The 43,356-nt window shown below is 71.1% G+C and carries 41 protein-coding genes, 2 tRNA genes and 2 rRNA genes (2 of these 45 running past the window's edge); 9 read left to right on the plus strand and 36 right to left on the minus strand.

Going from position 1 to position 43,356, the window contains the following annotated elements; translation table 11 throughout:
• From RGI145_RS17835 to RGI145_RS17865, 7 genes are all read right to left on the minus strand, one after another.
• Window positions 1–123: the start of a hemolysin family protein gene (locus RGI145_RS17835; RefSeq protein ID WP_075799429.1), read on the minus strand. It extends 819 nt beyond the left edge of the window; only the first 123 of its 942 coding nucleotides appear in the window; the start codon lies at window positions 121–123; its stop codon lies beyond the left edge, outside the window.
• 1 nt (window position 124) lies between these two features.
• Complete coding sequence (gene ybeY / locus RGI145_RS17840) at window positions 125–661, minus strand: rRNA maturation RNase YbeY (RefSeq protein WP_237183124.1); 537 nt, start codon at window positions 659–661, stop codon at window positions 125–127.
• The gene (locus RGI145_RS17845) at window positions 645–1,745 is read right to left on the minus strand and encodes a PhoH family protein (protein WP_208863894.1); all 1,101 of its coding nucleotides are present in this window, start codon (window positions 1,743–1,745) and stop codon (window positions 645–647) included. Before RGI145_RS17845 ends, ybeY begins: the two co-directional genes overlap by 17 nt.
• On the minus strand, window positions 1,742–3,166 hold the full coding sequence (miaB, locus tag RGI145_RS17850) for a tRNA (N6-isopentenyl adenosine(37)-C2)-methylthiotransferase MiaB (RefSeq protein WP_083671173.1): 1,425 nt from the start codon (window positions 3,164–3,166) through the stop codon (window positions 1,742–1,744). The genes RGI145_RS17845 and miaB overlap by 4 nt, the downstream gene beginning before the upstream one ends.
• Window positions 3,167–3,555: 389 nt before the next feature.
• Complete coding sequence (locus RGI145_RS17855) at window positions 3,556–4,377, minus strand: lysophospholipid acyltransferase family protein (RefSeq protein ID WP_237183125.1); 822 nt, start codon at window positions 4,375–4,377, stop codon at window positions 3,556–3,558.
• Window positions 4,378–4,681: 304 nt separating this feature from the next.
• Complete coding sequence (locus RGI145_RS17860) at window positions 4,682–5,059, minus strand: RidA family protein (protein ID WP_075799431.1); 378 nt, start codon at window positions 5,057–5,059, stop codon at window positions 4,682–4,684.
• On the minus strand, window positions 5,056–5,931 hold the full coding sequence (locus tag RGI145_RS17865; RefSeq protein ID WP_075799432.1) for an alpha/beta hydrolase: 876 nt from the start codon (window positions 5,929–5,931) through the stop codon (window positions 5,056–5,058). Before RGI145_RS17865 ends, RGI145_RS17860 begins: the two co-directional genes overlap by 4 nt.
• Window positions 5,932–6,031: 100 nt before the next feature.
• On the opposite strand from RGI145_RS17865, the gene kynA reads away from it, so the two are divergent.
• The gene (gene kynA, locus RGI145_RS17870) at window positions 6,032–6,919 is read left to right on the plus strand and encodes a tryptophan 2,3-dioxygenase (RefSeq protein WP_075799433.1); all 888 of its coding nucleotides are present in this window, start codon (window positions 6,032–6,034) and stop codon (window positions 6,917–6,919) included.
• Window positions 6,920–7,082: 163 nt separating this feature from the next.
• A complete protein-coding gene (locus tag RGI145_RS17875; RefSeq protein ID WP_075799434.1) occupies window positions 7,083–8,327 on the plus strand; it encodes a cupin domain-containing protein in 1,245 nt (414 codons plus the stop codon).
• Between the two features lie 349 nt (window positions 8,328–8,676).
• Here RGI145_RS17875 and RGI145_RS17880 read toward each other — a convergent pair whose 3' ends face one another.
• From RGI145_RS17880 to RGI145_RS17935, 12 genes are read right to left on the minus strand one after another with little or no spacing between them, the layout of a single operon-like run.
• Window positions 8,677–9,027 carry a cytochrome C oxidase subunit IV family protein gene (locus tag RGI145_RS17880; RefSeq protein WP_208863895.1) on the minus strand — a complete coding sequence of 117 codons (351 nt, stop codon included), beginning with the start codon at window positions 9,025–9,027 and terminating at the stop codon, window positions 8,677–8,679.
• Window positions 9,024–9,677: a cytochrome c oxidase subunit 3 gene (locus RGI145_RS17885; protein WP_075799435.1), complete on the minus strand. Its 654-nt coding sequence runs from the start codon at window positions 9,675–9,677 to the stop codon at window positions 9,024–9,026. The genes RGI145_RS17880 and RGI145_RS17885 overlap by 4 nt, the downstream gene beginning before the upstream one ends.
• A complete protein-coding gene (locus RGI145_RS17890; protein WP_075799436.1) occupies window positions 9,674–11,362 on the minus strand; it encodes a cytochrome c oxidase subunit I in 1,689 nt (562 codons plus the stop codon). The genes RGI145_RS17885 and RGI145_RS17890 overlap by 4 nt, the downstream gene beginning before the upstream one ends.
• Complete coding sequence (coxB, locus tag RGI145_RS17895) at window positions 11,359–12,303, minus strand: cytochrome c oxidase subunit II (RefSeq protein WP_075799437.1); 945 nt, start codon at window positions 12,301–12,303, stop codon at window positions 11,359–11,361. Before coxB ends, RGI145_RS17890 begins: the two co-directional genes overlap by 4 nt.
• The gene (locus RGI145_RS17900; RefSeq protein WP_075799438.1) at window positions 12,300–13,157 is read right to left on the minus strand and encodes a thioredoxin domain-containing protein; all 858 of its coding nucleotides are present in this window, start codon (window positions 13,155–13,157) and stop codon (window positions 12,300–12,302) included. The genes coxB and RGI145_RS17900 overlap by 4 nt, the downstream gene beginning before the upstream one ends.
• Complete coding sequence (locus tag RGI145_RS17905) at window positions 13,154–13,570, minus strand: hypothetical protein (RefSeq protein WP_075799439.1); 417 nt, start codon at window positions 13,568–13,570, stop codon at window positions 13,154–13,156. Before RGI145_RS17905 ends, RGI145_RS17900 begins: the two co-directional genes overlap by 4 nt.
• The gene (locus tag RGI145_RS17910; protein WP_083670918.1) at window positions 13,563–14,648 is read right to left on the minus strand and encodes a hypothetical protein; all 1,086 of its coding nucleotides are present in this window, start codon (window positions 14,646–14,648) and stop codon (window positions 13,563–13,565) included. The genes RGI145_RS17905 and RGI145_RS17910 overlap by 8 nt, the downstream gene beginning before the upstream one ends.
• Window positions 14,645–15,175: a c-type cytochrome gene (locus tag RGI145_RS17915; protein WP_075799440.1), complete on the minus strand. Its 531-nt coding sequence runs from the start codon at window positions 15,173–15,175 to the stop codon at window positions 14,645–14,647. The genes RGI145_RS17910 and RGI145_RS17915 overlap by 4 nt, the downstream gene beginning before the upstream one ends.
• The gene (locus RGI145_RS17920; RefSeq protein ID WP_075799441.1) at window positions 15,172–15,720 is read right to left on the minus strand and encodes a DUF3341 domain-containing protein; all 549 of its coding nucleotides are present in this window, start codon (window positions 15,718–15,720) and stop codon (window positions 15,172–15,174) included. The genes RGI145_RS17915 and RGI145_RS17920 overlap by 4 nt, the downstream gene beginning before the upstream one ends.
• A complete protein-coding gene (nrfD, locus tag RGI145_RS17925; RefSeq protein ID WP_083670921.1) occupies window positions 15,717–17,066 on the minus strand; it encodes an NrfD/PsrC family molybdoenzyme membrane anchor subunit in 1,350 nt (449 codons plus the stop codon). The genes RGI145_RS17920 and nrfD overlap by 4 nt, the downstream gene beginning before the upstream one ends.
• Complete coding sequence (locus RGI145_RS17930) at window positions 17,063–19,957, minus strand: 4Fe-4S dicluster domain-containing protein (RefSeq protein WP_208863896.1); 2,895 nt, start codon at window positions 19,955–19,957, stop codon at window positions 17,063–17,065. The genes nrfD and RGI145_RS17930 overlap by 4 nt, the downstream gene beginning before the upstream one ends.
• Window positions 19,936–20,592 carry a cytochrome c3 family protein gene (locus tag RGI145_RS17935; RefSeq protein WP_075799442.1) on the minus strand — a complete coding sequence of 219 codons (657 nt, stop codon included), beginning with the start codon at window positions 20,590–20,592 and terminating at the stop codon, window positions 19,936–19,938. The genes RGI145_RS17930 and RGI145_RS17935 overlap by 22 nt, the downstream gene beginning before the upstream one ends.
• 422 nt (window positions 20,593–21,014) lie before the next feature.
• Here RGI145_RS17935 and purU point away from each other — a divergent pair, with 422 nt between their 5' ends.
• The 3 genes from purU (at window position 21,015) to RGI145_RS17950 (ending at window position 24,027) form a co-directional block, all read left to right on the plus strand.
• Window positions 21,015–21,878 (plus strand): formyltetrahydrofolate deformylase, encoded by an 864-nt coding sequence (gene purU / locus RGI145_RS17940; RefSeq protein ID WP_075800181.1) that lies wholly within the window; start codon window positions 21,015–21,017, stop codon window positions 21,876–21,878.
• 104 nt (window positions 21,879–21,982) lie between these two features.
• On the plus strand, window positions 21,983–23,398 hold the full coding sequence (locus RGI145_RS17945) for a GDSL-type esterase/lipase family protein (protein ID WP_075799443.1): 1,416 nt from the start codon (window positions 21,983–21,985) through the stop codon (window positions 23,396–23,398).
• A gap of 251 nt (window positions 23,399–23,649) precedes the next feature.
• Window positions 23,650–24,027 (plus strand): META domain-containing protein, encoded by a 378-nt coding sequence (locus RGI145_RS17950; RefSeq protein WP_167668311.1) that lies wholly within the window; start codon window positions 23,650–23,652, stop codon window positions 24,025–24,027.
• A 55-nt stretch (window positions 24,028–24,082) separates the two neighbouring features.
• Here RGI145_RS17950 and RGI145_RS17955 read toward each other — a convergent pair whose 3' ends face one another.
• The 5 genes from RGI145_RS17955 to RGI145_RS17975 form a co-directional block, all read right to left on the minus strand.
• Window positions 24,083–24,712 (minus strand): glutathione S-transferase family protein, encoded by a 630-nt coding sequence (locus RGI145_RS17955; RefSeq protein WP_075799444.1) that lies wholly within the window; start codon window positions 24,710–24,712, stop codon window positions 24,083–24,085.
• Between the two features lie 131 nt (window positions 24,713–24,843).
• Window positions 24,844–26,007 carry a molecular chaperone DnaJ gene (gene dnaJ / locus RGI145_RS17960; protein WP_075799445.1) on the minus strand — a complete coding sequence of 388 codons (1,164 nt, stop codon included), beginning with the start codon at window positions 26,005–26,007 and terminating at the stop codon, window positions 24,844–24,846.
• A 197-nt stretch (window positions 26,008–26,204) separates the two neighbouring features.
• Window positions 26,205–28,154 carry a molecular chaperone DnaK gene (dnaK, locus tag RGI145_RS17965; RefSeq protein ID WP_075799446.1) on the minus strand — a complete coding sequence of 650 codons (1,950 nt, stop codon included), beginning with the start codon at window positions 28,152–28,154 and terminating at the stop codon, window positions 26,205–26,207.
• 185 nt (window positions 28,155–28,339) lie between these two features.
• Entirely contained in the window at window positions 28,340–28,792 is a 453-nt protein-coding gene (locus RGI145_RS17970) for a GNAT family N-acetyltransferase (protein ID WP_075799447.1), read from the minus strand.
• A 134-nt stretch (window positions 28,793–28,926) separates the two neighbouring features.
• Window positions 28,927–29,547, minus strand: coding sequence for a nucleotide exchange factor GrpE (locus RGI145_RS17975; RefSeq protein ID WP_156878596.1), 621 nt, complete (start codon window positions 29,545–29,547; stop codon window positions 28,927–28,929).
• A gap of 100 nt (window positions 29,548–29,647) precedes the next feature.
• On the opposite strand from RGI145_RS17975, the gene RGI145_RS17980 reads away from it, so the two are divergent.
• A complete protein-coding gene (locus RGI145_RS17980) occupies window positions 29,648–30,124 on the plus strand; it encodes a helix-turn-helix domain-containing protein (protein ID WP_075799448.1) in 477 nt (158 codons plus the stop codon).
• Window positions 30,125–30,390: 266 nt separating this feature from the next.
• Here RGI145_RS17980 and RGI145_RS17985 read toward each other — a convergent pair whose 3' ends face one another.
• The 6 genes from RGI145_RS17985 to RGI145_RS18010 all read right to left on the minus strand — a co-directional run bounded on the left by RGI145_RS17985 (window position 30,391) and on the right by RGI145_RS18010 (window position 34,517).
• A complete protein-coding gene (locus RGI145_RS17985; protein WP_075799449.1) occupies window positions 30,391–31,341 on the minus strand; it encodes a protein-methionine-sulfoxide reductase heme-binding subunit MsrQ in 951 nt (316 codons plus the stop codon).
• Between the two features lie 9 nt (window positions 31,342–31,350).
• A complete protein-coding gene (locus RGI145_RS17990; RefSeq protein WP_075799450.1) occupies window positions 31,351–32,040 on the minus strand; it encodes a hypothetical protein in 690 nt (229 codons plus the stop codon).
• Between the two features lie 227 nt (window positions 32,041–32,267).
• Complete coding sequence (locus RGI145_RS17995) at window positions 32,268–32,690, minus strand: gamma-butyrobetaine hydroxylase family protein (protein ID WP_075799451.1); 423 nt, start codon at window positions 32,688–32,690, stop codon at window positions 32,268–32,270.
• Window positions 32,687–32,881, minus strand: a complete 195-nt coding sequence (locus RGI145_RS18000) for a Trm112 family protein (RefSeq protein WP_027282028.1) — start codon at window positions 32,879–32,881, stop codon at window positions 32,687–32,689. Before RGI145_RS18000 ends, RGI145_RS17995 begins: the two co-directional genes overlap by 4 nt.
• A gap of 14 nt (window positions 32,882–32,895) precedes the next feature.
• Complete coding sequence (locus RGI145_RS18005; protein ID WP_075799452.1) at window positions 32,896–33,564, minus strand: LON peptidase substrate-binding domain-containing protein; 669 nt, start codon at window positions 33,562–33,564, stop codon at window positions 32,896–32,898.
• A gap of 14 nt (window positions 33,565–33,578) precedes the next feature.
• Window positions 33,579–34,517 carry a tetratricopeptide repeat protein gene (locus tag RGI145_RS18010; protein ID WP_075799453.1) on the minus strand — a complete coding sequence of 313 codons (939 nt, stop codon included), beginning with the start codon at window positions 34,515–34,517 and terminating at the stop codon, window positions 33,579–33,581.
• Between the two features lie 210 nt (window positions 34,518–34,727).
• Between RGI145_RS18010 and RGI145_RS18015 the strand changes: the two genes are divergently transcribed.
• Window positions 34,728–34,802: transfer RNA gene (locus RGI145_RS18015), tRNA-Gly, on the plus strand.
• A gap of 289 nt (window positions 34,803–35,091) precedes the next feature.
• Window positions 35,092–35,598, plus strand: a complete 507-nt coding sequence (locus RGI145_RS18020; RefSeq protein WP_075799454.1) for a CinA family protein — start codon at window positions 35,092–35,094, stop codon at window positions 35,596–35,598.
• Between the two features lie 102 nt (window positions 35,599–35,700).
• Here RGI145_RS18020 and RGI145_RS18025 read toward each other — a convergent pair whose 3' ends face one another.
• Both RGI145_RS18025 and RGI145_RS18030 read right to left on the minus strand, forming a co-directional pair.
• Window positions 35,701–36,126, minus strand: a complete 426-nt coding sequence (locus tag RGI145_RS18025; protein WP_075799455.1) for a DUF3597 domain-containing protein — start codon at window positions 36,124–36,126, stop codon at window positions 35,701–35,703.
• Window positions 36,127–36,355: 229 nt separating this feature from the next.
• Window positions 36,356–37,054, minus strand: coding sequence for an endonuclease III domain-containing protein (locus RGI145_RS18030; RefSeq protein ID WP_075799456.1), 699 nt, complete (start codon window positions 37,052–37,054; stop codon window positions 36,356–36,358).
• A 175-nt stretch (window positions 37,055–37,229) separates the two neighbouring features.
• On the opposite strand from RGI145_RS18030, the gene htpG reads away from it, so the two are divergent.
• Window positions 37,230–39,056 (plus strand): molecular chaperone HtpG, encoded by a 1,827-nt coding sequence (gene htpG, locus RGI145_RS18035; RefSeq protein ID WP_075799457.1) that lies wholly within the window; start codon window positions 37,230–37,232, stop codon window positions 39,054–39,056.
• Between the two features lie 115 nt (window positions 39,057–39,171).
• On the opposite strand, the gene RGI145_RS18040 is transcribed toward htpG, so the two are convergent.
• From RGI145_RS18040 to RGI145_RS18055, 4 genes are all read right to left on the minus strand, one after another.
• Complete coding sequence (locus tag RGI145_RS18040) at window positions 39,172–41,976, minus strand: phosphoenolpyruvate carboxylase (RefSeq protein WP_075799458.1); 2,805 nt, start codon at window positions 41,974–41,976, stop codon at window positions 39,172–39,174.
• Between the two features lie 97 nt (window positions 41,977–42,073).
• Window positions 42,074–42,150, minus strand: a tRNA-Met gene (locus RGI145_RS18045).
• Between the two features lie 69 nt (window positions 42,151–42,219).
• Window positions 42,220–42,334 (minus strand): 5S ribosomal RNA (gene rrf, locus RGI145_RS18050).
• A gap of 207 nt (window positions 42,335–42,541) precedes the next feature.
• A 23S ribosomal RNA gene (locus tag RGI145_RS18055) occupies window positions 42,542–43,356 on the minus strand (it continues 1,928 nt past the right edge of the window).

Raw genomic sequence — 43,356 nt, forward strand, 5'->3', positions numbered from 1 at the left:
GCGGACGCTTTCCGCCTCCTTCTTGCGGGTCAGCGCCCCCAGCCACCAGAGCAGGCCGCGTTCACCGCCACGTTCACCCTGGCCGTTCTGGCCGTTGCCGGGGGCCGGCGTGTGCTCGCTCATCTCAGGCCACCCCCCGCCAGGGATTGGGCAAGGCGAGGCGGCGCATGATGCGCGCCTCCGCCCGCTCCATCCGCCGGGCCTCGCCGGCATGGAGGTGGTCGTAGCCCGCTAGGTGCAGCGCGCCATGCGCCACCAGATGCGCCAGATGCGCGTGCAGCGGCCGTCCGGCCGCGCGGGCCTCCCGCCGCACGACGCCCAGCGCCACGGCGATGTCGCCCAGCAGGCCCGGCATCTCCGCCGGGAAGGACAGGACGTTGGTCGGCTTGTTCTTGCCGCGATGCAGGCCGTTGAGGCGCTTCACGGCGCGGTCGTCGGTCAGCAGCACCGTGACCATGCCGCCGACCGGGCCGCCGGCGCCGCCGGCCTCGGCCAGGGCGGCCTCGGCGGCCTCCTGGGCCAGCCGCGCGACGCGCGGCACCGCCGCATGCCAGCGCGGGTCCTCCACGACGACATCGATGCATGGCTCCTCCGCGGAGCCATGCCCATCAGCCAGAAACGATTCCCGGGCGACGCCCGGGCTACTACTCGACGGGTCCATCCCTGTCCTTTCCGCGCCGGCTTGCCCTCATGGCTCCGGCCCTGTCGTCCTTAGCATCGAATCGTGCGTAAGCCGCAACGATCCGGCCCACCAGCGGATGGCGCACGACATCGCCCTCCGCGAAACGCGTGACGCCGATCCCCTCGACGCCCTCCAGCACACCCAGCGCCTGCACCAGCCCCGAACTCTGGCCCGGCGGCAGGTCCACCTGGGTGGGGTCGCCGGTGATCACCATCCGCGTGCCCTCGCCCATGCGGGTGAGGAACATCTTCATCTGCGCGGGCGTGGTGTTCTGCGCCTCGTCCAGGATGGCGAAGGAATGCGCCAGCGTGCGCCCGCGCATGAAGGCCAGCGGCGCCACCTCGATCTCGCCCGTGGCGATCCGGCGCGTCACCTGCTCGGCCGGCATCATGTCGTGCAGCGCGTCATAGAGCGGGCGGAGATAGGGGTCCACCTTCTCCTTCATGTCGCCGGGCAGGAAGCCCAGCCGCTCGCCCGCCTCGACCGCCGGGCGGCTGAGCACGATGCGGTCCACCCGCCCCGCCATCAGCAGGGCGACGCCCTGGGCGACGGCGAGATAGGTCTTGCCGGTGCCGGCCGGGCCGATGCCGAAGACCATCTCCTGCCGCGACAGCATGTCCATGTAGCCCGCCTGGGCCGGGGAGCGCGGCGCGATGGCGCCCTTGCGCGTGCGGATCGCCGGCAGGTCGGAGAGCGGCAGGCGCGGGTCCTCGGCCTGTTCCGCGCCCTTCACCGCGAAGCGCAGCGCTGCCTCGACCTCCGACATCCCCACACCCTCTCCACGCCGCAATCGGGCCCAGAGGCCACGCAGCACGGTTTCGGCGGCCTCGGTCTCGACCCCGCCGCCGGTGACCGTCACCCGGTTGCCGCGCGCGGCGATGCGCACGCCCAGCTTCTGCTCGATCCGCGCGATATGGCGGTCGTGGTGGCCGAGCAGCAGCGGCAACAGGGTGTTGTCGTCGAAGGTCAGGGAGACCGACCGCGTCCCCGGCCCGGCATCAGCCAGGAGGGGACGGGCGAGGGCCTGGGGATCCGCCCGGAGGGCGATGGCGGGGCTGGTCAAGCGGTGGCGTGCTCCGATGCCGGGTGAACTTGGTCCAGAAGGGTGGCTGACAGAGAATTGGGGTGTGCCGTGTCCAGGCGCACCCTCACCGTCCCGCCTATCAGCCCTGCGGGGGCGGAAAAATGAACCGGCTGCAGCCAGGGGGAGCGGGCCGCGAGCTGTCCGGGATGGCGGCCGGGGCCGGTGACCAGCACCTCGACCTCCCGCCCGACGCAGCCGGCGTTGAAATCCTGCTGCTGCGCGCGCAGCAGGGCCTGGAGCGCCTGGAGGCGGGCATCCTTCTCCGCCTCGGGCACCTGGCCGTGCATGTTGGCTGCCGGGGTGCCGGGGCGGGCCGAGTACTTGAAGGAATAGGCGAGCGCGAAGCCGGTCTCGCGCACCAGCGCCATGGTGTCGGCGAAGTCCCGCTCCGTCTCGCCCGGATGGCCCACGATGAAGTCGGAGGACAGGGCGATGTCCGGCCGCGCCCGGCGCAGCTTCTCCACGATGCCGCGGAACAGGGCGGCGTCATGGCCCCGGTTCATGGCGCGCAGGATACGGTCGGAGCCCGACTGCACCGGCAGGTGCAGGAAGGGCATCAGCGCCGGCACCTCGCCATGGGCGGCGATCAGGTCGTCGTCCATGTCGCGCGGGTGGCTGGTGGCGTAGCGCAGGCGGGCGAGGCCGGGGATCTCCGCCAGCGCGCGGATCAGCCGGCCCAGCGTCCATGTCCGCCCGTCCGGCCCCTCGCCGTGATAGGCGTTCACGTTCTGCCCGAGCAGCGCGATCTCGCGCGACCCCTGAGCCACGAGGCGCCGCGCCTCGGCCAGGATGGCGCCGGCGGGGCGGGAGAACTCGGCGCCGCGGGTATAGGGCACGACGCAGAAGGAGCAGAACTTGTCGCAGCCCTCCTGCACCGTGAGGAAGGCGATGGGGCCCTGCGGCATGGCGGCCTCGGGCAGGTGATCGAACTTGTCCTCGGCCGGGAAGTCGGTCTCGATCACCTGGCCGGCGGCGCGGCTGGCGCGGGCCACCATTTCCGGCAGGCGGTGATAGGTCTGCGGCCCCAGCACGATGTCCACCCAGGGGGCACGGGCGGTGATCTCGGCGCCCTCGGCCTGGGCGACGCAGCCGGCGACGGCGATGATCGTTTCCTTGCCGCCGGCCGCGCGCTCCCGCTTGGTGTCGCGCAGGCGGCCGAGGTCGGAGAAGACCTTCTCCGAGGCACGCTCGCGGATATGGCAGGTGTTGAGGACGACCATGTCGGCCTCCTCCACCACCTCGGTCGGGGCATAGCCGAGCGGCGCCAGGACATCCGCCATGCGGGCGCTGTCATAGACGTTCATCTGGCAGCCCCAGGTGCGGATCAGCAGCTTCTTGCGGGGAGCAGCGGGAGCCTGCCCTGCCTGCGTCAGGGCGGCTTCGGTTCCGGACATCGCCATCGCCTCGGTCATGCGCACAAACCATCCTTCCGCCCGGCGGTGGAAGGGCCGGGTCGCGGCGGGGATGTGCGGCCCCTGGATGCAGGGGTCAAGCGACTCCGGGGGTGGGCTGCCGTGTCATGCGGCACAGCGTCGTGGATGCTGCGGTGCATGGTCAAGGGCTCCGGTGCCCCGGCGCCGGCGTCGCGGAGATCCGGCGCGGCGGGCGGGGGAGGCGGCGCGGGAGGCAAGCCGCATGAATTCAGTGAGTTCCGCCGCGCGGTGCGCACCGGCGGGCGGTGTCGGAGTAGCCCGGACGGCGCGGACGGTCTCCAAAATGTCACCACCTTCCGACCCCGGAAGCCCGGTTGGGGAGGCCGGGCGGGGCGCCGGTGTCCCTGACGATGCCTTCAGTGCCCAGCCGATGCGCCCGGAGTGGCGGAGGGGGGTTCCGGCGGCCGGTTCTGCCGCAGCGCGGCCGCGCCCTCCGCCACCATCCGCTCGGCCCTGGCGGAAAGCTGCTTGCGGTTCGGGAAGTCGGAGGGATGGACGGGCGGATGCAGCAGCACCGTGACGCGCGCACCGGGCAGGCGTGCCAGCATCCAGGCATGGCCAGCGATGCCCATGTCGCCGTACCAGGCAAAGACGGGGCGGTCGATGCGCACTAGCGGCATATGGCCCAGGCGGTCATAGACCACCGAGACCGGCTGCACCCATTCGGCGGCATCGGCGATGCCGAGGAAGGAGGAGCGGAAGGGCAGCACCCGGTTGCCGTCGTTGCTGGTGCCCTCCGGGAAGAGGAGCAGGTTCTCGCCCTGGGCCAGGTGCTCCCGCATCACGGTCGCCTCCTCCCCCGTCCGGGCGCGGGTGCGGCTGACGAAGATCGTGCGCCCCAGCTTCGCCACCGTGCCGATCACCGGCCAGCCCTTGACCTCGGCCTTGGCGACGAAGCAGGCCTCCAGCGTGCCGCCGAGCACCAGGATGTCCAGCCAGGAGCTGTGGTTGGAAAGGTAGAGCGCCCGCGGGCCGGCCGGTGCCACGCCGAGCACCCGCACCTCCAGCCCGAAGAGCCGGCAGGCATTGCGCCAGAAGAGGCGGGCGAAGCGGATCTTGCCACGCCCCGGCAGGGCCAGCAGCACCGCCTGCACCGGCATGCAGCAGAGCATCCAGAGCAGCAGGCAGGACAGGCGCCGCACCGCACGCAGGCGCCCGCCCAGGGGCCTGGGCCCCATGACGTCGGAAAAGGCCCGGCCCGGCAGGGCGGGACGGTAATGCGGCGGCTGCCTGCGGCCGCCCGGGCCGGCGGACGGGGAAGCCGGGGCATCGTCCCCGGGCGTCACACCGGATGGTGCCGGGGCGGGAGCGGGCTTCGCGCCCACGGATGTTCCGGTGGGTGACCGGCCGGCGACCGGAGCAGCGGGTGTGGCGGCCTCCATGCCCCATCGCCTAGCGCGTGCGGGGCCGCGCCGCAATCGGGGCCCCGGCGACGCGCCCTGCCCTGCGCCGGGCCATGCCGTGGCGGGGGAGCGGGTCCCATCAGCCCGGAAGGGCGGCGATCGCCTGGATCTCGAAGCGCATGCCCGGCGCGACCAGCCCGGCCACCACGACACTGGCCCGGTTGGGATAGGGCGGGTGGAAGAATTCGCGATACACCTCGTCCACCGGGGCCATGTCGGCCGCGTCGAGCAGGTAGATGGTGGCCTGCACCACGCCATCCAGGCCGCCCCCCGCCCGTTCCAGCGTCCGGCGCAGGTTCTCCAGGGCGAGGCGGGCCTGCTCCCGGATTCCCGACTGGAGGATCGTGCCATCCGGCTGAACGGGGCCATGGGTGGTGAAGAGCAGCCCGCCGCTGCGGATCGCCCAGGCGAAGGGCTGCCGGGGCTCCGGCAGGCCCGCGTCGATCTCCTGTCTCATCGGTTCTCCTCCAGGCCCAGCAGTTCCGCGATGCCCCGGCCCAGGGGCGAGGACGGATCGCCCGCATCGTCCAGCAGGCTGAAATGCGTGTGATGCGGCAGGAGCCGCCACTCCACCGGGCAGCCGGCCTCGCGCCAGTTCCAGGCCAGCAGTCGGCTCTGCTCCTGGAAGGCGACGGACTCGCGCTCGCCCACCGCGACCAGCAGGGGCAGCGGGCGGGCGGGGTCCTGGCGGGCCGGGCTGAGCGCCGCCACCGCCGCCTCGTCCATGCCCACGGCCTCGTTGACATAGCTGCGCCGGACCGGCTCCAGCTCGAAGACGCCCGACAGCAGCGCCAGGCCGCGCAGGGGCACCGCCGTGCCGAGCCGGGTCATGGCGGCGAGATGCGCGCCGGCCGAATGCCCCGCCACCACCACCCGTTCCGGATCGAAGCCCAGGGTGCCGGCCTGGGTCAGCAGCCAGGACAGGCCGCGCCGCGCCTGCGCCACGATGGCGGGCAACGTGACCTCCGGCGCCAGGGCATAGTCCATCACGGCCACATCGACGCCCGCCTCCAGCCAGCCGGGGGCGAGGAAGCCGGATTCCTCCTTCGAGACATGCTGCCAGAAGCCGCCATGCAGATAGACCAGCAGCGCGCCGGACGGCTCGGCGGCGCGGAAATAGTCGATCCTCTCGCGCGGGTGCGGGCCATAGGCCAGGTCGGCACGCAGGCGCCCGGCATGGTGGGCCTTGGCCAGGGCGGTGCGCCGCGCCCAGTCCTCGATCACCGCCGGCAGGGATTCCACGAAGAGGCTGGGGCTGTAGTCGCGGTCCAGCTCCGCCCGGCTGCGGGCGGAGGAAAGGAAGAGCGAGCTTGTCCGGGAAAGGGTCATCGGGTCCGGCGCATCGGATGGAACGGTGCTATCCTGGCGGCTGACGCGGCCGGCCGCAAACCGGCGCCCTTTTCCAGCCCCGATCCGGAGCCCCGCCCCGATGAGCGCCCCGACAAACAGCGCCCCGACAAGCCCTTCGGCCGACACCGATGCCGAAGTCCTTCCCAGCCGTGTCACCGAGGGCATCCACACCGATTTCGCGCGGAGCATGGGCTACGGGGAGTATCTGCGGCTCGACCTCCTGCTCTCGGCGCAGCAGCCGCTGAGCGCGCATCACGACGAGATGCTGTTCATCACCATCCATCACGTGCAGGAAGTCTGGCTGAAGCTGATCACGCACGAGATGCGCCTGGCGCTGGATTCCATCCGCCGCGACGCGCTGGACCCGGCCTTCAAGGCGCTGGCGCGGGTCTCGCGCATCCAGACGCAGATGATCGGCGCCTGGGACGTGCTCTCCACCATGACGCCGGCGGACTATCTCAGCTTCCGTGGTGTGTTGGGGAAGTCCTCGGGCTTCCAGTCCTTCCAGTACCGGATGCTGGAATTCCTGCTGGGCGCCAAGGACGCGAAGATGATGCTGCCGCACCGGCACGATGCGGCGGCCCATGCGGCGCTGGACGCGGCGCTGCGGGCACCGAGCCTTTACGACGAAGCCATCCGCCTGCTGGCCCGTCGCGGCTTCGACCTGCCCCGGGAGTTGCTGGAACGCGACCTGACGCAGCCGCACCGCCACAATCCGGAACTGCAGGCGGCCTGGCTGCGGATCTACCGCGAGGCGGAGACGCATTTCGACCTCTACCAGCTCGCCGAGGAGCTGGTGGATGTGGAGGATTCCTTCCAGCAATGGCGCTTCCGCCACATGAAGACGGTGGAGCGCATCATCGGCTTCCGCCAGGGCACCGGCGGCTCCGCCGGCGTCGCCTTCCTGCGCACCGCGCTGGAACGCTCCTTCTTCCCGGAGCTCTGGCAGGTCCGCACCGAGATCTGATACCCGGCCGCGCGCACAGCCACCGTCGCGAGAGGTTGAACGGAGGCGCACTTGGAGGCACCCGAGGGATCGCCTCATAAGTTCCCGGCAAGTGATCGGGCGAAGCCGGGACACTCGAATACTTGTGATCGACATGAACAATTGGTCACACGGAGTATAATCCATGAATTCGGTGTCCCGCCGGAACATCATCGCCGGAACCGCCGCCGCCGCGGCCCTGGTCCCCGCCGCGGCCAGCGCCCAGCAGGCTGCCCAGCAGACCACCCAGACCCCGCAGCCCAGCCGCGCTCCGGGCACCGGCGGCACCGATCCCGGCCCGCGCGACATGTCGCGCACGCGGCAGAACCCGGACATGCTGAACCCGCCCTCCACGGATCATGGGACGTTGCCGAACCTGCGCTTCTCCTATGCCGACGCGCATGTGCGGCAGGAAAGCGGCGGCTGGACGCGACAGGTCACGGTGCGCGAGCTCGGCGTGTCGCAGGACATCGCCGGGGTGAACATGCGCCTCAATGCCGGCGGCGTGCGCGAGCTGCACTGGCACAAGGAAGCCGAGTGGGCCTACATGCTCTATGGCAGCGCCCGCATCACCGCGATCGACACGCAGGGCCGGCAGTTCGTGGACGATGTGGGCGTCGGCGACCTCTGGTACTTCCCCGGCGGCATCCCGCATTCGATCCAGGGCCTGGGCGACGATGGCTGCGAGTTCCTCCTCGTCTTCGATGACGGGCATTTCGACGAGGACAGCACCTTCCTGATCAGCGACTGGTTCCGCCGTGTGCCGACCGAGGTGCTGGGCAAGAATTTCGGCGTGCCCGCCAATCTCTTCGGCCATACGCCGAGCCCGGACGAGCTCTACATCTTCAAGGCGGACAAACCCGGGCCGCTGGCGCAGGACCGCCTGTCCGGCGTGACGCAGGTGCCCTCGGCCGAGGGCTTCAGCCACCGCATGCTGGCGCAGGACCCGATCCGCACGAAGAGCGGCACGGTGCGCATCACGGATTCCTCCGTCTTCAAGGCCTCGAAGACCATCGCCGCCGCGCTGGTGGAGGTCGAGCCGGGCGGGCTGCGCGAGCTGCACTGGCACCCGAACACCAACGAGTGGCAGTACTACATCGAAGGGCAGGCGCGCATGGGCGTCTTCGCCGCCTCCGGCCAGGCGCGCACCTTCGACTACGTGGCGGGCGATGTCGGCTACGTGCCCTTCGCCACGGGGCATTACGTCGAGAACACCGGCAGCACCACCCTGCGCTTCCTGGAGATGTTCCGCAGCGACTATTACGCCGACCTGTCGCTGAACCAATGGATGGCGCTGACGCCGCAGCAACTGCTGCAGTCGCACCTGCGCCTGGACCAGCAGGTGATCAACGCGCTGCGCCGGGACAAGGCACCGATCGTGCCGGCCTGACGTTGCACCGTCCCCGGGGGACAAGGCTCCGCCTTTTCCCCCGCGCCCCCTTATCCGCCAGGACGCTTCGCGCCCTGGACCCCATTCGTTGACGCCTGCTGCGGGCCGGATCGCGCCGGAGAGCGATGCTCTCCGGCGACTGCGGGCGCCACGAACACGGACAGGGTGTTTGCTTTTTTCGGGAGCCCCACTGATCCGCCAGCTTTCAGGGATCGGGCGTCAGGCTGACGGCCACCGCCAGTGCCGACGAAAGCCCGGGGTCCGGGGACCGGCTTCGGTCCCCGGCGGAGAGGGTGCGGGAGAGGCGGCGCCTCTCCCACGGCGGGCGGCCACGGAGAGCGGCGCCGGATCAGCCCATCGACGGCACCAGCGTGCCCGGCTGCGTCAAAGGCGCGCGCGTCAGCAGATCGGCGAAGGTGAGCAGGAAGAGGAAGGTAAGCCACAGCAGCGCGGCGCAGGCGGCGATGCGGACCAGCGGTATCGCGTCGCGCAGCTTCATGAAGAAGACGCCGATCAGGATCGTCTTCACCCCCGAGATGCCGAAGGCCACCGCCGCGCTCCAGCGCCCGAGCGGCACATAGGCGAGGCCGAGGGTCGCGGCGAGCAGCAGCATGAGCGCCAGCCAGAGCGGCAGGGTCGCGCGCAGGATGTCCCGCGTGCTGCGCGGACCGGCCTCGGCCAGGCCATGCGGCGCGGTCAAGAGCGCCCACCGAGGTAGAAGAGCGGGTAGAGGAAGACCCAGACGATATCGACCAGGTGCCAGTAGAGCCCCACGACCTCATAGGCCGGGCTGCGCAGCGCGCGCCGGCGCGTCCAGGCCTGCCAGCTCAGCCAGCCGACCACGATGAGCCCGGCCGTCATGTGCAGCGCATGCAGCGCGGTCATGCCCCAGTAGAAGCCGAAGAAGATCTGCGAGGCAGGGTCGGGGAGCGGAAAGCCCGGACCGGGCACGAGGTGTTCCGCGATGTCCTTGTGGTACTCGAAGCCCTTCACCGCGAGGAAGGCGAGGCCCAGCAGCAGGGTCAGGGCGAAGCCGCGCAGGGCCGTGCGGCGCAGCTCGGCCTGGGCGGCCTCCGCGGCGATGGCCATGGTCAGGCTGCTGGTGAGCAGGATGGCGGTGTTGAGCGTGCCCAGCACCACATCCGTCTCGCGCCCGGCGGCGGCGAAGGCCTCCGGATGCAGGGCACGGTTCGCCACCACGGCCATGATCAGCCCGCCGAAGAGCATCGCCTCGCTGCCCAGGAAGATCCAGATGCCGAGGCTGGAACCCAGGCGCTGCCGGTGGAAGCTCTCCCAGGGCTCCCGGATCGGATCGGGCGCCTGCGCTGCATGGGGGTCCGCCGCGCTCACCGGGGCTCGTCCTGGTTCCGGTGCGGCTCCTCCGTCCGCCGGTCCGGGCCGAAATCCTCGTCGTGATAGAGGTAGGGGCCGGTTTCCACGACCGGCTGGCTGCGGAAATTGTCGCGCGGCGGCGGCGAGCCGGTCTGCCATTCCAGCCCCGTGGCGTTCCAGGGATCGTCCCCGGCCCGCTGCCCGCGCAGCAGCGACCAGGCGAGGTAGCCCATGGGCATCAGGTAGGCCGCAGCCAGCAGCACCGCGCCGCAGGAGGACATGACGTGATAGACCTGGAACTCCGGCGGATAGGCGCCGTAGCGCCGCGGCATGCCGAGATAGCCCATGATGAACTGCGGGAAGAAGGTGAAGCCGAAGCCGAAGAACATCAGGATGGCGGCGAAGCGCGCCCAGCCATCCGGATAGAGGCGCCCGGTGATCTTCGGCCACCAGAAATGCAGCCCGCCATAGAAGGCCGTGACCGCGCCGCCCACCATGATGAAGTGGAAATGCGCCACGACGAAATAGGTGTCGGTCACGTGCACGTCGATCGGGATCGAGGCCAGGAAGAGCCCGGTCAGGCCGCCGATGGTGAAGAGGCCGATGAAGCCGACGGCGTAGAGCATCGGCGCCTCGAAGGTGATCTCGCCGCGGTAGAGGGTGAAGGTCCAGTTGAAGACCTTGATGGCCGAGGGCACGGCGATGACGAAGGAGAGGAAGGAGAAGACCAGCGAGGCGTAGAGCGACTGCCCCGAGACGAACATGTGGTGGCCCCAGACCAGGAAGCCGATCACCGCGATCCAGAGGATCGCATAGACCATGAAGCTGTAGCCGAAGATCTGGCGCCGGGCGAAGCAGGTGACGATCTCGCTGATCACGCCGAAGGAGGGCAGGATCATGATGTACACGGCCGGGTGGCTGTAGAACCAGAAGAGGTGCTGGAACAGCAGCGGGTCGCCGCCCCGCGCCGGGTCGAAGATCGGCAGGCCGAAGGCGCGCTCGGCGAAGATCAGCAGCAGCACGGCGGTCAGCACCGGGGTCGCCAGCACCATCACCAGGCTGGTGCCGTAGAGCGCCCAGACCAGCAGCGGCAGGCGGAACCAGTGCATCCCCGGCGCGCGCAGCATGTGCACCGTGGCGATGAAGTTCAGCCCCGTCATGATGGAGGAGAAGCCCACGGCGATCACCGCGAAGACGGCGGCGAGCACGTAGGAGTTGGAGAACATCGTGGAATAGGGCGTGTAGAAGGTCCAGCCCGTGTCCACCCCGCCGGCGATCAGCGCATAGACCAGGAAGGCGCCGGCGCCGACGAAGAGATACCAGGAGGACAGGTTCAGGCGCGGGAAGGCGACGTCCTTCGCCCCGATCATCAGCGGCAGCAGGAAGTTGCCCAGCGTGTTGGGGATGGAGGGCACCAGGAAGAACCAGACCATCACCGTGCCGTGCAGGGTGAACATCCGGTTGTAGGTGTCCGCCGACATCAGGTCCTGCTGCGGCGTGAAGAGCTCCAGCCGGATCGCCACCGCGCCCGCCCCGCCGATGAAGAAGAAGGCGGTCAGCGCCGCCGCGTAGAGCAGGGCGATCCGCTTGTGGTCGGTGGTCAGCAGCCAGGAGGCGAGGCCGCGTTCCGCCGTCAGGTAGCTTTCCTCCCCGGCCGGCCGGGCGCGGGGCGCCATGGCGGCGTCGGCGGCGATGTCGCTCATGGTGACTTCTCCTCCCGCAGGGAGCGGATATAGGCGACGAGGCGCTGCAGCTCGTCCTCCCCCACCAGCCCGGCGAAGGAGGGCATCAGCGGCTGGAAGCCGGCCACGACCTGCCGTGCCGGCTGCAGGATGGAATCGCGCAGATAGGCCTCGTCGGCGGTGACGAAGCGCCCGTCCGAGAGCAGCACCTGCCGTCCGTAGAGCCCCTCCAGCCGCGGCGCGTGGACGGTGGCGCTGCCGGCATGGCAGCCGGAGCAGCCGAGCGCGGTGAAGAGCACCCTGCCCTCCCCCGCGAGGTCGTCGGCCTCCGGCTGCGCCGCCAGCCATTGCGCGTAGTCGCCCGGTTCCATCACCGTGACCGTGCCGCCCATGCGGGCATGCAGCGTGCCGCAGTACTCGGCGCAGAAGAGCTGGTAGGTGCCGGGCTTGGTGGGGGTGAAGCGCAGCTCGGTCAGCCGGCCGGGCAGGACGTCCTGCTTCACCCGGAAAGCGGGGACGAAGAAGGAATGGATCACGTCCTGCGAGGTCATGATCAGCCGCACCGGCTGGCCCAGCGGCACGTGCAGCGCGTCGATCTCCTGCGCCCCGTTGGCGTGGCGGGTCTTCCACATCCACTGCTTGGCCTGGACGTGGATCTCCACCGCCTCCCCCTGCTCCGCGCGGCCGAAGGACAGCATGGTGGCGCCGCCCCAGGCGAAGAGCACGATCGCCAGCAGCGCCGTGGCCACGGTCCAGCCGACCTCGACCTCGCGCTGCAGGATCTCCGGCAGCGGCCCGCGCGGCGCCTTCGAGCCGCGGCGGTAGCGGATCGCGAAGCCGAGCAGCAGGCAAGCCACCAGCAGCAGGATGGCGCCCGAGAGCACCAGCATGATCACCACGATCAGGTCGGTGCGCTGCGCGACGTCCGAGGCGGCGTCGGGCCAGAACCGGAAGCTGCTCATGGGCGCATCCCGCCCTGCGCTTGACCATTCTGGGCTTGGCCACCCTGGGCTTGGCCACCTTGGGCCCGGCGGCGCGAGACGAGGACGAGGAAGAGCCCCAGCCCGCCCAGGGTCAGCAGCGTCCCCACCGTCAGCGCCTGCTTCACCATGCCGTTGTAGATCCCGTGCGCCGGGTCGAGTCCGTAGCAGAGCAGGTGGAGACGGTCCCCCAGCGTGCCGATCCTGCCGTCGGAGGCCTCCACCAGCGCCAGCCGTAGCACCGCCGGATCGGGCGCCAGCCCGTCCAGCAGCCGCGACACCCGCCCGTCGCCCGTCAGCACCAGGATGCCGATGGGATGGGCGTAGCGGCCGGCCGCCTCGTCGAACTGCGCCCGGTAGCCGAGGGCGGACTGCACCCGGGCCAGCGCGGCGGCCGGTCCGGTCAGGACATGCGTGGCGGCCAGCAGCGCGGGCGGCAGCCCGTCCAGATGCGCCGCCTTCATCGCGCGCGCCTCGGCCGGCCCGTCCCGTGGCCCCAGGGCGATGGCCAGCGACACGACGTCCCGCCCCGGCCGCAGCCCGGTTTCCGCCAGGGCATGGGCGGCGATGCCGAGGGCCGGGCCGCAGAGCGTGACGCAGGTGTAGTCGGCCAGCACCAGCACCGCCGGCAGGCCGTGCTGGAGGGCGGCGGGCGTGACCGCGTGCCCATCCTCGTCCCGCAGCGGCAGGTCCGGCGGCAGGCGCGCGCCCGGCGGGGGCGCCAGCTCCACCTCGGCCAGTTGCGCCTCGGTCAGCGCCGCCCGCGCCGGCCCCGGCAGCATGGCGGGCGGCAGGGCCGCGAGCAGCAGGCCGAGGAGCGGCAGGAGGTGCCTCATGGCCCCGCCTCCCCCCTGCGGGCCGCCTCAGGCCGCACCGGCAGCGGCACGCCCGGCTCCGGCGCCTCCAGCGGCGCATAGGCTTCCGGGCCGCGCCCGGACTGGATCTCCATGGCCCGCCGCACGGGGATGCGGACCAGGCCGCGCTCCCGGTCCACCCAGCCATAGGTTTCCAGCCCCCGGCGCTGCTCCGACAGGAAGCGGGCGAGGTCGCCGCGCGGGTCGGTCTGAAGTGCCGGCGCCGGGAAGTCCTGCGGCGCGGGCGGCTGGTTGGCGCGGATGCCGGTGCGGTCATAAATCCAGAACAACCCGCCCAGGCTCAGCAGCAAGAACAGCAGCGTCCCGAACCCCACCGCCAGCACGGCGCGCGGATAGACGTCCAACGGTTCGCGCGTGCGGATCTCCTCAGCCATGGCGCAGCCCCTCCCGCGCCGGCGCGTCCGGCCGCCGCCGCAGGCGCGGCGCCAGCACGCCCCGCACCAGCCCGGTCCAGGCCCCGCCCACGGCGAGGAGGCCGAGCGCCCCGCTCAGCAGGCTCCAGGCGCCGAAGCGCGGCCCGGCCAGCCAGAGCAGGTGCAGCCAGAGCCCCGCCAGCACCCCCAGCCCGATGCGGGCCAGGGCCGTGGGGCTGCGCCGCCAGGACCGCAGCATCGGCCCGCAGAGCGGCAGCAGGCCGGACAGCAGCAGCGCCGCCGCCAGCACCCAGGGCCAGGGCGCCGTCCGCCGCAGCAGGAACCAGGAGGCCTTGTCCGGCAGGTCGCCATACCAGGCGGTGAGGTACTGGGTGTAGGTGAGGTAGAGCGTACCCAGCGCGGCGGCCACCAGCATCCCGGCGAGGTCCCCGGCTGTTCCCGTCCCGCCGCCACCGGTCCCGGAGCGGAGGCAGGCTGCCCAGGCGAGGGCCGCCAGGATCTGCATCACCAGCAGCCCCAGGGCGAAGGCGGTGGAGTGGTAGCGCGGGTCGATGGAGAGCAGCCAATCCACCGACAGGGCGGTGTGCATCACCACATGCAGCAGCAGCGCCACCGCCCCCAGCGCCGTCCGCGCCGCGCCGCGCAGCAGCACCAGCAGCGGCGCCAGCACGGACCAGAGCAGCAGCGAGACCCCGCCGCGCAGCAGGGCCGCGGGCGGGTTCAGGTAGAGCGCCGCCACATCCGCGTGCATGGCCCGCGACGGGTCCGCCACCCAGGGGTAGAGCGCCGGCATGGCGAAGGCCAGCGGCAGGGCGAGCAGCAGGAAGAGCGGCAGCGCCGCCGCGGCGGGCACCAGCGCCCCGTCCAGCGCCTCGCCCCAGGCGCCGCCGGTGAGGGCATGGACCGCCAGCAGTACGAAGGCGCCCAGGGAGATGCCCAGCCAGAAGAACAGCCCGGTCAGCCAGCCCACCGCCGCCGTACCGGGCGAGAGCAGCAGGCCCCAGCCGAGCAGCAGCAGCGCCGCGACCAGGCCCGCCAGCACCGGAGGCCAGCCGGAGAGCAGGGCACGCGCGCTCACGGTCCCGCCTCCCGGATCGCCCCGGCGGCTTCTGGCGCCTCGGCCAGGGTGGCGTGGTGCGAGAGCTGCAGCGTGCGCAGATAGGCCACGATCGCCCAGCGGTCCTCGGGCGGCACGCGGGCGGCATAGGAATACATCACGCCATAGCCCTCGGTGATGACGTCGAAGAGGTAGCGGGCGGGCACCGCGCGCAGGCGGCGGGTGTGGAAGGAGGGCGGCGGCGGGAAGCCGCGCTGCACGACCATGCCGTTGCCCTCGCCGGACAGGCCGTGGCAGGGCGTGCAGAAGATGCCGAACCGTTCCTGCCCGCGCGCCAGCAGCGCCGGGGTGACGGGCGGCGGGACGAGGGCGGCGGCGTCACGCGCCAGGTCGCCCCACGCCACCGTGCCGGCCGGGATGGGGCGGGCGGTGGTGCCGTCCTTCCAGACCCCGGTCCGTTCGTAGGTGTCCATGCGGCGCTGCTGCGCCATCTCCTGCTTGCACCCGGCCAGCAGGAGCAGCGGCAGCAGGAGGGTCCACCCCCTCACGCCGTCACCACCATCGGCACCACCATCGGCACCACCCGCACGGAGACCGGCCCGAGCCCGTCCAGCAGCGCCGCGAGGCGCGCCTCGTCGGCGCCCGGATCGGCGACGGAGAGGAAGAAGCGGTCCTGGCTGGCACGCTCGAAATCCCGGGCCGCGAAGATCGGGTGGTGCAGGCGCGGCAGGCCGCTGGCGAAGAAGAAACCGGCCACCCCGGCCAGCACGGCGGCCAGGATGCCGCCCTCGAAGCTCAGCACCAGATAGACCTGCCAGGCATGGTGCGGCCGCCCGCCGATCAACAGCGGATAGCCGTGCACGGAGGCGTACCAGCACATCAGATAGGCCAGTCCCGCCCCCGCCAGCCCGGCGGCGAGCATCAGCACCCGCAGCCGGGAGCGCGGCAGGCCGAGCGCCTCCGGCAGCCCCTCCACGGCAAAGGGCGTGTGCGCGTCGATCGGGTGCAGCCCGGCCTCCCGCGCCCGCCGGGCGGCAGCCAGCAGCGTGTCCGGGTCGCGGAACTCGGCGAGGAGCAGCGGCGGCGGGCTCATCCCTCGCGCCTCCGCCGGTGCAACAGCTTGCCCATGTCGTGCATCGCCACCACCGGCAGCAGGCGCGACACGGTCAGCATCAGCAGCGCGAAGAAGCCCAGCGTGCCCGCCAGCAGCCCCCAGTCCCAGAGCGTCGGGTGGAAGACGCTCTCCGTCGCCGGCAGATGCGTGTGGGACAGCGTGTTCCAGATGATCAGGATGCGCTCCAGCCACATCCCGACATTCAGCACCACCGCCACCAGCACCACGAACCAGATCCGCCGCCGCAGCGCGCCGATCCAGAAGAGCTGCGGCGCGATCACGTTGCAGAAGAGCATGACGAGGTAGAGGACGGTGTAGGGGCTGTGGAAGAGGTAATGCAGGTGCGCGCGTTCCGCCGCGTCGCCGCCATACCAGTCGTTGAACCATTCGGTGCCGTAGGACAGGCCCATGGCCAGCGCCCCGGCCAGCACCACCCGCGCCATCACCTCGAAATGGCGCGGCGTGATCACCGCCTGCAGGCCCAGGCCCCGGCGCATGGCGGCGGCGAGCACGATCACCATGCCGAAGCCGGAGAAGAGCGCGCCCACCACGAAATAGGGCGGGAAGATCGACTCGGACCAGCCCGGCATCAGGCTCGCCGCGAAATCCAGTGCCGCGACGCTGTGCACGGAGACCACCAGCGGCAGGGCGATCATCGCCATGGCGCGATACACCGTGTCGTGCAGCTGCCAGTGCCGGGCGGAGCCGCGCCAGCCCAGCGCCAGCGCGCCGTAGATCCGCTGCCCCGCCCGGGTCTGCGCCCGGTCGCGTAGCGTGGCGAGGTCCGGGATCAGGCCCAGGAAGAAGAACAGCACCGAGAAGACCAGATAGGCGACGATCGAGGCCGCGTCCCAGACCAGGGCGCTGTCCCATTGCGGCCAGAGCCCCATCGAGTTCGGATAGGGGATCACCCAGTAGGCGCGGTAGGGCCGGCCCAGGTGCAGGATGGGGAACAGCCCGGCGATGGAGACGGCGAAGATCGTCATCACCTCGGCGAAGCGGTTGATCGCCGCGCGCCAGGGCTGCCGCGTCAGCAGCAGCGCCGCCGAGATGAAGGTCCCCGCATTGCCGATGCCGATCCACCAGACATAGTTGGCGATGGGGAAGCCCCAGACCACCGAGGTGTTGTTGCCGAAGATGCCGATGCCCTGGGCGAAGAGCCAGGTGATGATGGCGGCCATCATCAGCGTCACCAGCAGGGCGAGCAGGAAGGCGATGCGGTAGCGCCCGCCCGCCTTCTCCCGCAGCAGCGGGTCGGCGACCGTGCCGACCAGGGAGCCGTAGCTGGCCTCGCGCGGCAGCAGCCCGTCGGTGGCGCCGCTCATGCCCCGTCCTCCAGCCCCGGATGGGAGTTGCGCACGGCGCCGAGATAGGTGGTGCGCGGCCGCGTCCCCAGCTCGCCCAGCAGCGCGTAGTGCTGCGGCTCCCGCCGCAGCGCCGCCACGGCAGAGCCTTCCGCCGCCAGGTCGCCGAAGCTGATGGCCTGGGCCGGGCAGGCGTTCTGGCAGGCGGTGCGCACTTCATCGGCGCGCAGCGGCCGGTCCTCCTTCTCCGCGGCGCGGCGGGCGGCGCTGATGCGCTGGGTGCAGTAGGTGCACTTCTCCATCACCCCGCGCGCCCGCACCGTCACCTCCGGATTGTGCTGCGCCGCCACGAGCGGATCGCCGAGGTTCCCGTATTCCTGGCCGTCATTGTAGCCGAAGAAGTTGAAGCGCCGGACCTTGTAGGGGCAGTTGCCCTGGCAGAAGCGCGTGCCGATGCAGCGGTTGTAGACCTGCACGTTCAGCCCCTCGCTGTCATGCACCGAGGCGGCGACGGGGCAGACCGGCTCGCAGGGCGCCTGCTCGCAATGCATGCAGGGCACGGGCTGGAAGCCGGGGCGCGGGTCCGCCTCCGCCTCGTTCTGCCAGTAGGTGTCCACGCGCAGCCAGGCCATGTGGCGGCCGCGCGCCACCTCCTCCGGCCCGACCACGGGCACGCTGTTCTCCGCCTGGCAGGCGATGACGCAGGCGTTGCAGCCGATGCAGAGCGTGGTGTCGATCACCATCGCCCATTGCGGATGGCTGGCCGGCACCCCCTCCACGCGCGGCCCGGTGAGCCGGCTGCCGGGCAGCAGGCTGGGCGGCGTGGCCGGCGGCGGCACTTCCTGCCCGGGCAGCTCCCCCAGGCCGAAGGCGCGGAACAGGCTGTGCCGGTCGCCCTCCAGCCCGTTCGCGTCGAGCGGACGCAGGACCTCGCCGCGATGGCCGGTCTTCGCCAAGGCGAGCCCCGCCCCGCCCCAGGGCGCCCCGCTGTCCCGCAGCGCATAGGCATCCGCGCCCAGCCCGTCGCCGATCGAGCCCGCCCGCGGCCGGCCATAGCCGAGGCTCAGCGCCGCGACGCCCGGCGCCATGCCGGGCAGCGGCAGGACCGGCGCCTCCAGCTTCCGCCCGCGCCAGTCCAGCGCCACCATGTCGCCCGCCTCCAGGCCGCGCCGCCGCGCTTCCTCGGGCGCCAGCAGCAGCGCATTGCCCCAGACCTGCCGGGTCAGTGGCTTCGGGCATTCCTGCAGCCAGGCATTGTTGGCGAAGCGACCGTCCCAGCAGGCGGCGTCGGGGCGCAGCGCGAGGAGCAGCCCGGCCTCCGGCGGCACGGCGCGGAGTTCGGGCAGGCGCGGCTCCGGCACCGCCACCGGGGCGGGCGCGCTGTCCGGCACCACCCCGTCATGCAGCGCCTGCCGCCACCAGGTCTCGAACGCCGCCCCAGACACCATTCCAGGCACCGCCCCCTGCCAGGTGGCGCGAAGTTCCGCCTGGGGATCGCTGTCCAGCCGCCCGAGCAGCGCAGTCAGGGCCTGGATGGGCGAGACCGTGTCGTGGAGCGGCTTGATCAGCGGCTGCGCGAGGCTGGCCGTGCCATCCGTGGCCCGGGCATCGCCCCAGTCCTCCAGCGGATGGGTCATCGGCACGTGCCACCGGCAGGCGGCGGCGGTCTCGTCGAAATAGCCGCCGAGATGCAGGGTGAAGGCGCCGCTCTTCCCCAGGGCCTCCGCGAAGCCGAGATCGGCGGGCGCGTCATAGGCGGGGTTGCGGTCCAGGATCAGCAGCGTCTCCGCCGATCCGTCGCGCAGGGCCTCTGCCAACTTGGCGAGATCCTCCGGTGCCTGCCCGGCCGGGGGCTCGCGATACTCCACCGGGGCGCCGAGCCGGTGGTTGGCCCAATGCACCAGCGCCTGCACCTCCGGTGGCTGCCAGGGGCCGGCCAGCACCAGCCCTTCCCCGGGCCGCGCCCGCAGATCCGCCAGCGCGGCCTCCAGCCAGCGCGCCATGGCGGGGTCCAGGGGCGGCGCCTCCAGCGGCGCACCCAGCCCTGCCGCAAGGGCGACGGCGAGGTCCCGCAGCCCGGCGGGCGGCAAAGCGAGGCGGTGATCGGCCTTGGCGCCCGTCAGGCCGGGCACGGATTCCGCGACATAGAGGCGCGAGAAGCCCCCCGTTTGCCCCCTTCGTGCCCGCCGGTGCGCGGCGAAGCCGCGGGCATGGCGGGGCTGGTCCGGCCCGGGGCCGAGCGGATCGGCATCCAGCGCCAGGATGGTGGTGGCCCGGTCCAGGCGCGGCAGGGCCTCCAGCGGCCGCCCGAAAGCCAGCACGGCGCCCGCGCGCGCATTCTCCTCCCCCACGGGCTCATGCGTGTGCCAGCGCAGGCCCGGGAAGCGGGCGCGCAGTTCACCGAGCAGCCGCAGCAGGGTGGGCGAGGTGAGATGCCCCGTCAGCAGGTGCAGCCCGGCGCCGCCCCGCGCCTCCGCCTTGCGGATCTGCGGCAGCAGGGCGGAGAAAAGCGCCTCGCGCGGCGCGATCCGGATGCCCTGGCGCACGGCGCGGGAACGGTCCGGATCGTAGAGCGACAGGATCGCCGCCTCGGTGAAGGCATCGGTGCCGCCGAGGCTGCCGGGATGCGCGACATTGCCTTCCAGCTTCACCGGGCGGCCCTCGAAGCAGGTGGCGATCACGCCGCGCGCGTAGCCGTTCAGCGTCAGCGCCGTGGCATAGCGCATGGGCACGCCGGGGACGACGTTCTCCGGCTGCTCCACATAGGGGACGATCTCCTCCGCCGGCTCACCGCAGGCGGTGAGGCTCAGCGCCGTGCCCAGCAGCGCGAGGCCGGCCCGGCGCCGGCTCATCACCGGCCCACCCTCGCGGGCACCGGCGGGGATGCCGCTCAGCGGTGGCAGCGGGAGCATTCGGTCAGCCCCTCCGTCTGGATCATGTAATGGCGGATCAGCGCCTCCCCCTGCCGCCGCCGGTTGGCGGGCGGCGTCCAGTCCATGCGGGTGATGGCATCCTCCGGCCGCAGGTTCGGCGCCGGGTCGCGGTGGCAGTCCAGGCACCAGCCCATGGTCAGCGGCGCCACCTGACGGACCTGCGGCATCCGGCCGATGTCGCCATGGCAGGTGGCGCAGCCGACGCCGTTCCGCACATGCACGCTGTGGTCGAAGAAGACATAGTCCGGCAGGCGGTGGACGCGCTGCCAGGCGATCGGCACCTGCTTCGCAAGGCTTTCGCGCACCGGCGCCAAGATCGCGGCATTGGTCCAGATCTGCGAATGGCAGGTCATGCAGGTTTCGGTCGGCGGCATGCCGGCGAAGCGGGATTCCGCGACGGTGGTGTGGCAGTAGCGGCAGTCGAGGCCGAGGCTGCCGACATGATGCGCGTGGCTGAACTGCACGGGCTGTTCCACCACCAGATCCTGCCGCGTCACATGCGCGGTGAAGGGCAGCCAGAGCAGCAGGCCGATCCCGCCCAGGATGAACAAAAGGACAGCCAGCAGCCCGGCACGGGCCAGGGTGTCGGCCTGAGGGGAGAAGATCTGCGGCACGTGCCGGTCAGAAGCCGGCGGACGGGTCGAGGCCGGACAGGCGCGCCCGCGCGAGGTGTCGCGGGCCTGGACGCATCGTGAATCGCATCGTGACGTTCGGAGATCCGTTGTTGCGGCGAAGCTGAACCAGCCTCCGGAGGATGAGAACGGGCCCGCGCCGGGACGGTGATCAACAGGACGAGATGATGCGGGTGGCGACGGACATGGCTCGCGCGGTGGTGATCCCGCGGCGGCGCTGCACGGCCCTTCGCCCTGTCCTCTGGCCGCCTGTGACCGCGCCGGTCTATGAGAGGCACGGGTTCCGGGACGCCGGCCGCCTGGCCGGACGCGGTGCGTGCCGGGACGGGCGGGAACGCGGCTCCCGCACCATGGACGCGGCCCGGGGACATGCCCGCCCGGCCCTCATCAGCCATCGGATGCACATGACAGCCACGCAATACATCCTGACCCTGTCCTGCCCCAACCGGCCCGGCATCGTGGCGGCCGTGGCCGGCTGCATCTTCGAGCATGGCGGCAACATCCGCGAGGCGCAGCAATACGACGACACGGAGAGCACCCGCTTCTTCGCGCGCATCACCCTCGACCATCCCGAGGACCGGCTGGACCTGGAGGCGCTGCGGCAGGGCTTCGGCCTCGTCGCGGAACGCTTCGGCATGTCCTGGAGCCTGCGCGACCGGGGCGAGCGGCAGCGCGTCATGCTGCTGGCCTCGAAGTTCGACCACTGCCTCGCCGACATCCTCTACCGCTGGCGCATCGGCGAGCTGCCGATGATCCCGACGGCCATCGTCTCCAACCATCCGCTGGAGACCTATGCGCATCTCGATTTCACCGGCATCCCCTTCCACCACCTGCCGGTGACGAAGGCGAACAAGCGGGAGCAGGAGGAGCGGATCTGGTCGCTGCTGCAGGAGACCGGCACGGATCTGGTGATCCTGGCGCGCTACATGCAAATCCTTTCCGACGATCTCGCCAGGAAGCTGGCCGGGCGCTGCATCAACATCCACCATTCCTTCCTGCCGGGCTTCAAGGGCGCGCGCCCCTATCACCAGGCGCATGCGCGCGGCGTGAAGCTCATCGGCGCCACGGCGCACTACGTCACCGCCGATCTCGACGAGGGGCCGATCATCGAGCAGGACGTGGAGCGCATCAGCCACAACGACACGCCCGAGGACCTGATCCGCCAGGGGCGCGACATCGAGCGCCGCGTCCTGTCCCGCGCACTGCTCTGGCAGCTCGAAGGGCGCATCCTGCTCAACGGCAGCCGGACGGTGGTGTTCCGGGACTGAGCCGGACGGACGCGCGGCGCGGCCGGGCCGGTTGCCGCCGCCCGGGCTTCGCGGAACACTGGCCTCCAGACGGCCACCCAAGGCCGCCGGAGGAGAACGCCAGGATGAGACGCCGCACACTCGCCCTCGGGGCGCCGGGCCTGTTTCTCGCCGCCACGGGCGCGGCGGAGGCGCAGGGCAGCGTTTCCGGGAATCCGCCCGTCCCGCGCCCGGATGCCGCCCGTCCCGCCTCGGCCGCCTTGCCGACACCTCCGGTCCCAGGCGGCGCGGGGGCCTGGGTGACGAGCTGGGCCGCCTCGGTCCAGGGGCCCTATCCGGTGGGCAATCCTTCCGCCCAGCCGGACCAGCGCTTCGCCATCCCGGAACCGGCGCAGGGGCTGCGGGACCAGACGCTGCGGCTGGTGCTGCGGCCCACCGTCTGGGGCCCCCAGGCGCGGCTGCGCTTCTCCAACGCCTTCGGCACCCGCCCGCTGCGGATCGAGGGCGTCCATGCCGGGCTGCAGCTCGGCGGCGCGACGCTGCTGCCCGGCAGCAACCGCCCCGTGCGCTTCGGCGGCGAGGCGGGCGTGACGATCCCGCCGGGCGGGCAGGCCTGGTCGGACCCGGTGTCGCTGCCGCCCGGCGACGTGGCCTCGCCGCTGCTGGCCGGGCGCAAGCTGGCCGTCTCTCTCCATCTCCCCGGCCAGACCGGGCCGATGACCTGGCACGCCAAGGCGATGCAGACCTCCTACCTCTCGCCGCCCGGTGCCGGGTCGCGGGGCGCGGAGGAGGGCGAGGCAGCCTTCCCCTATTCCGTGGCCTCCTGGTTCTTCCTCGATGCGGTGGACATGGCGGCACCGGCCGGCACGCCCGTGGTGGTATGCCTCGGCGATTCCATCACCGACGGCACCGCCTCCACCATGAATGGCGACGACCGCTGGCCGGACGTGCTGTGGCGGCGCCTCGCCGCGGCGTCGGACCGGCCGGTCGCGGTGGTGAATGCCGGGATCGGCGGCAACCAGGTGGCAGGCCCGGCCGAATACGGGCCGGAAAAGCCCTTCCCCGGCGGTCCCTCCGCCCTGTCGCGGCTGGAGCGGGACGTGATCTCCCTGTCCGGCGTGACGGCGGTGATCTGGCTGGAGGGCATCAACGACTTCAGCCGCAATGGCAATGCCTCCCTCGACACGGTGCGCGACGCGATGCGGGAGGGCGTGCGCCGGCTGCGCGACGGCATTCCCGGCCTGAGGATGATCGGCGCCACGCTGCCCCCGGCGCTGGGCAGCAGCAGCGCCGCGCATGGCCATGCCGAGCAGGACGAGAAGCGGCGCGGGTTGAACGCCTTCATCCGCGATTCCGGCACGTTCGACGCGGTGGCGGATTTCGAGCGCGTCACGCTCGACCCCGCGACCGGCGGGCTGCGGCCGGAGATGGTGCCGGAATCCACCACCGGCGGCCCGGGCGACAAGCTGCACCCGAACCGCGCCGGCTATCTCGCCATGGGAGCCAGCATCGCGCCGGAACTGCTGCTGCCGAAGCGCTGACGGGCGCACCCGCGCTCCGGGAGTTGAGCGGCGGCAGGGTTCGCGAGCGGGGCGGCCGGGCTAGGCTCTGCCGTCCAGACACACGGAGGCCAGAAGACCTTGATGAACCGATCCCTGCTATCCGGCCGCGGCGCGTTCCTGGCCCTCACGGCGAGCGGCCTGTTCGGCCTCGCCGCCTGCGCCGCGCCTTCCGGCCCCCACAATCCGCCGCGGCCCCGGTGCCCGCGAATGCCATGTCAGGAGTCCAGCCCGTGGCCGCCACGCCGGATCAGCCGCTGGAAGGCGTCGCCTGGCGCCTCACGCAACTGGAGGGACAGCTCGTCACCGTCTCCGGCCAGGACCAGCGCGCGCCCTTCCTGCAGTTCGACGCGCAGAACAGGCGGGTTTCCGGGTCCGGCGGCTGCAACCGCCTGACCGGCGCCTATCTGTCCGGACCGGGCACGCTGCGGGTCGGACCCGTGGCCAGCACCCGCATGGCCTGCCTCGACCAGGGCACCGGGGAGCGCGAGAACCGCTTCTTCGCCGTGCTGGAAGCGACCAGGGGCTATCGGATCGCGGGCCGCACGCTGACCCTGACCGGCGAAGGCGGCCAGATCCTGGCAATGCTGGAGGAATCGACGCTGCGCTGAGGCATCCGGATGGGGGAGTCCACGCCCCCATCCCCCTCCCCGTTCCGGCCGATGGTCACGCCGCCCGGTCCAGCCCCTCATCCGCCAGGACCTTCCGCACGGCGGCGTCCTCGGTCACCCGGTCGTGCAGCGCCTGCACATGGGGATAGCGGCCGAGCTTCTCCGGCAGCTTCATGATCGCCCAGCGAATCATCGGAAAGGCATAGGCGTCGATCACCGTCCGCCTTTCCCCCAGGATGAAGGGGTGCTCCGCCAGTTGCGCATCCAGCAGGGCGAGGCGCTTGCGGACGAGTTCCATCCCCGCCTGGCGCACCGCCTCCTTCGCCGCCTCGCTCCGGTCCGCCGTGTAACGCTCCGGCATGAAGATCGGATAGAAGGAGGGATGCAGGTCCCCGGTCATGAAGGACGACCAGCGGTCCAGCTCCGCCTGCTCCTCCGGCGTGTTCCCAGCATCCAGCCCGGCCTGCGGGAAACGGCGCGCGAGGTAATGCAGGATCGCCCCGGCCTGCGTCAGCACCCAGCCGGATTCGTCGCACAGCGCCGGCACGGCACCCGACGGGTTCACCGCCACGAGTTCCGGCGAGCCGTACTGGACCCGCTTCGCCTCATAGGGCTGGCCGATCCATTCCAGGACGATATGCGGGGCCAGCGAGCAGGCGCCGGGCGCGTAGAAGAGCGTCAGCATGGGAAGCGTCCCTCCATCCCGCCGCGCATGGGCGCCAGGACGTGGCGGGCGCGGCGGAGGGTCCTTACTGCCATGCGGGTGGGGGCACCTGAATGCCCGTGCCGCTCAGAACTCCGGGAGGCGAGAGCGGCCTAGCGCCCCAGCCCGTCCCAGAACTCCTTCACCTTGGCGAAGAAGCCCTCGGATTCCGGCGAGGACCGGTCGCCCTCTCGCGCCTCGGCCTCGAACTGCTCCAGCAGCTCGCGCTGGCGGGTGGAGAGGTTCTGCGGCGTCTCGACGCTGACCTGGACATACATGTCGCCGCGCGCCGCCGAGCGGAGCACGGAGAAGCCCTTGCCACGCAGGCGGAACTGGTCCCCCGCCTGGGTGCCCTGCGGGATGGTGACGCGGGCGCGGCCACCGTCGATCGTCGGCACCTCCACCGCCCCGCCCAGCGCCGCCTGGGTCATGCGCAGCGGCACGCGGACGAAGATGTTGTTGCCGTCGCGCACGAAGAGCGGATGCGTGCGCACGCCGATATCCACGTAGAGATCGCCCGCGGGCGCGCCGCGCAGCCCGGCCTCGCCCTCGCCGGACAGGCGGATGCGGGTGCCGTCCTCGACCCCCGCCGGAACGGTGACGTTGAGGGTGCGGTCGCGCTGCACGCGGCCGGCACCCTGGCAGACCTTGCAGGGGTTCTTCACGGTGCGGCCGGTGCCGCCGCAGGTCGGGCAGGTGCGTTCCACCAGGAAGAAGCCCTGCTGCGCCCGGACCTTGCCCGCGCCATGGCAGGTGGTGCAGGTCTGCACGGAGGCCTTGCCGCCCTCGGCGCCCGAGCCGTCGCAGGCCTCGCAGGCCACGGAGCTGGGCACGCGGATGGTCTTCTTGACCCCGGCGAAGGCTTCCTCAAGGCTGATCTCGATGCTGGTGCGCAGGTCCGACCCGCGCCCCGCCGCAGCACCGCCCCGGCCACGGCCACCACCGGCGGCACCGCCGAAATTGGCGCCGAACATCTGCTCGAAGATGTCCTCGAAGGGCGAGCCGGAGAAGCCGCCACCGCCGAAGCCCCCGGCCCCGCCGCCGCCACCGCCCTCGAAGGCGGCATGGCCGTAGCGGTCATAGGCGGCGCGCTTCTCGCCATCCTTCAGGACGTCGTAGGCCTCGTTGAGTTCCTTGAACCGCGTCTCGGCGCTCTTGTCGCCCTGGTTGCGGTCCGGATGGTACTTCATGGCGAGCTTGCGGTAGGCCTTCTTCAGCTCGTCCTCGCCCGCGTCACGGGCACAACCCAGAATTTCGTAGTAATCGCGCTTTGCCATCGTCGTCCCGTTCGCAGGGCGGGCCCGGTCCGGTGACACCGATCACCGGATCAGCCAATTTTTCCCATGGCCTGCCGATCCGCGACTGTCGCGGGCAGGACACCAGAGGCGCTTCATAGCAAAACGCCCGGCCCGGGGGGCAAAATCCCCACGGACCGGGCGCCGTGCCCTACAGCGCCGGTGGGCTCTTCAGCCCGTCAGCCCTGGTTCTTCTTGTTGTGGTCCACGTCCTCGAACTCGGCGTCCACCACCTTGCTGCCGTCGCCCGGTTGGCCGCCGGCCGCACCCGGACCCGCGCCCGGCGCGCCCTGCGAGGACGGGCCGGAGGCACCCTGCGCCTCGGACTGGGCGCGGTACATCGCCTCGCCCATCTTCATGGCCGCCGCGGACAGCCGCTCGGTCGCCTGCTTCAGCGTCTCGGCATCGCCATTCTCGCGGGCCGACTTCGCAGCCTCCAACGCGCCCTCGACCTCGCCCTTCTCCGCCGCGCCGACCTTGTCGCCGGCCTCGGCCAGCGTCTTCTCGGTCTGGTGGATCAGGGCCTCCAGGTTGTTGCGCGCCTCGACCGCCTCACGCCGCTTCTTGTCCGCCTCGGCATTCGCCTCGGCGTCCTTGACCATGCGCTCGATGTCGTTCTCGCTCAGGCCGGAGCGGGCCTGGATCTTGATGTTCTGCTCCTTGCCGGTGGCCTTGTCCTTCGCGCTGACGGAGACGATGCCGTTCGCGTCGATGTCGAAGGTCACCTCCACCTGCGGCACGCCGCGCGGCGCGGGCGGGATGCCCTGGAGGTCGAAGTTGCCCAGCAGCTTGTTGTCCGCCGCCATCTCGCGCTCGCCCTGGAAGACCTTGATGGTCACCGCCGTCTGGTTGTCGTCGGCGGTGGAGAAGGTCTGGGACTTCTTCGTCGGGATGGTGGTGTTGCGGTCGATCAGCCGGGTGAACACGCCGCCCAGCGTCTCGATGCCCAGCGACAGCGGGGTCACGTCGAGCAGCAGGACGTCCTTCACCTCGCCCTTCAGCACCGCGCCCTGGATGGCGGCGCCGATGGCGACGACCTCGTCCGGGTTGACGTTGCGGGCGGGGTCCTTGCCGAAGAACTGCTTCACCGTCTCGATGATCTTGGGCATGCGGGTCATGCCGCCGACCAGGATCACCTCGTCGATCTCGTTGGCGGCGAGGCCCGCGTCCTTCAGCGCGTTGCGGCAGGGCTCCAGCGTCCGCTGCACCAAGTCATCGACCAGCGCCTCCAGCTTCGCGCGCGTCAGCTGCAGCACGAGGTGCTTCGGGCCGGTTGCGTCGGCGGTAATGAAGGGCAGGTTGATCTCGGTCTGCTTGGCCGAGGACAGCTCGATCTTCGCCTTCTCGGCGGCCTCCTTGAGGCGCTGCAGGGCGAGCTTGTCGCCGCGCAGGTCGATGCCGTTCTCCTTCTTGAACTCGTCGGCCAGGTAGTCGATCACCCGCTGGTCGAAGTCCTCGCCGCCCAGGAAGGTGTCGCCGTTGGTGGACTTCACCTCGAAGACGCCGTCGCCGATCTCCAGCACGGAGACGTCGAAGGTGCCGCCGCCGAGGTCATAGACCACGATCGTGCCGGAGTTCTTCTTGTCGAGGCCATAGGCCAGCGCGGCGGCCGTCGGCTCGTTGATGATGCGCAGCACCTCGAGGCCCGCGATGCGGCCGGCCTCCTTGGTCGCCTGGCGCTGGGCATCGTTGAAGTAGGCCGGGACGGTGATGACAGCCTGGGAGACGGGCTCGCCGAGATAGTTCTCGGCGGTCTCCTTCATCTTGCCGAGGACGAAGGCGCTGATCTGCTGCGGCGCCATCTTGTCGCCGCGCGCCTCCACCCAGGCGTCGCCGTTGTCGGCGCGGACGATGTGGAAGGGGGCGAGGCTCTTCTCCTTCTGCACCATCGCGTCGTCGAAGCGACGGCCGATCAGGCGCTTCACGGCATAGAGCGTGTCGGTGGGGTTGGTCACCGCCTGGCGCTTCGCGGCCTGGCCGACCAGGCGCTCGCCATTCTTGGTGAAGGCGACCATGGAGGGCGTCGTACGCGCGCCCTCGGCATTCTCCAGCACCCGTGCCTCGCCGCCTTCCATGATGGCGACGCAGGAATTCGTGGTGCCGAGGTCGATGCCGATAACTTTGCTCATCCGTCTCTCCTCTGCGGCGGATCGGGACGGCCCTGCTCAGGCGCCGTGCCGGTCCCCATTTGCTCGGATGTGGGGAATTGGTTCGGACCGGGGCCGGTCCGCGACCAAGGATGTATTGTTCCGGGGCTTTGGCAACAAGAGGGCAACACCCGCAAAGCGGCCCCTCTTCGCGCGCTTCCCGTGAGTCAGCCTTGCGGATTCCGCCGGGAAACCGGTGGCCCGGGCTGCGGCGGCCCACCGGCTGGCGCCTCCGGGGGCGGGGGAGCGGCCAGGCTGGGGCCGGCCTCCCGGAACAGGTAGAGGACGCGCTTGCCGTTCCGGGGGTCCCGCGCCTCGCCCGCCGGGCGGAAGCCCAGCCTCGTGTGGAAGGCGAGGCTGCCGGGGTTGGGCGGGTCCAGGTTGACCTCGCAGGCCAGCCCGCTGCGCCCGGAGGCCAGGACGGCCGCCGCCAGATCCTCGTAGAGCCGGCGGGCGATGCCCCGGCCGCGGGCGGAGGCGGCAACGGCCACGCGGTCCACATAGACCGCGCCCGGCCGGTGGCGGTGGACCCAGCCATGGTTCGGCCCATGCAGCGGCAGGCCGGCGAAGGCGATGAGGAAGCCCAGAGGAACCTCCGGAGGAGCCTGCCCATCCAGCACGGCGCGGGCGCGGAAGGCGCCCCGGGCCAGGGCCGCGAAGCCCGCCTCCCCGACCGCGTTCAGCTCCGCCGCATGGGCGTCGTTCAGCGCGGCCAGGGCCGGGATGTCGGCGGTCCGGATGTCGCGAAGGCGGATCAGCCCGGCTTGCCCGCGACCACGACCATGGCGGGGCGGAGCAGGCGGCCGTTCAGCGTCCAGGCAGGGGTCCAGGCCTGGATCACCGTACCCGGCTCCACGCCCGGCGGGGCGGGCTGCTCGGCCATCGCCTGGTGCAGCGCCGGGTCGAAGGGCTGGCCGGCCGCCTCCACCCGCTGCACGCCATGGCGCTCCAGCATGGCGAGGAAGGACCGCTCCACGCCCTCGAAGCCGCCGCGCAGCTTGCCCAGCAACTCAGGCTCGCCCGGCTCGGGCTGCGGCAGGGCATCGAGGCCCCGGCGCAGGTTGTCGGCGGCCTCGGCGACGTCGGTGGCGAATTTCTGGATGGCGAAGTTGCGGGCATCCTCCAGCTCCTTGCGCTGGCGGTTGCGGGTGTTCTGGGCCTCGGCCTCCGCCCGCATCCACTTGTCGCGCAAGGCGGCGAGCTCTTCCTCCAGCGCCGCGACGCGCTCCGATTCGGGCTGCGGCGCGAAGGCCTCCGAAGCGTCGCCGGCCGCTTGGCCCGGCGCCTCATGGACGGGGATGGCGATGTCGTCCTCGGGGTGCGTCGGGCCCGGCCGGTCAGCCTCGGAGGGGTGCTTCCAGTTCGAATTGTTCATGAAGAGTCCAAGTCATCCGTGTGGGGCACCGGTCCATGCGGGACCGGAAACATGTCCTGTCCCACCTAGGGTCCGGAAGCCCCCGCGGCAAGGCGCGGGCTTGGCGGAGCGGGGTGGCGGGCTCATCTTCCCGGTCCGCATGATCGAGCCCTTCCCCGAGATCTCCCCGATGGCCGAGCGAATCGAGGCGAGGCTGGAACGCCTGGACCTCGACCCCGCCAGCGCCACGAAGAAGGCCGGGCTGTCGCCGGGGGCCATCGAGCGCATCCTGACGGGACAGGCGCCCAGCCCGCGTGGCACGCCGCTGCGCAAGCTGGCGGAGGTGCTGGAATGCTCGGTCTCCTACCTCGTGGGGCTGGACCCGGACGTGCCGCCCCCGCCCGAGCTGCTGGCGGAGGAACAGGGGGATTTCGGCCTGCTGTCCGGTGACCAGGAGGCACTGCTGCGGGCCTATGGCCGGCTGGACATGGCCTCGAAGCAGGCCCTGCTGCACGTCGCCCGGAAGATGGCCGGCCCCGAGCCGGAGCCGGAGGCAAAGCCCGCCAGAGGCGAGCGCAAGGGACGGCGCAAGGGCTGACCCCGGGGGCACCGCCGCTTTGCCCTTGGCGCTGCGCTCCATGGCCGCCCGCCGTGGGAGAGGCGCCGCCTCTCCCACACCCTATCCGCGCTGATGGCACCGGCAGTCCGCCGGAGAGCATGGCTCTCCGGCGCGATCCGGCGTCGGCAGGCGCCAACGAATGGGGTCCAGGGCGCGCAGCGTCCTGGCGGATAGGGGGTCCGGGGGACAAGGCGGAGCCTTTCCCCCGGAACGGCGCAACGCCGGACAGGAAGCCGAAGCCCCTGTCAGGCCGGGCGGAGGCGCCGGGAGAGGAGCGGCAGGAAGGCGCTCGCCAGCGCCGCCAGGGCCACCCACTGGGCGGGACGCGGGCCATAGCCGAGGGCCAGGTTGGCCCGCAGGATCAGCGCAGCGGGGACGCGGGTGGCCAGGGCGTACCAGCCGTACTCGATCAGGGCGGTGCCGAGGGCGGCGAGAGGCACGAGGGCGAGCAGGGGCAGGAAACCCGTCCGCCGCGTGGCAGGAAGCAGGCGCCAGAAGATCAGCCAGAGCAGGAAGCCCGCCATCAGCACGGCCTCGGAGACATCGACCTTCGACTGCATGAAGAAGTGCAGCGCGCCCAGGGCGGCGATCGGGAAAACCAGCCGGTGCAGGCGCTTCCAGTTGCGGCCCATGCGGCGGATCGCGCCGTCGGTGGAGGTCCAGCCCAGGACGCAGAGGCCGAGCACCGCCGCGAAGCCGATGGTGAGGTAGGTGCGCTTCAGGATCTCGCCGGCGACGTGGATCAGGTCGAAGCGCTGGTCGATCACGTAGAGCATCAGATGAGCCAGGGCATAGGCCAGGGCGGCGAGGCCCAGCATCCGCCGCAGCACCACGACCTTCGGCCAGTCGACCAGGTAACGCAGCGGCGTGACCGCCAGGGAGATCAGCAGGAAGCGGATGGCCCAGAGCCCGGTCTGGTGCGTCGCCTCCATATAGGGCTCGGCGCCGAGCGTGCCCGTGCTCCAGCGCAGTCCGGCGATCAGGCCGGGCAACAGCGTGGCCAGGAAGACGACGGTCTTGAAGGGCGAGACGCGGCCGCCCCGGTCCAGCCAGGGCCACGGTCCCGGGCGGGCCGGGTTCCGGGCAGCCGTCCGCGCATCCGGGTGGCCCGCTTCGGCGCGGGTGCCCTCCGGACGGACGGCCCCCGCACGCGGCCGGCGGGGGCGGGTGGGGCCGGGAGAAAGGTCGGAGGACATGCCGCGGCCTCAGTTCGGCGGGGAGACACCGTCCTTGGCGACCGTGACGCGGGTCGCGGTCAGGTGGCCCTCGGCGTCGCGGGTGGCGCCGAACATCACCGCGGCGCCGGGCTTCAGGTCCTCGCGCGACGCCGGGACGGGGGTGACGACCGGCGTGCCGGGTGGCACATGGATGCGGAGCGTCTGGCCCTTGTAGGCCATGGTGAGGTCACGGCCGGAAGTGGCGGAGACAGCGGCATCGACCGTGGCGTTGGTCATGCTGGTGCCCGGCAGGTCCCAGGGATAATGCCCCTCGCCGACGCCGCGCATCGCCTCGGGAAAGATCTGGACGGCACGGGCCTCCAGCGATCCGCCCTCGCCCGGAACGCCGACGATGCCGAGATAGTCGCCCGGCTTGATGGTGGAGAGCTCCACCGCCTTGGGCGAGGTGACGGTCAGGTTGCCGGCGAGGGTCACGGGCACCGTGGCGCCGTCGCGGGCCTTCACCGTCATCACGGCGCCCTCGACCGAGACGATGCTGCCCCGGATGCGGACCGGTGCGGCCTGCGGGGCGGTGCCTGACGGGGTCGCTCCTGGCGCCGTTCCTGGCGCCGCTCCCGGCGCCGCTCCCTGGGCCAGGGCCGGCACCGGCCATGCCTGTGGCAGGATGGCCAGGGAGGCGGCCAGGACCGCAGGCAGGATACGGGAAGGATCGGGCATCGGGTTTGGAAGCTCCAGCGGCGAATGCCGGGACAACGGACCGGAATGCCCGGAGGGACGCACCTGCACGGCGTGTCGTCAGGTGCCGTGCGGGGGATCTGCGGGAAAGCGGCACGCTACGCGGACAGGAGGTCTAGGTGTGGGAGCCCCGTGGGGATGCAAGGGCGAGGTCCTGGGCCTGTCGGATATTTCATCCGGGAGCCGCGACCCGCATGCCGCCCGTTCCGCTAACCGCAGCCGTTGGTCTTGCAGGCGCCCCCCGCCTCGGCACGGTCCGGCCGGGCGGAGGGATCGCGCGATAGCCCCTTGGATGCCAGCTCGGCCTCGTAGGCGGGCCACCAGGCCTCCTGCTCCTCACCCATCCGGCGCAGCACCGTCCAGCTGTAGATGCCGGTGTCGTGCAGGTCGTCGAAGAGGATCCGGACCGCGTAGTGCCCGACTGGCTCCAGGGCCATGATGCCGACATGGCGGCGGCCGGAAACCAGCTTCTTCTGGCCAGGACCGTGGCCCTGCACCTCGGCGGAGGGGCTTTCCGCCCGCAGGTACTCGGCCGGCAGGCTGTGGCGCACCCCGTCCGGCCAGGCGACCTCCAGCCGCCGTTCGGCCCGGCGGAGGCGCAGCTCCGTCGGCACCAGGGGCGCGGCGCTCAACCTTCGAGCCGGCGCGCCTCGTCCGGCAGCATGATCGGAATGCCGTCGCGGATCGGATAGGCCAGCCCGGCCTTGTCGCTGATCAGCTCGCCGCGCTCGCGGTCATAGCGCAGCGGGCCCTTGGTCACGGGGCAAACCAGGATCTCCAGCAGGCGGGGATCGACCGGGGCGGATGTCTTGGTGTCGTTCATCGTCTCGTTCTCGTTCAGCTCGGCTTGCCGGACGGCGACGCGTCCGGCCCGCCGAGGGCATCCATCTGCAACAGGGTCACCAGCGTCCTCGCCCGGTCTTCCGGGGTCGGCGCCTCCAGCAGCGCCTGCTTCTCGCGCGGATCGAAGGGGCAGACCATGGCCAGGGTCGTGACCAGCATCGGATCGGGCAGTTTCTCGATCGCTTCCCAGTTCGCCTCGATCCGCCGCGCCTGGAAATAGGGGCGCAGAGCCGACATCAGCGCCGGGCGGTCGATCGGGGGCTCCGCGCCGCCGCTGTCCAGATCGGCGAGCCAGGGGTGGTAATCCGCCCGGACCCGCCGGTAGCCGCCCGGATGCAGGGGCAGTTCCTGCCGCACCCGGAAGCGGAGGAGGCCGGTGAGGGTGATCAGCAGGCGCCCGTCCTCCGTCTCGGAGAAGGAGGAGACGCGGCCCAGGCAGCCCGTGCCATAGAGGGCGGACGGGCTGGCCTTCGCCGCAGCGGGGTCGGGCTGGATCATGCCGAAGAGCCGGCCATGGCCCAGGCTGTCCTGCACCATGGCGAGGTAGCGGGGCTCGAAGATGTTCAGCGGCAGCCGGCCTTGCGGCAGCAGCAGCGCGCCCGTGAGCGGGAAGACCGCGATCTCTTCCGGCAGGCTGTCGGGCCTGGGATGGAAGACGGGCACGGGCGCGCCACCGTTCAGCTGAACAGCAGGGTCGAGAGCTTGCGCCGCGCCGCGACCGAGGCCGGGTCGGCGAAGCCCCAGGCTTCCAGGAACTTCAGCAGCTGCTTGCGGGCGGCCTGCTCGTTCCATTCGCGGTCCCGCCGGATCGAATCGATCAGCGCGTCCACGGCGGCGGCCTTCTCCCCGGCGGCGTTCAGCGCCACGGCGAGGTCGATCCGGGCGGCATGGTCGTCCGGATCGGCGGCCACGCGCTGCTCGAACTCCGCCAGACGGGCGCGGGCCTCGCGGCCCTGCCGCGACAGCTCCAGGGCGGAGCGGACCGAGGCGATCTCCGCATGGCTGGCGATCTTGGCCGGGATCTGGCCTAGCACGGCCTCGGCCTGGTCTTCCTCGCCCAGGGCCATGAGGGCGCGCACGAGCCCGGCATAGGCTTCCGGATTCTCGGGCTCCGCCTGCACCAGCTCGCCGAAGAGCTGCAGGGCGCCGGCATGGTCGCCTTCCTCGGCGGCGGCCTTGGCCTCGCCCAGCAGGTCGGCCGTGGGCATCTGGCCGCCGGCCATCTTCAGCAGCGCCTCGACGAAGCGCTTGACCTCGCTTTCCGGCAGCGCGCCCTGGAAGAGGTCGGCGATCTGGCCTTTCCAGAAGGCCACGACCGTCGGCACCGACTGCAGCGGCAGGCCCATCTGGGCGAGCTGCCGGACCAGGGCCTGGTTCTGGTCGATATCGATCTTGACCAGCTTCACCCGGCCGCCGGCGGCGCGGATGACCTTCTCCAGCGTGGGCGTGAGCTGCTTGCACGGGCCGCACCAGGTTGCCCAGAAATCCACCAGGATGGGGGTCTGGCGCGAGGCCTCCACCACGTCCTGCATGAAGCTGTTCTGGTCGCTGTCGCGGATGATGTCGGCGTCGCCGCCGCCCGCGGCGGGGCGGTTCGGGTCCAGGATGGTATCCATGTGGGCGGGTTCCCCAACTTCGATTGCGCTCATAGATGCTCCTGTGGAGCCTGGACGCAATGCCCTACGGCGCAGATCGCCCTTCCGACCAGGGTTCCGGGCGGCGAAACATCGCGGCGGAATGGCCGGATGGCAGCCCTGCGAAAAACTGGGGCGAGGACCCTTGTCAGCCTGTCACCGGCATGTCAAAAGCCCGCTCACCGACGGAGCGCGGGCGTAGCTCAGGGGTAGAGCACAACCTTGCCAAGGTTGGGGTCGAGGGTTCGAATCCCTTCGCCCGCTCCAGTCTCCCTCCCGATCGGCACTCTCCAAAATCCGACAAGGCCCATCCGGAAGCGTTGATCGCTCTTCGCATTCATGTGGACTTCACGGGGAATCCTCCGTGGCGTTCCCGGACAGCCGCCTCCGTGTTGCGGAAACCAGCGCAGGCTGATCTGCCCGGCCCAGATGTCCGAATGGGTTCCAGGGCCACGGGGAACAGGACGGACATACCCCTCCCGCTTTCCCCTGCCTTTCGGAGAGAACTGGCGAAAGCACCGCATCGGCGTCACTTTGTCGCGGTTGGAGGTGAAGCATGCAGGACCTGTTGCCCAGGGCCACGCAGCTCGGCGCGTTGCTCAAGCAGCGCGGAGAAACCGTCTCCGTGGCCGAATCCTCCGCCGGCGGGCTGGTGTCGGCGGCCCTGCTCGCCGTTCCGGGGGCCAGCGCCTACTTCATGGGGGGCGCGGTGGTGTACACGCGGCAGGCCCGCGATGCTCTTCTCTCCATCACGGAGAAGGAGATGGCCGGCCTTCGTCCCGCCACCGAGCCCTATGCGATGCTGCTCGCCAACACCATCCGGCAACGTTTCGCCACGCATTGGGGCATTGCCGAAACCGGCGCGGCCGGCCCCGGTGGCAACCGCTATGGCGATCCCGCCGGCCATGCCTGCATCGCCGTCGCCGGTCCGGTGGCCCTGTCGAGAAGGCTGGAAACCGGGCGCCAGGACCGCCCGGACAACATGCGGGCCTTCGCCGCCGTCTTGCTGGACCTTCTCACCGAAGCGATGGAAAGCGGAGACGGCATGTCGGCCCGGGCCTGATCCCCCCGGCGCATGGCTGGCGGGGCCGTCCCGCTGCCCATCAGGGGACGGTTCCGGGACATGAGGGGAGGGAGAGCCTTACCCCCTCCCCTCACATGGCCTTCAGTGCTTCAGGCTGTCGGGCACCTTGCCGCCATTCTGGGCGAGCTGCTGCCAAACGGCCTTGGACAGGGCGATGTTCTGCTCGGCGCTGCCATCCGCGCCGGCATGCACGTTGAGCTCGTTCGCGAGCTGCTTGCGCGCATCCAGGCTGGAATCGAGGTCCAGCATCTTCAGCAGATCGACGATCGAGGTGCGCCAGTTGCCGCCGCCGCCCTTCTGCGCGGCGATCCCCTCCAGCACGGATTCGACATCCACCTCCTGGCCGGGCGCCGGGGCCGATCCACCGCCGGCCGGGGGTGCACCCGCCGGGGTCGCTGCGGGGGTGGCGCCCCCGGCCGGTGCCTGGTCGGAACCGGCCGGGGTGGCGGCCTGTGCCGCGCCGGCGGGGTGGAAGATCTTGTTCAGGATCGAGCTGAAAATGCTCATCTTGCTTCCTTTCAAGAAGACGGACGGGGAACGGTCGGACCCGGCGGGAGTTCCGGCGCCGGTTGGGCGAAACAGGCACAGGAACTCAAAGACCCGCCGCGGCCCGCTCCGGCCGGATGGCTGCGACGGGTAACGCAGGATTTCCGGCCGTGTTGCGATGGCCGCCGAAGAAGGGACATGTCACGGCACCGCCCAGGGGCACCCGGGCCGGTGGTCCTGTGGCGCAGCATCAGCGGTGGGCCGTCACCCCGACCTGTTGGCACATGCTCAACAGCAGGCAGGCCGAGCAGCGAGGCCGCTCGCCGGTGCAGACATGCTTGCCGAAGGGCACGAGGCGCTCGTTGATCTCGACCCAGTAACGACGGGGCAGGATCGCCGCGAGGGCAGCCTGCGTCCGGTCCGGCGTGCCGGTCGCGACGATGCCCCAGCGGTTGGTCACGCGATGGACATGGATGTCCACGGCGATGTGCGGTTGCGCCAGCGCCACGCCGAGCGCGAGGGAGGCGATCTTCGGCCCCACGCCGCGAAAGGCCATCAGCCCCTCGGCCGTGTCGGGAACGGTGCCGCCGAGCTCCTCCACGATCCGCCGGGAGAGGGCGATCAGGTCGCGCGCCTTCGGTTCGGGAAAGGTGGCGCCGTGCAGGAGCCGCACGAGTTCCGGCTCCTCCAGCGCCGCCAGCGCCTCCGGGCTGCGCGCCACGGCGAAAAGCCGGAGGCAGACCGGGATCGTGGTCTCGTCGCGGGTGCGGGCGGAGATAAGGCTCGCCACCAGTTGCTCGAACAGGCTGCCATAGCCCCGATCCCGCAGCTCGAACATCGCTGCCTTCGGCACCCCGGCAACGGCCCGTCGCAGGCGCCGGAAGGCCTCGTCGAAGTCGAAGGGTTCCTTGGGCGTGGCGTCCGCCGCGATCGGGGCTGCGAGGGGCATGATCGCAGGAACGCCGCCCGGCCGGACGGGTTCAGCGCGTGGCCCGTCACATCCGGGCGGGCCGCCGACGCCATGCGGGCCTGCGGGGAAGATCCCACGACACAACCCGTTGAAACGATCCGGCATTCCCCGCATATCGCGCCCCAGCTTGAACCCCCGACCGAGAGGACTGACGGTGAGCGAGACGCTGGAGCGGCACGAATTCGGCGCCGAGGTGGGGCGCCTTCTCGATCTGGTCGTGCACGCGCTCTATTCCGACCGCGAGATCTTCCTGCGCGAACTGGTGGCCAATGCCGCCGATGCCGTGGACCGGCGGCGCTTCGAGGCGCTGACCGACGGCACGCTGGGCCTGCCGGCCGAGGCCAGGGTCCGGATCGTGCCCGACAAGGCGGCAAGGACGCTGACCATCTCCGATCCCGGCATCGGCATGAGCAAGGCCGAGCTGGCGCAGCATCTGGGCACCATCGCCCGCTCCGGCACGCTGGCCTTCACCCGCTCGCTGGCCGAGGCACAGGCCGCGGAGAAGCCCAGCCTGATCGGCCAGTTCGGCGTCGGCTTCTACTCCGCCTTCATGGTGGCGGATCGGGTCGAGGTCACCTCCCGCCGCGCCGGCGGCGAGGAGGCCTGGTGCTGGGCCTCGGAAGGCCAGGGCAGCTACACCCTCGCCCCCGCCGAACGGGCCGAGCCCGGCACGGATATCGTGCTGCACATGAAGGCGGATGCGGAGGAGTTCCTGGAGCCCTTCCGGCTGCAGGCGATCATCCGCAAATGGGCCGACCACATCACCATCCCCATCACCGTGGCGCGGGATGGCCAGGACGAGCCCGCCAACGAGGGCACCGCGCTCTGGCGCAAGCCGAAATCCGAGGTGACGGAGGAGCAGTACACCGAGTTCTACCGCCACGTCGCCCATGCCTTCGACGAGCCCTGGGCCACGCTGCACTGGCGCGCGGAGGGCACGCTGGATTACAGCGCGCTGCTCTTCATCCCCGGCATGAAGCCCTTCCAGGCGGTGGAGGACGAGCGGCAGAGCCGCGTGCGCCTGCATGTCCGCCGCATGTTCATCACCGACGAGGCCGGGCTGCTGCCGCCCTGGCTGCGCTTCGTCGCCGGCGTGGTGGACACCGAGGACCTGCCGCTGAACGTCAGCCGCGAGATGCTGCAATCCACCCCCGTCCTGGCACGCATCCGCAAGGCGGTGACGAACCGCGTCCTGTCCGATCTGAAGACGCGCGCCAGGGATGAGGCGGACTACGCGAAGTTCTGGGAGAATTTCGGCCCGGTCCTGAAGGAAGGCGCCTGGGAGGATGCCGACCACCGCAAGGAGGTGGCGGCGCTGCTGCGCTTCCGTTCCTCGTCGGTGGAGGGCTGGACCTCGCTCGCCGACTATGTCGCGCGGATGAAGGAGGGGCAGGAGGCGATTTACTTCCTGCTCGGCGATGATCCGGCCGCCCTGGCACACTCGCCGCAGTTGGAGGGCTTCCGCGCCAAGGGCGTGGAGGTGCTGCTGCTGTCCGACGGCATCGACGCCTTCTGGCCAGAGCGCCTCGCGGAGTTCGAGGGCAAGCCGATCCGCAGCATCACCCAGGGCGTGGTGGACCTGTCGAAGATCGCGGGTGGCGCGGAGGAGGGCGAGGCCGCCGATGTCGGCGAGTTGCTCGCCCGGCTGAAGGAAGAGCTGAAGGACGAGGTCGGCGAGGTCCGCGCGACGGACCGGCTGGTGGAAAGCGCCGTGGTCCTGGCCGCCCCGCCCTATGGCCCCGACCTGCAGATGCAGCGCATGTTGCGCCGCGCCGGGCGGGGCAGCGGCGCCGGCCTGCCGGTGCTGGAGATCAACCCGCGCCATCCGCTGATCCGCAGGCTGGCCGAGAGCGTGGCGACGGACACGGCGCTGGCGGAGAAGGCGGGCCTGCTGCTCGACCTTGCCCGGGTGCAGGATGGCGACACGCCCCGCGATCCGGCCGGCTTCGCCCGGCGCGTTGCCGCCGCGCTCGCCTTCTGAACGCCTCCCGGCCCGCCGCGAGGCGGGCCGGCCGGACCCGGCGCATCCATCGGGCGTTCCGCCACGGCGTCACCGGTTTCCGGTGACGTGCATCGGGGCGCCCGATGGATACGGATCACCCGAAGGCATCGCATTCCAATGTGACGACGGCGCTGACCTCCCGCACCATGGCGAAGAGCTCGCGCAGGGGTTCCGTGATTTCCTCGTGCTCGCGGCCATAGCCACCGTGGCGCGGCGTGGGCGGCTCGGCGAAATCCAGCGAGGCGCCGGCCGGCTCCACCACCGGGAAGACCGCGTCGAAGACATCGGCCGCGCCTTCCACATCGAGGCGCAGCAGGCGCTGCACCAGCCCTTCCCGCGTCACGCTGTGACGGGGCGAGAAATCCGGCATCTCCACGGCGATCAGCCAGATCCGGTGGATCAGGCAGAGCCGCAGCGCGTGCAGGGCGAAGAGGCGGTCGCTCATCGCGGGGGCGAGGTAGCCGCCCTCCTTCGGCCAGGCGCCCCGCAGGCGGATGTCGTCGGCCAGCAGGCGGCGCAGGACGCGGCGCGTGGGGTCGGTCAGGCCGAGATCCTCCAGCGCCCGGGCCACCCGCATCAAGGCCGCCGGCCGCCCGGCACGCCGCGTATGGGCGGCGCGGTCCAGCCACATGCCCGGGTCCAGGCTGGCCACATAGCCACGCAGCACATCCGGGTCCGAGCAGCGCAGGGCGGCGCGCACGAAGGCCATGGCGTTGCGGAAGCGCGGCGAGCGGCGGAGGAGGTCGGCGAAGGTGTCGGGTTCGTGCGACGCCCCCGCGCCCATGCCATGGGTGAGCGTGGCCAGGAAGCCGAGCTGTTGCAGCACGGCGTTGTTGGGGATGGCGCGCAGCTCGCGCACATGGCGGATGACGCTCGGCCCGCCGCTGTCGCTTTGCCGGGCGGCGGGGCGCGATCCGGTCCGGTCCAGCAAGGCCGTGCCGAAGGCGCCCAGCAGGGCCGCGTAGCCCGGATCGTCCACCAGCGCCGTCATCGCGGCACGGGCCCCGGCGAAGAGGTCGTTGGCGAAGCCGCCTTCGGCATAGACGGGATCGCTTTCCGTCTCGATCGGGGCGAAGGCGTGCTCGGCGATCCGGGCGATCGTGGCATGGGCCAGTTCCGGCGTGCCGAAGTTCAGGTAGCCGTCGCTGCCCTGGAAGCTCGTTTCCAGGCGGACCGGGGTGTTGTGCGCGGCGAAGGCCGCGCGCACCGCCGGCGGGTCGAGATAATCCAGCCGGGCGGCCAGACCATCCGGATGGCCGGCGCGGCCGAGCCCTTCGCCATGGGTGTCGAAGAGCACGACCTCCAGATCGCCCAGCCCGTAGCGGTCCAGCAGGTCGGCAACCCGCAGCTTCAGCCGCTCGATGAGCTGGCTGGCCTGGACCTGGCCGACATAGCGGCCGGAATCGGAGTAGCCGAACTGCAGGCAGAGCCGGCCCAGCTTGCGCAGATAGTCCCGCCAGGCCGGGGAGCGCAGCGCTTCCTCGACCACGCGCTCCCCGCGATGTTCCAGGGCCTCCGCGGTCTCGAAGAGCGGGGAGATTTCCAGGTGCTCCTCCACGCCGCACAGCTTGGCGAGGAGCAGGGCGATCAGCAGGGTCAGCCCGCTTTCGGTCTCGGCGATCAGGAAGCGGACGGGCTGCGAGGCGTCCACATGCTTGGTGATCTGGGTGACGGTCATGAGCAAGCGCAGCGCGCTGGCCTGCTCGGCCATCAGGCCGCCCAGATCGACCGGCTCGGGCTTCACCTGTTGCAGGGCCTCGTTCACGGCGCTGAACATGGCGCGGCGCCGGGCCGGATCGGCGGGATCGCCGCCGATCTCCGCGAAATGCAGCCGGGCGGCGTTGTGGAGCTGCGCCGCGTTGAGACGGACATGCGTACCCGCCAGGGAAAGGCCATGTGCGGCGAGACCGGCCCGGGCGACACAGAGGGCCAGGCGGGTCTCCTCCTCCGCGGCTTCGGCGATAGCGGTCTCGAAAAGATCCAGCAGCGGGGCGGGGGTGACGAGAGCGGCCTCCCGCGACCCCACCAGCTTGTGGGCGAAGTCGCGCACCGCCAGGGGCTCCGTCGGTCCGGAGGGTGGGCAGGCGGCGATCTGCTCGTCCACGGCCTGGAGGGCTTCGTCCACGCGCTGCCGCAGGGGCGCGGTCATCTTCTCCTCGATCGGATCGAGCTGGAGCCTCAGGCGTTCGAGCTGCATCCGCTTCATGGAAAGGCGCAGCCGGAGCGTGTCCTGCCAGCCGATATCCGTGCGCCCGTCGGTGTCGTAGCCAACCCAGGAGGCCAGGATGATCGGCCTGGGCTCCAGCCGGAGCCAGCGGTCCGGCCAGAAATCCCGCGCCACTTTCAGGAAGGCTTCCGCCAGGCGATCCAGCGCATCCCTGGCATGGCTGATGGCCTCGGCAGCCTGGGCGAATTCCATGGTCAGGGACGGCACTTCCGGGCGGAGCGGCAGCGCCTCCTCGGGCACCGGGCCGCCGCTGGCCATGGCGGCCAGGGCCGCGTTGGCGGGAGGGGGAAGGCTGAAGGTGGGATGTGCCGTGAAGACCGCGGCTGCGCGGGGACGTTCCGCCGCAGCGGCAAAGGCCGCGAAGCGCACCGGGCTGTCCTGGGGGTCGGGCCGTGCGGTCCGGGTGGCGAGGATGGCCAAGGCCTGATCGGTCTCGGCCGTTGGAACGACGCCGACGGCTTCCCGCAGCCGTCCCGCGCGGTCGCGGAAGGCGGACTGCCCCAGGTCACGCAGGAGCTTCGCGAGTTCCGCCCGCGACAGGCCTCCGTCATCCATGCGCCGGCTGAGCAGAAGCGCCAGGGCCAGGGCGGGGCTGCCAAAGGGGTCGCTGACGGCCGCCTGACGGGTTTCGGCTGCGAGTCGGAGGATATCGAAGGGGGGATCGTGCCGCATAGGCACGCATGCTGCACGGGCTAACGAGTGCTGTCGTGTTTTCTTTTTGACAGACCCATTGTCCAGCCTTGCTGGCCGTTCAGGGAAAGTTCCACCCTGGATGCGGGGACAGGATTTGAACCTGTGACCTTCAGGTTATGAGCCTGACGAGCTACCGGGCTGCTCCACCCCGCGTTGGGTGAGTGTGTGATGCGGTGATGGCGATCGGGTCGGTGTGTTGTGTGTGTAGGTTCCCATCGGGCGGCCTGGCGGCGACCGACTCTCCCGCGTCTTGAGACGCAGTACCATGGGCGCTGAGGCGTTTCACGGCCGAGTTCGGGATGGGATCGGGTGTGGCAGCCTCGCTAGGGCCACCAGGCCACCGGATGGGAACCGTGGAGGTGTGTGTAGTGTACCGACCTGATGCGCTGGGTGATGGAGGATCTGGGCCTTGTGGCTTTATGGGGCTTTGGGGCTGGGGGGAGCGGGGTATCGGGTGTTGTGAGTGTGTGTTGCTGACTGAGCGGGTGCGCTTTGGTGCTGCGCGCGGTGTCCCTTGTTGAGGGGGACTGCGGCGGCGGGGGAGTGATGGAGTTCGATCGGGCGATTAGGATCGCTCGGCTGCATCCGTTACCGGACTTCCACCTGCGACCTATCGACGTGGTGGTCTTCCACGGCCCTTGGGGAGACCTGGTTTTGAGGCTGGTTTCCCGCTTAGATGCCTTCAGCGGTTATCCGTTCCGTACTTAGCTACCCGGCGATGCTCCTGGCGGAACAACCGGTGCACCAGAGGTACGTCCATCCCGGTCCTCTCGTACTAGGGACAGATCCTCGCAAGTCTCCAACACCCATGGCAGATAGGGACCGAACTGTCTCACGACGTTCTAAACCCAGCTCACGTACCGCTTTAATCGGCGAACAGCCGAACCCTTGGGACCTGCTCCAGCCCCGGGATGCGATGAGCCGACATCGAGGTGCCAAACCTCCCCGTCGATGTGGACTCTTGGGGGAGATCAGCCTGTTATCCCTAGAGTACCTTTTATCCGTTGAGCGATGGCCCTTCCACGCGGGACCACCGGATCACTAAGGCCGACTTTCGTCTCTGCTCGCGCTGTCGCGCTCGCAGTCAGGCGGGCTTATGCCTTTGCACTCAACAGCCGATGTCCGACCGGCCTGAGCCCACCATCGCGCGCCTCCGTTACACTTTGGGAGGCGACCGCCCCAGTCAAACTGCCCACCACGCAGGGTCCTGGCCCGGGCTAACCGGGCTCAGTGAGATGCCAGAAAGAAACAGGGTGGTATTTCAAGGTTGCCTCCACCTGAGCTAGCGCCCGGGTTTCGATGGCTCCCACCTATCCTACACAGTTCCTTCCTGGCACCACTGCGAAGCTGCAGTAAAGG

It is taken from the genome of Roseomonas gilardii (assembly GCF_001941945.1).
GTDB lineage: Bacteria > Pseudomonadota > Alphaproteobacteria > Acetobacterales > Acetobacteraceae > Roseomonas.

Coding starts and splice junctions, on each gene's coding strand:
- RGI145_RS17860 (WP_075799431.1), bottom strand. CDS start 5,059: ATGAGACAGGAGATCGACGCGGGCCTGCCGGAGCCCCGGCAGCCCTTC.
- RGI145_RS18000 (WP_027282028.1), bottom strand. CDS start 32,881: ATGAACGACACCAAGACATCCGCCCCGGTCGATCCCCGCCTGCTGGAG.
- kynA (WP_075799433.1), top strand. CDS start 6,032: ATGAGCGCCCCGACAAACAGCGCCCCGACAAGCCCTTCGGCCGACACC.
- RGI145_RS17890 (WP_075799436.1), bottom strand. CDS start 11,362: ATGAGCGACATCGCCGCCGACGCCGCCATGGCGCCCCGCGCCCGGCCG.
- RGI145_RS18040 (WP_075799458.1), bottom strand. CDS start 41,976: ATGCGGCACGATCCCCCCTTCGATATCCTCCGACTCGCAGCCGAAACC.
- nrfD (WP_083670921.1), bottom strand. CDS start 17,066: ATGAGCGGCGCCACCGACGGGCTGCTGCCGCGCGAGGCCAGCTACGGC.
- RGI145_RS18010 (WP_075799453.1), bottom strand. CDS start 34,517: ATGGATACCATCCTGGACCCGAACCGCCCCGCCGCGGGCGGCGGCGAC.
- RGI145_RS17875 (WP_075799434.1), top strand. CDS start 7,083: ATGAATTCGGTGTCCCGCCGGAACATCATCGCCGGAACCGCCGCCGCC.
- coxB (WP_075799437.1), bottom strand. CDS start 12,303: ATGAGCAGCTTCCGGTTCTGGCCCGACGCCGCCTCGGACGTCGCGCAG.
- RGI145_RS17985 (WP_075799449.1), bottom strand. CDS start 31,341: ATGTCCTCCGACCTTTCTCCCGGCCCCACCCGCCCCCGCCGGCCGCGT.
- RGI145_RS18030 (WP_075799456.1), bottom strand. CDS start 37,054: ATGCCCCTCGCAGCCCCGATCGCGGCGGACGCCACGCCCAAGGAACCC.
- RGI145_RS17945 (WP_075799443.1), top strand. CDS start 21,983: ATGAGACGCCGCACACTCGCCCTCGGGGCGCCGGGCCTGTTTCTCGCC.
- RGI145_RS18025 (WP_075799455.1), bottom strand. CDS start 36,126: ATGAGCATTTTCAGCTCGATCCTGAACAAGATCTTCCACCCCGCCGGC.
- purU (WP_075800181.1), top strand. CDS start 21,015: ATGACAGCCACGCAATACATCCTGACCCTGTCCTGCCCCAACCGGCCC.
- RGI145_RS18020 (WP_075799454.1), top strand. CDS start 35,092: ATGCAGGACCTGTTGCCCAGGGCCACGCAGCTCGGCGCGTTGCTCAAG.
- RGI145_RS17900 (WP_075799438.1), bottom strand. CDS start 13,157: ATGAGGCACCTCCTGCCGCTCCTCGGCCTGCTGCTCGCGGCCCTGCCG.
- miaB (WP_083671173.1), bottom strand. CDS start 3,166: ATGGCGATGTCCGGAACCGAAGCCGCCCTGACGCAGGCAGGGCAGGCT.
- RGI145_RS17920 (WP_075799441.1), bottom strand. CDS start 15,720: ATGAGCCCGCCGCCGCTGCTCCTCGCCGAGTTCCGCGACCCGGACACG.
- RGI145_RS17855 (WP_237183125.1), bottom strand. CDS start 4,377: ATGGGGCCCAGGCCCCTGGGCGGGCGCCTGCGTGCGGTGCGGCGCCTG.
- dnaJ (WP_075799445.1), bottom strand. CDS start 26,007: ATGGCAAAGCGCGATTACTACGAAATTCTGGGTTGTGCCCGTGACGCG.
- RGI145_RS17930 (WP_208863896.1), bottom strand. CDS start 19,957: ATGCTCCCGCTGCCACCGCTGAGCGGCATCCCCGCCGGTGCCCGCGAG.
- RGI145_RS17905 (WP_075799439.1), bottom strand. CDS start 13,570: ATGGCTGAGGAGATCCGCACGCGCGAACCGTTGGACGTCTATCCGCGC.
- RGI145_RS17975 (WP_156878596.1), bottom strand. CDS start 29,547: ATGAACAATTCGAACTGGAAGCACCCCTCCGAGGCTGACCGGCCGGGC.
- RGI145_RS17865 (WP_075799432.1), bottom strand. CDS start 5,931: ATGACCCTTTCCCGGACAAGCTCGCTCTTCCTTTCCTCCGCCCGCAGC.
- dnaK (WP_075799446.1), bottom strand. CDS start 28,154: ATGAGCAAAGTTATCGGCATCGACCTCGGCACCACGAATTCCTGCGTC.
- RGI145_RS17990 (WP_075799450.1), bottom strand. CDS start 32,040: ATGCCCGATCCTTCCCGTATCCTGCCTGCGGTCCTGGCCGCCTCCCTG.
- ybeY (WP_237183124.1), bottom strand. CDS start 661: ATGGACCCGTCGAGTAGTAGCCCGGGCGTCGCCCGGGAATCGTTTCTG.
- RGI145_RS17955 (WP_075799444.1), bottom strand. CDS start 24,712: ATGCTGACGCTCTTCTACGCGCCCGGCGCCTGCTCGCTGGCCCCGCAT.